Here is a 57,671-nt window from a genome sequence, read left to right on the forward strand (position 1 = left end):
TTTCCTATCTATGTTGGGCTGTACTTGCTGGCTTCAAGCATTGCCAAGAAGGGCATAGATTGCGGTAAGTCTTTTCAGGAAGACTCTAACCCCTGACAATAGCCAATCATCAAATTTTACCATTCATTATTTTTCTGACGGGTTGACATATTACATACGGATGCCATTTCAGGAGGTGATCAACATGACGGTAGCTTCTCAAGTGAAAACAGCTGTAGCTTCATTAAAAAGCGCGCAGGCCAGCTTTGAACAGTTTGCGTTAAATACACAAAACCAGCAGGCCAAAACCACGTTCACAAATGCAGCGCAACAGACACAAAACATTATTGACCAGGTCACTCCACGGTTACAACAAATTGAACAGGAAGAACCGCAGTATAAAGGTTTCTAAAAAAGGCCATGCCGATCTCTTCTCGGCATGGCTGTCCCTTTATTCCCTCGTAGATGACTGGATTGGGAGGCTGATTTTCTTGGCATGGATAGCAGGATTATGGCTAGTAAATACGGCACTATTGATCATTATTGCGGTTCGGGAGGTGCGCCGCCCCGCCAAAGCGTTGACTTGGATATCAGTCGGACTTGTATTACCGATTATCGGATTCGTTTGTTACCTGTTCGTCACGAATCCTGTGCAAATGCGGCGGGACAAGCTCGTTTCTTCGCACAATAACCCGATAGCGTTGCCTCCAGCATGTGGTGACTCCGCTTTTGTTATCGCTCGGGCTTTGCAACCTTTGTCTGTCAGTGGCCTTCGAACCAGTTACGTCCAAATCCTCACGAACGGAATGGAAACCTACGGAAAACTCCTTCAATCAATTCAGGCCGCACAAAAGACAATCGATCTGGAATATTACATATACCGGAATGACCATATCGGTAAACGTATCACAGATGTGCTGATTGACCGGGCTTTATCCGGTGTGAACATTCGTTTTATAAGGGATGGCTGGGGAAGCCGGTCATTTCCCAAACATACGGTTCGCCGGATGATGGAAGCAGGCATTGAATGCAGGACCATCTTTCCCTTGCGATTCCCCTGGGTACTATCCAACTTGACATACCGGGATCATTGCAAGATCGTCATCGTCGACGGAAAGGAAGCCTTCATGGGAGGAATCAACGTTGGGGACGAGTATACCGGAATGAAGCCGGATGTCGGTTTTTGGCGCGACACTCATATGCGGTTAACCGGCGAAACAGCGGATGATGTGAAAGCCGTTTTTGAGGCTCACTGGAAAATGGCGTCACCGGACATGCTCCATTCAACGAGAAAGGCAAAATTTATCCCTGAATCGGCTCAACTTTCAGACGATAAAGCCATTCATCCATTTCCATCCGGCAAAACAGAACGATCCGGATACGGATGGGAATGGGGATCGGAGCTGGGAACGATGGAAGGCACCCACATGGGAAAAGCTTCCCCATCCAAGGATTCGCATAACGTCTATATACAGATATTCGAAGGCAATCCCGGGCTGCCTACTCCGGTCATTCGGGAAATGCATTTCATCTGCCTGACGCAGGCGACCCGAACCATCGACGTGACCAACCCTTATTTTATACCCGATGCGGATATCATGATGGCCATCAAAACAGCCGCGGCGCGTGGCGTTCGAGTGAGATTACTGGTGCCGCGCCAAGTGATTCCTAAAGTTGCAGGAGCTGCAAGCCGTACGTATTATGGCGAACTCGTGGAAGCAGGGATCGATGTGTTTCAGTACAACAAAGGGGTGCTGCACGCGAAAGTCATGATTATCGATGGCGAGATTGCCGAAGTGGGTTCTTCCAACTACGATCTCCGTAGTTACCGTTTAAACTACGAAGTGTGTGCAGTGATGTATCATTCTGATGTGGCCCGGGAGCTTACGGAACAATTCGAACGGGATCTCGCCGAGGCTACTCCATATCGTTTGGAAGATCATATGCATCGTACCTCTTCCGAGCGCATGCTTGATCAAGCAGCGCGTTTGTTATCTCCTTTGTTATAAATCTCAAAAATTACATGGAATTGAATCGAAGTCCAATTACACATGTATATGGCGAAAGGGGAGAAGGCGCCTCCAACGAATACAAGTAATATCGAATTTGGGCAACAGTCTATGGTGCAAATATCACGCCCGGCATATAGTGTAGAAAAAAAGGAGCTGCATCATAGATGATCATGATGAAACCGATTGAAGTTGAAGGTCATCAGGTTATAAGTATCGAGGTCGCCCTGCCCAAAACAACACTTCTGGCCATCACAACCGATCACGGATATATCATGTGCGGAGCGCTTGATATTCGTTTGTTAAATGAGAAATTAAACGATCGCCGCATTGTGGCAGGACGCGCAACCGGGGTACGAACAATAGAGCAATTGCTGGATGCCCCACTCGATATGGTGACCACAGAGGCGGAATTACGCGGAATTTGCCCTGGGATGAAAGGAGCAGATGCGCTTTTAAAGATGGTAAACGAGGTTAGTTAATTTTAAATCCATACTTAAGGAAAGTAGGGGGATTTTTTGTTAACGGGTCTGCATATTGTTTTCCTTGGAGGCGATGCCCGACATCTTGAAATCATTCGGTCATTCACAGACCTGGATGCAAATGTTGTGGTAATCGGTTATGAAGATTTGCACGAACAACTTCTTGAAGTTCAGCATTCCAAGCTTACGAGGGAGGTGCTTCGCAATGCTGATGTATTGATATTACCGGTTGTCGGTACAGACGACCATGGCAGAGTAGAGTCTTCATTTTCATCTGAAACGTTATTGCTGAACAAGGAATATATGTCTTCCTTGCCGAAACACGCAAAAGTCTGTACTGGCATAGCCAAGTCTTACTTGAGGAACCTTTGCGTAGAACTAGGAATAGATCTGATTGAATTATTCAGCAGGGACGATGTTGCCATATACAATTCCATTCCCACTGCGGAAGGCGCCTTATTGATGGCCATTCAACATACGGACATTACCATACATGGTTCGCGTTGTATGGTGCTGGGTTTGGGGAGAATCGGTCTTACGTTAGCCGGCATGCTTCACCGCCTGGGAGCACACGTCAAAGCGGGGGTTCTGAAACCGGAGCAGTTTGCACGTGCATGGGAGATGGGGATTGAGCCGTTTTATACGAAAGATTTGTACGATGAAGGCGTAAATGTGGATATTATTTTTAACACGGTTCCGGAGCAAATCCTTACTTCTCGTGTGTTGACCCGTATTCCGCATCACGCTATTATTATTGATTTGGCTTCCAAACCAGGTGGGACCGATTTTCGTTTTGCCGAAAAACGTGGAATCAAGGCCTTGTTGGCACCAAGTTTACCGGGATTGGTCGCCCCAAGAACGGCTGGACGTATATTGGCGAGAACGTTATGTCAATTGATCCAGGACGAACGGAGTCAAAATCGAGAGCAAATGGATATACTTGCTTGTCCTTCCGGGATATGAGATAGCGAACACTGTAAAACGAATCCTTTGGAGGCGTCATTACTTGTTTATACTTGATCTGAGAGGCCGGCACTTTGCCGGCCTCTCAGAGTGAAGACAAACTCCCTTGCTGATTCAAAAGCAATGGGAGTTTTTGTGAATTTGAAGCACATATTGAAAAAGAGCGTGCGTTCTATTTATCCGGCGACCTGACTTCCAAAGCCAGGTCGCCATTTTTTTCAGGTTCATAGCAGTGAAAACAAGCATCGCCTGCATCGTCACCTTCTTAAGTCCTCGTAAGGTCGTCCAACGCATGCCATGCTTTTCTTTCAAATCCGCAAATACTCGTTCTATTGTTTCTTTTCGCTTTTGGTAAAGCTGTTTGCTTCCTTCCGTATGTCGGAGGTGCTCAGCTTCCTCTACGTATTCAGCCCAGATGTGCCGGCTGATCCGCTTTACAGCATCCTTGCTCTCTGTGCACCGATCTCGAAGTGGGCAGTTCTGACAAATGCTCGGATCGGACCGATACATTTTATACCCGTCGCGGTTGGTTGTTTCGTAAGACAGTACAGCGTTCGCCGGGCAAATGTAGCAGTCATAATATTCATCATACACATACTCATACTTTCGGAAAAAGCCATCTTTCGTATGGGGCCGGGTGTAGGGCATAACCGGGCGAATTCCTTCTTTGAGCAGCGTCCTGCAAATGTAGGGTGTCTTGTATCCTGCATCCGCGGCAACCGCCCTTGGAGTCGAGAGGTTCCGGGCCACCTCGCCTAGTAGATCCTCAAACATTTGACTGTCGTGAACGTTGCCTGGAGTTACCTTGACGCCCAGTACAAACCCACTCCGATCACACGCGGTATGGAAGCTGTAGGCAAATACCCGTTCTTTTTCCCCTTTTACAAACAACCCGCTCTCTGGATCAGTGGCGCTGGTCTTCACCTCCTTCATGGAGACTTCCGACTTTTTTTCCAGAGGCTTCTTTCCATGCGCAATACGGTCCTGATTAATCTCATCATCCAGCAGATCTTGAAACTTTTTGCTTTGTTCTTGGACTAGCTCTTTCACGTATTTGTTTCTGTTCGCATTAGCTTTCACGTGAGTGGCATCGATGAAAAGCACATCAGGGTGCACAAATCCATGCTTCACGGCTTCTTCTAAAACCCGGGCGAAGATCGATTCAAAGAGCCCTGTATCCCGGAAACGGCGGACATAGTTTTTACCCAGCGTCGAGAAGTGAGGAATGGGCTGGCTAAAGTCATAGCCGAGGAACCAACGATAAGCAATGTTGGTTTCGATTTCTTTGATCGTCTGACGGATCGAGCGGATGCCAAAGATACACTGAATAAGAGCGATCTTGATGAGAACGACAGGATCGATGCTAGGACGACCGGTATCTTCGCTGTAAGTGTCACGAACGAGATCGTAAATGAAATTAAAGTCAATTGCATTTTCAATTTGACGAACAAGATGCTCTCCCGGAACCAACTCCTCCAGAGAGACCAAGGATATTTGTGTACGTCCTTCATAGCCTGTTTTCCGCAGCAATTGCAAGCACTCCCATTCATCAGTGATTAATACTATTATATCATATTAACGCGGTGAATGGATGAAGTTTTTGATTAAAAAGAAACTGTCGAAAGGTACTTTGTCGACAGTCTGTATCAGGCAGACAAATTATCCATAGCGGGTCAAATGGCCGCGGGAATTGCGCATGAAATTCGAAACCCGCTTACCGCGCTGAAAGGATTTCTGCAATTGTTAAGCGCCGGCAACGAAAATGGAAGTAAGTACTACGATATTATGAAGGATGAATTAACTCGTATCGAACTTATTGTAAATGAACTGCTGGCCTTAGCCAAACCGCAAGAGATGAACTTGACGCGGCATGATCTTTCCGAGCTGATTCAGGATATCGTTGTGCTGCTTCAGACGCAGGCCACTTTACATAATGTTGAAATTCACTTTCATCCAACCAAGGAATCCGTGCAGATCCGGTGCGATGGAAATAAAATCAAACAGTTATTTATTAATTTGATTAAGAATTCCATTGAAGCGATGCCTGAAGGAGGAACCGTCTGGATCGAACAAATGCGATGCGATGAATGGGTTAAAGTAAGCATAAGGGATAACGGGGTTGGAATTCCGCAAGAATTGTTGCAAAAGATCGGACAACCTTTTTTTACACAGAAAGAGACAGGGACAGGTCTCGGGCTATCCATTTGTTATCAGATTGCAGAGTATCACAATGCGAATATTGAGGTTGCAAGCGAGGTTGGCGAAGGTACAACTTTTACCGTATCCTTTCCCATCGCTCTGTAACGGCTTATAGGTATAATCTTAGAAATCGGGTTCCACTTCGTGACGAGAAATTAGCTGGCTTTTTTACTGTAGTTCTGCACACGATAAGTGGCCGGGAAGGAAGTTAATGGTGATGAGGCAAATCGTAGAGTTCCTCATGAATTCAGATCAAATGGATATTGGACTGGCTATCGTCGATTCAGAAGCCAAAATTTTATTTTTAAATACAACCATGAATACCTGGTACACAGTAACCTCCGGAGAAGAATTCCCTGAACACTCGGCATTACAATCGATCGTGGGGCAAGTACTGCAGGATAAAAAGAATTACTCGGGAGTACTCGTGCAAGAGAGGTTAGATGGCAAAGTACGATCCATGATCACCTATGTATACCCGCAGCTAAAAGGGGAATGTTTTGTTCTGATGGCCGATATCCAAGATTTTCAACAGTACGTGAAAATACAATGCGAGAAAGAAAGAAGGGAAACCATTGTGCATATGGCGGCGGGCACAGCCAATATCATTCTAAATCCTTTAACGGTAATCAAAGGGACGCTTCAACTTCTGGAAAAAAGTTTGAAGGATCATGTTTCCGTTTTACAATTCGCGGCATCTCCACCTCATCAGAAATTGGCCGGATACTTTAAACTGCTTGATGAGCAAATTCAGACGATCGACAAAGCGTTGCAGCGATTTTTGCTCTTTGGAAAACCTTTCGAATGGAAATTTGTTCCTATTTCTCTTCTTTCATTTATGCAAGAATGGATTCCAGATATACAGGTCCAAGCATTGGAGAAAACAGTACGTTTCGCTCTGGAATTTCCGGAGCAAAACGGTTTTGTGTTTGGACACCCCAAGTTGCTGCGAGCGGCGCTGCAAGAAATCATTAACAATGCATTAGATGCAAGTCCCCCAGGTTCTGTCTTAACGCTCCGAATTAACATTACGGATAATCACATCCACATCATTGTTCGCGATCAAGGAGCAGGAATTCCAGAAGATCTGCAGTCCCGAATCATCCTACCGTTTATTACAAGTAAACAGGACGCCATTGGATTTGGGCTCAGTTTTAGTCAAGTTATGATCGAAAAAATGGGAGGCTCTTTGAAAATCGATAGCTCTGATCTAGGCACAAACGTTATTGTTCAATTACCCGCATTTAAGGGAACAGTTTAAATGTGTCGGTAACATTGCGGTAAACAAACTCTCAACAATTTTTTCAGGGGCTCTTGCCGGGAGTCGCGACCCAAAAAAGCATATTTCAATTCAACAATGCAGGGTAGCAAAGAATAATATTTCCCGAAGAGTACAAAATAAAGCTTGAAAAAATGATGACAATGGAGGAAATTACATGCCGCTCATTCCTTGGGATTCGTTTCGCAATACCGATCTATGGAGAAGGGATTTGGAAAAAATTTTTAACGAAGGTCTTCCGGAAATCGGCGCGCGTCTAGGATTTGCAACCCCTCGTATTGATGTATTTGAGAATGAACATGAAGTGATTGCTTCTTGTGAAATCCCTGGTTTGGATAAAAAAGAAGACCTTCATATCGATGTGGATGAAAACATGCTTACAATTAGTGGGACCATAAAGCAAGCGAATGAAGTGAAACAGGAACAAATACACCGCAAAGAACGGTTTGTCGGACGATTCCAACGGTCGGTGTCTTTGCCATCACGCGTTCAAACGGAAGGAACGACAGCAACGTATCGCAGCGGTGTCCTTGAAGTTCGAATGCCGAAATTAAAAGCCGATACCCAACGGCAAATTGATGTGCAGTTTCATTAAAATGAAGTGTGAGATCACAATATAGGCGTTACATGAAAAATGGGCGCTTGCACAAAATAACCTTTGGGGGACGAAGTCCTACCATATTGAAGGAGGTCAATGATCGTGTATCAACAAAACCTTTCACAGCAAGCAAGCCAATGCGCGCAGATTATTCAACAGTTGATCCAGCAAACGCAGCAATCGAGCAACATGTATCAGCAAATGTTGCAACAGGAGCAGCAAAACGCCGCCCAACTGGATCAGCTGGCCCAGAAAGAACGTCAAGCGGTTCAAACCATTCAATTTGTTCTGCAAGGACATCAAACTGCCATACAGCAGATGCAGCAGGCGATGCAAATTTGTTCTCAGCTTCAACAAACAGCGCAACAACAACCCGGCTTGCAGAGTGCGGGCTGGCCAACGGCTCAGAGCTGGCAGAATCAGAATTTGCAGCCACGGCAATATCAATAAAACAGCAAGTGAAAACGATCGTATTCTTTAAAAAGAAGGCGGTCGTTTTTTCACTTGACGATGCGTATACCCCAAAACCATCCAAGCCAAGGCGCGCTGGTTTGCCCGGGATGCTGAAGGCGCTGGGCGAGGCAGAGGTGCAAGTCACGTTCGGCATGCTGCCTCTTGCGCGGCATTTGCGACTATTTGCAAAGAAAACAGGGTAAGCTTTTAGCGGCGGACATTTGTCCATCGCTTTTCTGGTTGCAAAAAGGAATTTCACTCCCGTGAAACTTGAATTGTTGAACCATGCCGAATTGCCCAGCAAGAGGCGAGGATCTGACCATTAAAAATGTGTATGTACCACGAACCCCGATTTTGTGGAACACGTGAACCGATACGTGAGGGATGTTGAGCAAGGAAGACCCGTTTAGCGGATTTTTCGAAGGAATTTAGCGATATGGTTCAGCGAATTTTTCCAAATGTCCAGAGTAAATTGAATGAGGATCCTGCCTTCATAGGCGGGGGATTTTTTTCGCCTATCTGATTAGGGATTTTGGTGCTAGGAAAAAGCAGATTGTACACTTCGTCCTTCATCTCGCGGCTAATTCGTATTTTTTGCGACGTGTTCAAAGCCTTCTTTGGCCAGGGCGTGGTATGATTGATAACCGGCTTGCCCGCCGGGACGGCGCGCAGTCCACTTTTCTCTGTCGGCCGCTCATACCGACGACGAACTAACCGATGCCGCCACCCGCATATGCGAAGGATACCATTAGAGTCGCTGTATCACTTCTCGTACAGGCTACCAAGGCGCTGGCGCCGACAGCTTTTATCGCATTAAAGTATCGCTGAAGGAGAGGATGAAAAACAGGAAACCGTCTACGGAAAGTTAGCGTATAGTATGAAAAATAACAGGACAACGAGGGCTTAGTACAAAAATTACATATACATCTTTCGTCTGGGAACGTTTAAATTTCTGCCTGTTTAGTTCTGGAGAGACAAATAGACTACCATAACTAACAATCGTGGTAGCCTATTTGCTCTAAATGCAAGGAGGGGACTGTACCCCACCATTAGTATATACACCGAGGAGGTTGTATAAGTACGTACAATTATCGAGGCGGAACGTGGCCCGATTAAACATTTGATTTTTAGATGTATTTGTGGTAATTTAAGAAAAGTGAATTCACGATTTACACAGCGACGTGTGTGTAATCAATAAAAACTCAATTAGAACAAGGGGTATCGGGGAATTACACAGTGTACGTTCTTCAATATTGCCATTTTAATTACGGAAAGGACTGAAAAGCATGAGCTTCAAACAAAGAGAAGGCGGAGACGACAAGAGACCGGCTCGCCGCGGCGGCCGCAACAAACGTCGTAAAGTGTGCTACTTCACTGTGAACAAAATTACTCACATTGACTATAAAGATACCGAGCTGCTGAAGAAATTCATCAGCGAACGCGGCAAAATTTTGCCTCGTCGTGTAACCGGCACAAGCGCGAAATACCAACGCCTTTTGACCGTAGCGATCAAACGCTCCCGTCAAATCGCACTGCTTCCGTACACTACGGAGTAATTCTTGAACCGGAAGGCCGAATCCATTTGGATTCGGCTTTTTTGCATGTTTTCGATTTCTATAGGTATATATTCTATGTAAAGAATTTTGGGAGTAATAAGAAAATAAAGAAAATTTTTCTGAAATCTGACGGTTCATGTCACCTGGAAAGCAGGTATAGAATCATTTAAAAAGATATTGACGTAAGATTAATTAACATGTATTATTTACAATAATCAGTTGGGGAATTTACCCATTTCATTTCAAAGACTTCGTATAATACCTTATTAACCACTGGTCTATATCAACGCTTTGCTGCTTTATATCTTTATCGTAATCCATTCTGCAGCTTTATTTTCCTCAAGAACGAGTTTAAGTCACTGTCTACAAATCACCACGATTTACATTCAACCCTAACCAAAGGCACCTCGGTCAGATCATAATAATTTCATTTAGGAATTAATATCATGCCTATATAATGGCGGATTTTAAGGGGGGATATATAAATAGATCCAAACAACACCAAATGCAAACATGCTTAAGTGTTCTCACAACTACATAATAAACACCATGAATAAAGGCACGGCAATGGTTTGCATTCTACTTCCAGAATCTGCACTAGGGACAATTTTATGGAGATGATTGAGGAGGAGAAAACATGAGAAAAACGTGGTGGGGGTTTTTGACTTTAATGTTAGTGTTCACACTAGCGCTGAGCGCTTGCTCGGGGGGTGGAGGAAATACCGCCGAGCCGGCAACAACGAACAATACGGGGAATAATACCAATACGGGGGAGCCGACAACAGAGAACACCACTGCTCCTGAGTCAACTTCAACGGAAGGCGTGATTGAAGCGGCCGATATGTCGCTTAATCCGCAGGCTGCTTTAAACCGTACGGATACAATGATTATAGGTATGGGCGATCCTAAGGGGGTATTTAACCCTATATTTAGAGAAACAGTTTATGATGCCTATGTTTGCTATGCATTATTCGATTCGTTTGTCGAAGTAGCTTCCGACGGTACCTTCCAGAACAGCCTGGCCGAAAAGGTTGACGTATCGGAAGACGGATTGAAATACACCTATCATTTGAAGCCGGGAGTTACTTTTACCGACGGTACGCCGCTGACCGTTAAAGATTACTATTTTACGCTGAAATTGTTGCTGGATGCCAGTTATGACGGGCAATCGGATCCGATGAGCGCTAACATTGTCGGCGCCAAGGAATACCACGAGGGAAAAGCCAATGAAATTTCCGGCGTCAAAATTATCGATGACAACACCGTTGAGGTTTCTATTACGGAATACTCGGCGCTTACACCCGTAGATCTCGGGGAAATTTATATTTTGCCGGAGCATTATTATGGTCCTAAGTACACACAAGGGAATCTCGACGGCGTGAAGACACTCAACGACAAGCCGCTCGGAAGCGGCCAATACAAGTTGACCAAATACAGCCCCGGCCAGGAAGTGGTGTTTGAAGCGAATGAGAATTATTTCCGCGGCGCGCCGGAAGTGAAGAATGTAATTTTCAAGACGACGACCGAAACGACAAATCTGCCTATGCTGCAACAGGGCGAAACCGACATGGATGAAGGCTTTACCGTCACGGAGGATATTGTCGAAGCCCTGAAAGAAATGGGATTTGTAGATATTAATCTGCTTCCGAACAATGGTTACGGATATATCGCTTTTAATCATAGATTAGAGAAGTTTAAGGATGTTAAAGTACGCCAAGCGCTAGTATACGGCTTGAACCGCGCAGATATTGTAGCGGGCATCTATGGACCTTATGCCGATGTCATTAACATTCCGGAGTCAACGGTATCGTGGGCTTATACGGACGAGAATATCGAGACTTATGATTTTGACCTGGAAAAAGCCAAACAGCTGTTGGACGAAGCGGGATGGACAGTAGGCAGTGACGGAATCCGCGAGAAAAACGGGGAGAAGTTCAAGATCAACTTCTCGGCGACGGCAGACAATCCCGTTGTCGATGCGCTCCTGCCGATCATGACGCAGAACTATAAAGAATTGGGAATAGAGCTTGTTGCGGAAACGCTCGATTTCAACGCAATTATGGATAAATCTACAACCGGAGATTTCGATATGTACTTTGCCGCCTGGTCCTTGACGCCTGACCCGGATAATACGGTATTTATAACGGACGGCGCACAGAACGATTACGGATATTCCAATCCCAAAGTGGATGAACTGATGGCCAAAGGCCGGAAGACATTGGATTTGGAAGAACGCAAACAAATCTACAAAGAAATGTACCAGGAAATGAACAAGGACGTACCGTTGATCCTGATGTATCAAAGAAAGAACATGATAGCCGTCAACGGACGTCTGAACGGTTTTGACTTCTCCCCGTATAAATACTTCTCATACAGCCTGTACCAAGTGCAAATGGAGCAGTAACACAAGCAACATAAACAAGCGGGTGTGCCCGGAATTTCCGCGGGTACACCCGCATTCTTACCCAGGGGGAAGAGGAATGAAAACATATATTGCCCGAAGATTGCTGCAAATGATCCCCACGCTAATCGGCATTACGATTATTGTCTTCGCGATTTCCGCTATGGTCCCCGGCGATTATATCACCTCTTTAAACAATCCCAACATGACGCAAGAAAGGGCGGATGAGCTGAGAGCGATTTACGGTTTGGACCAGCCCGAGTATTTGCGGTATTTCACTTGGGTCAAAAATATGATGCTGGGGAATATGGGGGAGTCATTTCAGCATAAAAAGCCGGTGATGGAAGTTGTAAATGATTACGTTTGGAATTCTTTTATCATCGCGTTTGCAAGTTTGATCTTAAGTTGGACCATCGCTGTGTTTACGGGGGTTTTTTCGGCGAAATTTCAGTATTCATTCTTTGACAAAATTATTACGCTCATTGTCTTTATATGTATGTCTTTGCCTTCATTTTTCCTAGGACTACTTTTAATTCGGATTTTTGCCTTAATCTTGGGCTGGCTTCCGGTCGGCGGCATGGTAACCGCCGGTTCGAAAGCGTTGGGATGGGATTATATCGTCGATGTGCTGAGACACGGTATTCTCCCGGTCATGGTACTGACTATGTTAAGTACAGGAAGCTTGACCCGCTATTTCCGGACCAGCATGCTTGAGGTTATTCGTCAGGATTACATAAGGACGGCCCGCGCCAAGGGTTTGAAGGAGCGGACGGTCATTTTCAAACACGCTTTGCGTAATGCCATGATTCCGGCAATAACTTTGCTTGGCTTTGAATTGCCTGCTTTATTCAGCGGGGCGATGATAACCGAGCAAATCTTTGTTTGGCCCGGTGTTGGCCATATTTATTTAAATGCCATCAATTTGCGGGACTATCCGTTTATGCTCGGATTTACCATGCTATTGGCCGTGCTTACTTTGCTGGGAAATCTGCTCTCGGATGTCCTGTACGGTTTGGCTGATCCGCGAATTCGCTTGAAGTAGGGGGAGATTGAATGGCCACTGAAATTGCTACAATGCAAAAAAACACGCCTGTATCGGCCATGGCATCGGAATCACCTTGGCGATTGGCGGTGAAAAGGTTCGGCCGGAACAAATTGGCCTTAGGCGGTTTGGTCATTCTGGTGCTGATGTTTCTAATATGCTTTATTGGCCCTGTTTTTTCGCCATATAACCTGTACGATTACTCCTTGGTCGATAAGAATTTGCCGCCATCCGCCAAGCATTGGTTCGGAACCGACAAACTCGGGCGCGATATCCTCTTGCGCGTAATGCTTGCCGGCCGGATCTCTCTGCTCGTCGGGCTTGTCGCGACATTCATTACGGTGATTATAGGCGGAACTCTGGGTGCATTGGCGGGTTTTTATCGCAGAAGTGTCGACAGTATTATTATGAGAGTGGCAGATATCTTTATGTCTTTGCCTACCCTGCCGATATTGATTATTCTCGGCGCTGTTATGTCCGATCTGAAGGTTCCTCCTGCTTCCAGAATTTATTTACTAATGCTGATTATCGGGATATTGAGCTGGACGACGCTGGCCAGGCTGGTGCGCGGGCAGATATTGACGCTCAGGGAACAGGAATTTATGTTGGCCACGGAGGCATTGGGCTTAAAAGACTGGCGGAAAATATTCCGTCACCTGCTGCCGAATACGATTCCGATTATTATCGTAACGGCGACTTTAAGCGTCGCCAGCTCCATTTTGTACGAGTCCTCCATGAGCTTTCTCGGGCTCGGAGTCGTTCCGCCGACGCCATCGTGGGGGAATCTGATCGCCGATGCCAACAATCTGATTGATTTCCGCAAACGGCCTTGGCTGTGGATTCCGCCGGGAATGTGCATTTTGATCACGGCCGTGGCGATTAATCTTATCGGGGACGGGCTCCGCGACGCTCTTGATCCCAAGATGAAGAGATAACACTTGGAGCGCAGAATAAGGAGATGCGAATATGGCTAAAGATCTTGTGCAGTTTCGTAATTTGGAGACCCATTTTCACACTTCGGCAGGTGTTGTAAAGGCCGTCGATAAAGTCAGTTTCTCGATCCGCGAAGGGGAGACGGTCGGGGTCGTAGGAGAATCCGGCTGCGGTAAAAGTGTAACGGCAATGTCATTAATGCGCTTGGTGGAAGGGCCGCACGGCGTGATTGCGGGCGGCGAGATATTTTATGAAGACAAAGACATACTTAAGCTGAGTAAACGGGAAATGGCCCGTATCCGCGGGAAAGAAATATCTATGGTCTTCCAAGAACCTATGTCGTCCCTGAATCCGGTTTTAAAGATTGGGGATCAACTCACCGAGCCGCTCATCATGCATATGTTGATGGATCGCAAAGAAGCGAGAAAGAGGGCAATCGAGTTAATCGAATTGGTAGGAATTCCGCGGGCGGAGCAAATTTTTGAAGCTTATCCGCATGAGCTTAGCGGGGGGATGCGGCAGCGGATTATGATCGCAATCGCTTTAAGCTGCAATCCGAAACTGCTTATCGCCGATGAGCCTACAACGGCGTTGGATGTCACTATTCAAGCGCAAATTCTTGATTTGATGCGGGGAATCAAACAGAAGCTCGGTACCGCTATTATGCTGATCACTCACGATTTGGGCGTCATCGCCGAAATGGCGGATTATGTCGTTGTCATGTACGCCGGAAAGGTCATTGAAGAGGCTCCGGTATTGGAATTGTTCCAGGACCCGCAGCATCCGTACACGAAAGGTTTACTAAAAGCAAAACCTATTCTTGGGTTAAATCAGGAACGGTTGTACTCGATTCCCGGCCAGGTGCCAAACCCGATTGAATTGGGGGACAATTGTCATTTCCATGATCGCTGCGAGTTTTGTATGGACATTTGTCAACGGCAGCAGCCACCGTTCCGCGCTCACGGCGATAAATTGCATAAAACGGCTTGCTGGCTTTATGAGGAAGTGAGGGAAGCTCTATGAGTGCGTTGATCGAAGTGGAGGGACTGAAGAAGTATTTTCCTATTACAGGCGGTGTGTTTCAACGGACAGTAGGATACGTCAAGGCTGTCGACGACGTATCGTTTCATATAGAACGGGGCGAATCCTTTGGTCTCGTAGGCGAATCGGGATGCGGCAAAAGCACGATTGGCCGGACGCTGCTGCGTCTTAATGATAAGACAAGCGGCCGGGTAACTTACCGTGGCCAAGAGCTATTCGGATTGTCCAAAGAGGAGCTTCGCCGTTTGCGGCCCAAGATGCAGATCGTATTCCAGGATCCTTTCAGCTCACTCAATCCACGGATTAAAGTAGGGGACGCGATCGGAGAAGCCTTGTTTGATCATGGACTGACGGACCGGCAGGAAGTAAAAAGACGCGTTTTGGAGACGATGCAGATCTGCGGACTGGCCAGTTATCATTATGACCGTTATCCGCACGAATTCTCGGGAGGTCAGCGGCAGCGCATAGGGATCGCCCGGGCTCTGATCATGGAACCGGATTTTATTGTTGCCGACGAACCGGTCTCGGCGCTGGATGTTTCGATTCAGGCACAAATCATTAATTTGCTGAGCGATTTGCGCCGCGACAAACAAATTACCTATTTATTTATATCGCACGATTTGAGTGTGGTTGAGCATTTGTGCAACCGGGTAGGCGTAATGTATCTCGGTTCGATGGTGGAAATGGCGGACAAGGAGGAACTGTTTAGAAATCCGTTGCATCCATACACCAAAGCCTTGATGTCGGCGATCCCGATTCCGGACCCCTCCTTGAAACGGGAACGCATCGTATTGCAAGGGGATATTCCAAGTCCGGCAAACCCGCCGTCCGGCTGTAAATTTCATACCCGTTGCCCTATTGCTTCGGACATCTGCAAGCAGCAAATCCCGGAGTACCGGAATATGGGGGGTAATCATTTTGTAGCCTGCCACTTTCCGTTGGTGAAGGGCACTTTAAGCAGAAAATCGTAAATATACGAAATCCAGTCATCCCGCCCTCTATTTCTTGAGGGCTTTTCTTATTTGCAGCAGCGTATACTTTTTCTATAAATTAGAGGATTTACAATGAAACCCCGTGCCTCCGGAGGGGTAACTTTGTTGTACCGAAATTCGTCATTATGGTATAGTACGAAACGATGGGGATTTTAATTAGTCTTTAAGTCTTGGTATTTATAATATGAAATAATCTACCCGGATGGAGGCATATGATGAAACATAGAGATAAAAGGGTAAAGAAAAAGGTAGAACGATGGAAGAAGGTACTTATCGTCGCGATCGTGCTGGTGATTCTCGGGGCGGGGGGATATGCCTTCCGTAAACCGCTTGCCGTTATGGCATTTGACCTGTTCCTGTCCGGACAGGTAGAGCAGAAGCTGGAGAAATCCTATGCTCCGCTGGAAGGCGAAGAGCCGAAGCCCGTGTCTGTCGTCAAACAGGAGAAAATGGAGCCCTTCACGGCGCTGCTGCTCGGCGTTGACCAGCGGGGGAATGAGCCGGCCCGCTCGGATACGATGATTTATGCGGTAGTCCGGCCGGAGGAGTCCAGGGTGCTGCTCGTTTCGATTCCGCGGGACACTTATACGGAAATCGTCGGCAAAGATAAAGAAGACAAGATCAACCACGCTTATGCGTTCGGCGGCGAAAAAATGGCCAAAGATACCGTGGAGAACCTGCTGGAAAATCCGATCGATTACTATGCGGCCATCAATTTCGAAGGCCTGCGGCAAGTGGTCGACGCGCTTGGCGGGATTGAACTTCCGATTACGAAGGACATCGTCAACAAGCAAAAGGATCATGAGAAATTCACGATCAAGGCGGGGAAACCGTTGTATGACGGTCAGGAAGCTTTGAATTTCGTCCGCTACCGCGAGGACAGCGATTTTAACCGGACGAAGCGTCATCAAGTATTTTTGAATGCGATCGTAAACCGGGTGATGCAGCTGGATCAGGTGTCCAAGATTCCCGATTTGATGGATATGCTCGGCGAAAATTTCAAAACCGATATGACGCCAAGCTACATCATCGATCTTTCGAAAAAGATTCTGCTGGGGAATCCCCCATCCATTAGCGGCTTTACCATTATGGGGGAAGGGTTCCGCAAGGACGGCATATACTACGATGCGGCCGATGAAGAGGATCTCGAGTTCGCCAAGGAGATGATCGCAAGCTGGAGCGATCCGGATACGACGCCCGAGAAGCTGCTGATGCCGGATGACAAGGATAAAGCCGAAGCCGGTACGGAGGCCGAAGCCCAAACGGAATCTCTTGAACGGAGCAATTAGGGGCTAAATCGTACTAATAATTATTTTGCAAACTGCATTTATATCCTTACTTGAATTACTTCGGCAGTCCGGTTTACCGGCTGCCGATTTCGCGCGAATGGCGGAAACAAAGAGTTAGTTATAACGTATAAAAGGATGAAGGACGGAAGGCCGATTAGGAAAGAGGAGGATTCATTTTCCATGAATATCGCGTTTTTTTTACTGCCGAAAAATGATGTCGTGACCGTTACCGAGGATTCCACATTGCGGCAGACGCTGGAGCGAATGGAATTCCACCGTTATACGGCGGTACCGATTCTCGGCAAGGGTGGAGTTTATGTCGGAACGGTGACGGAGGGCGATCTGCTCTGGTATATGAAAAATTCCGAGGGCAAGGTTACTTTTGAGACCGCTTCAAAATTCCACCTGCGGGATGTCCCGCTGAAGATGGAGATTAAGCCGGTGTCGATTGACGCCGATATGGAAGATCTGATCAACCTAGCCAAGATGCAAAATTTCGTGCCGGTGGTGGATGATATGGGGCGGTTTATCGGCATTGTCCGCCGCAGCCAAATCATTGAATACTGCGAGAAATTTGTAACCCGGGACCCTTCGCTGCCGAAGCAGTGAATCCCGTTGTCAAAACTTGGACGGCACCCCGTTTGCGTCCCTTACCCTGCTTGCTTTATGCTATAATGTAGAATAAAGTTTTTTCGTAGGAGGGTTGAAGCTGTCGGCCATGCAAAGAGAAATGGATATAGCGAAACGCGCTAAAGTGATCGAGTGGCTAAAGACCGAGGTCGTCGATCATGTATCCCGTTTATTCAAAGCATTATGGGAAGGCAGCACGACACGGATAACGGACAGTATCGCCAGCCTGATCGTAAGCAGTTACATCCTGGGACGCAGACTGGGTATTTCGTATCGGGATTTGGATGAGGCCATCTTGGATAAGTTAAAAAAACATAAACAGGACGGGCACCAGCTCGAGGATTGGTATCAGGATATTTCTACATTGGAAGAACATATGCGTAAGAGGTGAACCTATTTGAAGCTACGCTGGACATCGGTGGCCTGGAGCGTCGTTTACTTGCTGCTCCTGTTGTCACTTGCCACTCCGCTTACCGTCGTCACGGCCTTCTTCCTGATTGTGCCGGGCGTTGTGCTGTACACGACTTTATCAACCAAGGCCTTTGTGCTTCATATCGCGCCGGTTTGGATCATTAGCGCTTTGATCTTTGGGCCGGCCTTTTTGCTTGAGGCCGCGTATTTTCTGATTCCTGCCGTAGTAATGGGACATCTATACAAGAAAAGGGTATCCGCGCTCCGGACGATTCTCACGGGAGCAGGTTCGATCACGGTTCTTTTTCTGCTGTTGCTTTTGATCGGCACGGTATTTTTTGATTTCAATTTGACCGCGACTATAGAGGATATGCTCAATACAGCGACGGCTCCGCTCCAAAATGTCGCGGAAAGCCCGTTCGCCGGCGGTGTCGTTTGGACGCCGGAGCTTAGCGAGCAGCTATCCAGCATGACGGTACGGTTTATTCCGTTCACCATCATCATGTGCTCGTTCGTGTTCGCGACGATCGCCCATGCGATCGCCCGCCCGACGCTCGGAAGCATGGGACATATTGTCCCCAAACTTCCGCCGTTTCGCGACTGGCGCCTGCCGCGAGCGCTGATTTGGTACTACTTAATCGGCCTGATCGTGCAATTATTTACGGGGGCTACCGCAACGAATGGCTTTCTCGGCACGATTTTGCTCAATTTGATACCGCTGCTGCAGTTTTTGTTTATGATACAGTCGGCAAGTCTGTTCTTTTTCGCGGCTTACCACCGGAAATGGAATCCGGCGATCCCGGTGCTGCTTGTCGTGGCGCTGTTGTTTTTTCCGCTGCTGTGGATTGTCGGCGTATTCGATATCGCATTTCCGCTGCGTGAGAAGCTTACAAGACCAAGACGATAGGGTGATAAGGCATGCCTAGTTTACTGCAAAAGCGCTGGTACGGCTATCAGACCGTATGGATGTTCATGCTTCAGCTCGTGCTTATCATTTTCGTCTCCTTCTATAACTGGATCCTCGGCCTGATCGGCTTATGCCTGGTCTGTGCGCTGGCTTATATGATGATTCAGGCGGAACGTCGTTTCCGGCGCGATCTTGTCAAGTACGTGACCGATTTGACGTACCGGATCAAGCGCGTCGAAGGGGAGGCCGTCGGACGTCTGCCCTTCGGGATTTTGCTGTACAGCGAGGACCGGGTCGTCGAGTGGCATAACCGCTTTGTGGGCGGGATGTACGACAAGGAATCGGTGGTAGGCATGCCGCTGTCCGAACTACTGCCGCCGCTGCCGCAGCCGTCCAAAGACAAGAAGGACAGCAGGGCCGGCAGGTCCACGGTGGAAGTCGTGGCGAATGAGCGGTTCTACGAGCTGACGATCGACCATGACGAGCGGATGATTTACATCCGCGATATCACCGAGCTGGCGCAGCTTCGCGAACGTTACGAGAACGAGCGGGTCGCGCTCGGCATCGTACTGCTGGACAATCTGGACGAAGCCGCGGCGGGAATGGACGACCAGCAGCGAACCGCGCTGGTCGCCCGGGTGGCGTCGGCGATCACGGAATGGGCGAAGCAGCACCGCATCTATCTGCGGCGCTTGTCCTCCGAGCGGTATCTGATGATGCTGAATCAGAAATCGCTGAACGAACTGGAGCAAAGCCGGTTCGTCATTCTGGACGAGGTCCGCGAGATGACCGCGGACCTCAAGGTGCCGATGACGCTGAGCATCGGCCTCGCCTTCGGCACCGAGCGCTTCAGCGAGCTGGGCGAGCTCGCCCAGTCGAGTCTGGACATGGCGCTCGGGCGCGGGGGCGACCAGGCCGCGGTGAAGGCCGGTCAGCGGCTGTCGTTCTACGGCGGCAAGACCGGCGCCGTAGAGAAGCGGACGCGCGTCCGTGCCCGCGTCATCGCGCATGCCCTGCGCGATTTGATGCAGGAGAGCGACCGCGTCATCATCATGGGCCATCGGCTGCCCGACTTTGACGTGATCGGCGCCTCCATCGGCGTGATGAAGGCGGCCGATATGTACAAAGTCGAGGCGCATATCGTGCTCGATGGCCCAAACCAGGGAATCGAGCACCTGATGGAGCGTGTCGACAAGGAAGAGGCGCTGGCGCGCCGATTCATTTCGCCGGAGCAGGCGCTCGGCATGATGACCGCGCATACGCTGCTCGTCGTCGTCGACACCCACAAGGCGTCGATTACGATGGAGCCGCGGCTGGTGGAGGCCGCCCGGCGGGTAGTGGTGGTGGATCACCACCGCCGCAGCGAGGAGTTCATCAACGACGCGGTGCTCGTCTATCTCGAGCCTTACGCCTCCTCGGCCTGCGAGCTTGTGACCGAGCTCTTGCAATACATTCACGAGAAGGTCGAGCTCAGCCCGCTGGAAGCGACGACCCTGCTGGCGGGAATCACGGTCGATACGAAGCATTTCGCGCTCCATACGGGGTCGCGGACGTTCGAAGCGGCCGCCTTCCTCCGCCGGGTTGGGGCGGACACGGCGATGGTGCAGCAGTTGCTCAAGGAAGACCTGCAGGAATATATGGCCAAGGCGGACATCATCAAGCATGCCCGTATGATTCACGGGAATATTGCGCTTGCGGTGACGGAGCCGAACCACAAAATTCCGCAGCTGCTGATCGCCCAGGTGGCCGATACGCTGTTGAATATGACGGACGTGCTGGCTTCCTTCGTCATCAGCGAACGGCCGGACGGCCTGATCGGCATCAGCGCCCGGTCTCTGGGCAGCATGAACGTTCAGGTGGTCATGGAGCGCCTCGGCGGCGGCGGCCATCTGACGAATGCGGCGGTACAGTTGGAAGGAACCCAGGCGGAGGCGGAGCAGAAGCTGCTGGATGTACTGGATGAAATAGAGAAGGAAGAGGGGTTATTCGAATGAAGGTAATCTTTTTGAAGGATGTTAAGGGCCAGGGGAAAAAAGGCGAGATCAAAGAGGTTTCGGAAGGATACGCACAGAATTTTCTAATGCCGCGCGGGCTGGTTCGTCCGGCGACGGAAGGAAACGTCAAAACGCTGGAGCATCAAACGGCAGCCGAGGTGAAACGCAAGGAGAAGGAAAAGGAAGACGCCGTCGCGCTCGGCAAGAAGCTCGAGGAAATGACCGTCACGCTCAAGGCGAAAGCCGGAGAAGGCGGCCGTTTGTTCGGCGCGATTACGAGCAAGCAGGTGGCCGAGGCGCTGGAGAAGGCCGGTGTGAAGATCGACAAGCGCAAAATCGAAATGCATGATCCGATCCGTACGCTGGGCGTTACCCAAGTGCCGGTTAAGCTTCATCCCGAAGTGAAATCGGCGCTTAAAGTTCAGGTTACGGAGGAGTAACATGAGCGCCGATCCTTTTTACGACCGGATTCCCCCGCAGAACCTCGAAGCGGAGCAGGCGGTGCTCGGCGCCATCCTGCTCCAGTCCGAGGCGCTCATTACGGCGATGGAGCGGGTCCGCACCGAGGATTTCTATGATAAGCCTCATCAGATGATCTATGAAGCGATGGTGCAGCTGGGCGAGGAAGGACAGCCGATCGATTTGGTGACGCTGACCTCCCGTTTGCAGGACCGGGGCGAGCTTGAGGATTGCGGCGGCGTCAGCTATTTGGCCAAATTGGCCCATGCCGTGCCGACGGCGGCGAATGTAGATTACTATGCGCGTATCATCGAAGAGAAATCGATGCTGCGCCGGCTGATCCGGACGGCGACGCAGATCGTGAGCGACGGCTACTCCGGCGGGGAAGATGTCGCCGACATGCTGAGCGACGCGGAGCGGCGCATCCTGGAGATCTCCAACCGCCGCTCGGGGAGCGGCTTTATCGCGATCCGCGACGTGCTGATGGAGGTGTTCGACCGCGTCGAGACGCTCCATCAGAACCGCGGCAACACGACCGGGATTCCGTCCGGCTTCGTCGACCTCGACAAGATGACGTCCGGCTTTCAGCGCAGCGACCTCATCATCGTCGCGGCCCGGCCTTCCGTCGGTAAAACGGCGTTTGCGCTCAACATCGCGCAAAATGTCGCCGTTCGCGCTAAAGAGACGGTCGCGATCTTCAGCTTGGAAATGTCCGCGCCCCAGCTGGTGCAGCGGATGATCTGCGCCGAGGCGAATCTCGACGCAGGGGTCATGCGTACGGGCGACTTCAAGAGCGACGATGATTGGTCCAAGCTGACGATGGGCATTGCCGCCTTGTCGGAGGCCGAGATTTATATCGACGATACGCCGGGGATCACGGTGGCCGATATCCGGGCGAAATGCCGGCGGCTGAAGAAAGAGAAGGGGCTCGGCATGATTCTCATCGATTACCTGCAGCTGATTCAAGGCCGCGGCAAGCCGGGCGAGAACCGGCAGCAGGAGGTCTCGGAAATCTCCCGGACGCTGAAGCAGATCGCGCGGGAGCTGGAAGTTCCCGTCATCGCCCTGTCCCAGCTTAGCCGGGGCGTCGAGCAGCGGCAGGACAAGCGTCCGATGATGTCGGACCTGCGGGAATCCGGTTCGATTGAACAGGACGCCGACATCGTAGCCTTTCTCTACCGTGATGATTACTACAATCAGGAGACGGAGAAGAAGAACATCATCGAAATCATTATCGCCAAGCAGCGGAACGGTCCGGTGGGCACCGTCGAATTGGTCTTCTTGAAGAATTTCAATAAATTCGCCAATTACGAGCGGGCGCATATGGATGCTTTTGCCGGGTAATAATGATTTTTGATGGGAAAACAGCTATTACTCCGCATCATAGCCAGAGCAATCATTCTATATTTCCGAACAATCATACGGGCTTCTGTGTGATTGTTCGTTTTTTATTTGACTTTGAAAATGGAGACTGGTAAACTGATATTGCTGCTTTCAAGCGGTAAATGGATGTGTTGTGAGAGTCTGTAAGGTCTGTAATTTGTTCAAATACAGGTGCGGGTAGGCACCGGGCGGGGGAATGTACATGTCAACGGTAGTCGTTGTGGGAACCCAGTGGGGAGACGAAGGTAAAGGTAAAATCACGGATTATCTGGCGGAGAGCGCAGATGTGGTGGCCCGTTATCAAGGCGGCAACAATGCCGGCCACACCATTCTCATCGATGGCAAAAAGTACAAACTCAGCCTGATCCCATCGGGCGTGTTTTATGCGGATAAGAAATGTGTCATCGGCAACGGCATGGTCGTCAATCCGGCCGCGCTGATTGAAGAGATTAATTATATTCATGAAAATGGCTTCAGCACGGACAATCTGGTCATCAGCGACCGTGCGCATGTCATCATGCCTTATCACATGGTGCTGGACGCGCTGGAGGAAGACCGCAAGGGGCCGAACAAGATCGGGACGACCCGCAAGGGGATCGGTCCGGCTTATATGGATAAAGCGGCGCGCAGCGGCATCCGGATCGCGGATCTGATGGATGCGGAAGAATTCGAGCTCAAGCTGCGTCATCTGATGCAGGAGAAAAACCATATCATCCAGCAAGTGTACGGCGCGGAGCCGCTGGATGTGGAAGAAATCCTGAAGCAGTATCTGGAATATGCGGAAGTAATCCGTCATTACGTGACGGATACTTCGGTCGTATTGAACGATGCGATCGACGCGAAGAAAAAAGTGCTGTTCGAAGGCGCCCAAGGCGTCATGCTGGACATTGACCAAGGCACGTATCCGTTCGTGACGTCCTCCAACCCTTCGGCGGGCGGCGTCTGCATCGGTTCCGGTGTCGGACCGTCGAAGATCGACCAGGTCATCGGGGTGGCGAAGTCCTACACGACCCGTGTCGGCGACGGACCGTTTCCGACCGAGCTGAACGACGAGATCGGCGATTTCATCCGCGAAACCGGCCATGAATACGGCACGGTAACGGGACGTCCGCGCCGCGTCGGCTGGTTCGACAGCGTCGTGGTTCGCCATGCCCGCCGCGTCAGCGGAATCACCGGCTTGTCGCTGAACTCGCTGGACGTACTCACCGGGCTGAAGACGGTGAAAATCTGCACCGGCTACAAATACCGGGGCGAAGTGATCACGCACTATCCGGCCAGCCTGAAAATGCTCGCCGAATGCGAAGCGGTATACGAGGAGCTGCCGGGCTGGTCCGAGGACATCAGCGGCGCCAAGACGCTGGAGGATTTGCCGGAGGCGACGCGCAACTACGTGAAGCGCGTATCCGAGCTGACGGGCATCCCGATCGCGATCTTCTCGGTCGGCCGCAACCGCAGCCAAACGAACCAAGTGCTGCCGATTTACGAATAAAATAAAATAAGCGATTGGCTGAATGTAAGCCGTCCAGAGGTTGGGCTCGGGCATGTAACAAGCAAGAGCTGTCCTTTGGACGGCTTTTTTGTGTTTCAGGGGAAATAGCGGCCTTTTTGACCGTTATTTTGGCGATAAGCCCCGGATCGGGGGGAAATAAGGGCCCAAGAAGGTCTTATTTTGCTAAATTTGGCTAAGAAGCAGCCGACTTTCGCTCAAATTTGTAAAATAGCGATCCAAAATGCCCTTATTTTGCTTCCGGGGGCTGTTTAGAGCGAAATAATGCCCTAAAATGCCGCTATCTCCGGGCTGGTCCGGGCCGCTAAAGCTTCGGCGGGAACCAAATATTCCGCAGGTCGACCCAGCCCTGGCTATTGAACGTTACTCCCCGGACTGTGGGAAGTACGGCGGTTTGCACCGGTTTTTCATACAAAATATGAAGCTCGTGCTCGCGGATCAGCATGGATTCGATATCGGCGAACAGCCCGTCTCTCGCCGCCGGGTCCGGCTCGCGGGCGATGCCGCGAAGCAGCCGCTCCATATCGGTTCGAGTATGGGGCTCGACATGCTTCGAAATGGTCTGATAGAGATCGAACAGGCGCAGCTGCTCGTCCCGATCGCGGACGAGCGAAAATACGATGAGATCGGACTCGAGGCGGATGTCGTCGGCTTTAAATGCCTCCGCCGAGGCGGACAGCACCTCGCAGACGTAACCGGCCGCGTTCAGCTGTTCGGCGACGCGCTCCGCATCGCGCCGGTATGGCGCGATGGTTGCGATCCGCAGCCGCATCGGAGCGGGCGGGGGAGACTCGCCGTCCCCGGGCTTGCCGAGATCTTCACCCCGCAGGGCGGCAAGCACCCCGGCCCGGGCTGACGGGTCGCTGAGCGGTCCGTCGGGCCGCGCATTGCAGGTGACGAATTTGCGCACGAACACCTGGGAGTGCATCTGCGTCCACGCCCCTTCCCGGGCATCCGAAGGGTTATGAATCAGATGGAACGGCGACCAAGGGTCGTCGCCGTCATTGCCTTGCCCTCCGGAGATGTCCCAGGGGACATGAACGATTTCAACCCGGTCCAAGTGGGCCTGGCCCTGATAATAGTGGGGAAATGCCTCCAAAACACACATATTGTCGGACATCTCCGCCACTCGGAACGGGCCGGTGCCGACCGGCCGGGTACCGAACAGCTTCTCGCCGCGCGAATCGAAGTTCCGGGGAAGGATGGAGGCCCGGGTGGTCGACAGGGAGGCAAGAAACAGCTCGCACGGCTCGGTCAGCACCATACGGACCGTCGTCGGGTTCAATGCCTCCACCCGGTCGATCCGCTTGAAGATCGAGCTGTACAGCGTTCGGTGCGTGCTTCGGGCCAGCCTGTCGAACGTAAACACGACATCTTCGGCGGTCAACAGATTGCCGTTGTGAAACAAAACGCCTTTGCGCAGGAAGAAGGTCCATACTTTGCGGGTTTCATCCGTTTCCCAGGCATGGGCGATCCCCGGCATGATTTCGCCCGACTGGTTCGCCCTGCGGGTCAAGCCGTCGAAAACATGGCCGGCGATGAACGTCTCGGCGAGCAAATTCATATGCAGCGGATCGGCCGTATGAATCTGCTCCCTGACCGGCAGGCGCAGGGTATCGATCTGCCGGTTGCGGCGGACTTCAGTGTGATGCCCGAAATAGGTCAGCAGCCAGCCCTGGAGGCGATCCGGCAGCGACGACGAGCCGCCGTGCTTTCGGATATCCTCGATGGCCTGCCGCACGTCTTTCCGATGAATGGCCTGCATCACGGACTCGGCAGCGATCTCTTCCGGCTGCACCAGAAAGCGCAAGGAAGAGCGTGCGCCGCGTCCGCGGTGCGAAGTCCATGCGATCCACCCGCAGGCCTCCATTTTATGAATAATCGTCAACGCGCTGCGGTGCGTACATCCGAGTACGGCGGCGATTTCACCCAAGGTTGCCTCGATGGTCGTCTCGGTTTTACTGGTACCATACCGTGAATGCAATTGCAGGAACTGGCGGCGCAGCTTCATATCCGGACCTCCCCGATAAAATAAGAAATTTTCCAGATTATTTCTTCTCTTTATTTTCTTATTTTATCACCTAAAATGAGCTGTAGGAAATGTAAACGGAGGGATGAAGCGATGGAAGAAAAAATGGAGCCCGTATCCCGGCGCGAGGGAATTGCGCTGCTGGCCGGCTTCGCGCTGGCCGCCGCCCATCAGTATTTATTTTACGGCAATGGATTTGGCGTCTCGGTGCCGATCTTTGTCATACTTTTTTACCTATACATATATGTATTCGCAAAAGGCCGGCTCCGGCGGCCGATAACCTGGTTCGACTGGTTGGCCTTCGCGGCGGTGCTGCTGCTCTCGATGACCTTCGTGCTGTTTGCCAATCCGCTGTTTTTTGCGCTGAATTTGCTTGCCCTGCCGTGTCTGATCCTGCTGCATACGACGTACCTGCTCGATTCGGAGCGGCGAAGCTGGAGCGATCCGCGGCTGATCATCGGCGCCTTGGACCATCTGATTCCGCAATGTCTGCGCCATTTTGGGACGGTGTTTGCCCTGGCGGGATCCTTGACTTTCCGGAAGCTGGAGGAGGGCCGCCGCAAAATGCTCGGCAAGGTGCTGATCGGGCTCGCGTTTTCTATGCCGCTGCTTATGATCGTGATCAGCCTGCTGTCTTCGGCGGACGGCCGCTTCGACCGCATCCTCACGGCGATTCCCGATTGGCTAAGCCGGCATATTACCTGGGAAGACGGCCTGTTTCGGTTGATCTGGATCATTTTGCTGGGAATCCTGCTGTTCGGGTATTTGTGGGGATTCGTCAATCCGTGGCGTTATGAGCCGCAGACCGGAGCAAACGGGGGGAACGGCGTTCCACCCGGAGGTGGGGTGGATGAAAAAATCGATATAAGATTCGACCCGGTGATTACGGCGACGGTGCTGATCTCGGTCAATATCGTCTATTTAGCGTTCGTGTCGCTGCAATTCACCTACCTGTTCGGCGCCTGGCGCGGGGTGCTCCCGGAGGGAAGCACCTATGCGGAATATGCCCGCAGCGGCTTTCTGGAGCTGGTGGCGGTTACGGCGATCAATTTCGCCATTCTTATCGGCACGCTGGTGTTCGGCGGGGAGGCGGGGACACTGCTGCGCCGGTTAAACCGGGCGATGCTGTACATCCTGGTCGTCTGCTCCTGTATTATGCTGGTGTCGGCATATACGCGCCTGGTTTTGTATGAACAAGCCTATGGATATACCTACATCCGGTTTTTGGTTCACGCCTTTATGATCTTCTTGGGCGTTCTCCTTCTTTGCGCCGGACTGCGCATCCGTTACGAGGCCGTTCCGCTTGGCAAATGCTTCATTGTCATTGGACTCGTGGCCTATGTTGCCGTCAATTATGCCAATATGGACCGCTTCATTGCGGCGAAAAACATCGAGCATTACGCGGATGAAGGCAGGATCGATTCCAGCTATTTGACCGGGCTGTCCGCGGATGCGTTGCCGATGCTGCTGTCGTTCAGCCGTGAGCATGCCCCCGACTTGAACCGGGAGCTTCGCGAACGGTGGCAGCACCTGAGGGTTGATGACCGGGGCTGGCCGGGATTCAACGCGGCCAAACACAGGGCGCTGCAAGCGCTGAAGCAAAAGTGAGCAGCGCGGCCGTTTAGATATAACGGTTAATAGCTACTCTCGGATTCTGCAATTCTATTGTTTCTTTCCTTTCATAAGGTTACATCTCTCTTCTGCCGTCCATACTGGAAAATAGGAGATTAAGGCAGAAGGAGGAAGTGGAATGAAATGGAGATGGCTCGGAGGGCTGGCGAAGCTGGCTGTGACGGTGGTTACCGTAAGCATGCTGACGATTTTGACCGCGGGATACGTGGTGAATACGTATATACAGTCCCTGCTAGGCAGCTTTAATTTGCCGATAACGGGGCAAGCGCCGACGCTCGGCGGGATGGTAAAGGGAATGCTTGGTTTCGGCGGAGGTAATGAAACGGATCGGAACGGCAATGCGGCAAGCAAGAGCGGGGATGATCCGGCAAAGACCGTAGCCGAACAAGGTACAGCCGAAACCACAGAGCCGGGCGTGGCGGATGCCGACAATGGCAGCGGGGAAACGACGGATAACGGGTTAGACGGGGCGGCTGCCGCAGACGGAACCGGCGGCTCCGGCTCCGAGGAAGAGACGCCGCCGGAAGACGCGCTGGCGGTGATGGGCGGAGGCATTTCGTCCGGCGGGGCGTCAAGCGGTGGACAAGAGGCGCTGGGTCAAGACCGGGAAGTGATCGTGACCCCCGATGAGATGGTCGCGAAGAAAGACGGGCTCTCCGATCAGGAGAAAGAGAAGGTTTTCGCCATGCTGATGTCCAAGCTCCCGTCGGAGGAGATGCAAAAGATGACGGAGGCGATGGAGGACGGCTTGACCGAGGCCGAGATGATCGAAATCGAACAGATTCTATCCAAATATTTGAGTAAGACGGAATATGCCGACATTCTAAAAATATTAAAAAGTTAAAAAAGGGATATTCACAGGATTGTAAATATATACCTGGCCCTGGAAAATGGGTCCAAATCGCCGGAAGCCCGCGTAAATTGGGGGTTTCCGGCGATTTTACCATCGGTTGAAATCCTTCGCTCGACTATGATAAAGTAATCAATAGCGACTAAAGGTTAAAATTTTGATACCATTTATTGTCGTATCGAGTCGAATTGGAAAAGGAGATCAGCATGAGAGGTTTCAGGAGGATTCAGTGGCAGCTGTGGCGCAAGGGCGATAGCCAGGGTCAGATGGATCACGGCCGTCCGGAAAACGATCAAGAGCTGTCCGTACAACATACAGCGGAGGCAAGCGGCAGCACCTCCCGTTTCAGGCCCCGCAGGATCGCCATCGGCGCGGTAGCGGCCCTTGTGGTTGCAGGCGGGATTTACTTTGGGGGACAGCAGTACGTGGAAGCCCATACCGTATCCTTTTACCGGGTTTACGTCGCGGGCGAAGAGATCGGTTCGATTACCGACGAAGAACAATTGCAAGCTCTTTATAAACAGAAAGAGCAGGAATATAACGAAAAGTACCCGCAGGTGGATATGGCGGTACATACCGAAGGCATTACCACTGTGATGGACAAGGCGTACAAGGCCGAGATTAACAGTGACGAAACACTCGACAAGCTGTACGGCATGCTTACCGGCTACGCGAAAGGCGTCGAGCTGAAGGCGGACGGCAAGACGATCGGCATCGTCAAGGATCAGGCGACCGCGGATGCGGTGCTGGAGAAGTTGAAACAGAGATATGCCCCGCAAGCGAAGGCGGTGACCGCATCCGCGACCTTGGCGGCAAAGGTGCAGAAAACCGGGGGCGTCCAGAAGCAAGCGGCCGCAACCACGGCATCCGGCGATGCTTCCGGCGTAACTTTGGAATCGGTTGACATCGAGGAGAATGTATCCACCGAAGAGATCAAGGCCGATCCGAACAAAGTGCTTGATGCGAATGAAGCGGTAGCCCGGATTCTGGAAGGGGACGAGGCGGCGATCACGTATACCGTCCGGGAAGGCGATACGATCTCTTCCATCGCGTCCCACTACGGGATTACCCAGAAGGAATTGTTCAATAACAATCCCGAGGTTAAAGAATTGACGCTGCAGATCGGCACGGAGCTGAAGGTCAACGCCGTGCAGCCGGCGCTTACGGTGAAAACGGTCGAGCAAGTATCCGAGCAGATCGTAACAGAGCCGCAGGTCATCGTGCGTACAAGCTCGGAGATGCGTTCCGGGCAGTCCAAAGTCATCTCGGTCGGCGCAAGCGGTTTGAAGACGATGAAATACCGGCTTACCAAAGAGAACGGCCAGGTGGTGGCTGAGGAATGGCTGGGCCAGGAGGTCATTAAGAAATCGCAGCCAAAGATTGTCGTCAAGGGCACGAAGGTCGTGCTGGGCGAGGGGACCGGGGATTTTGCCTGGCCGGTGTCGGGGGCCACGATGACGAGCAGCTACGGCACACGCTGGGGCAAAACCCACAAGGGCGTCGACCTGGTTTCGTCCAACCGCAACATTCTTGCGGCGGACGACGGCGTGATCAGCTTCGTGGGAACCAAGTCCGGGTACGGAAACTGCATCATCATCAACCACAAGAACGGTTATGAAACGCTGTACGGTCACCTGAGCAAAATCAGCGTCAAGAAAGGCCAGGTCGTCGAGAAGGGCGACAAGATCGGCGTCATGGGCAGCACGGGCCGATCTACCGGAACTCATTTGCATTTTGAAATTCATAAGAACGGCAGCATTCAAAATCCGATGAAATATTTATAAGCAAGAAGGAACCCGGCCCCCGCGGTCGGGTTTTTATATGTCCGCCCGTTTTCCGGGTTATGAGGGCAGGTCCAGGTATGGTAAGATAGAGGAAGAATGACGCCAATGGCTAATGGCTGTAAGTTTGGGGTGAACGATGCATGCAAGGGAAAATACTGGTTGTGGACGATGAGCGGCCCATCGCGGATATTTTGAAATTCAATCTGGAAAAAGAGGGCTACGAGGTCATACTCGCCTTTGACGGGATCGAAGCGGTGGAGCTCGCCTATGCGGAGCAGCCGGACCTGATTCTGCTCGATCTGATGCTGCCCGGCAAGGACGGCATGGATGTGTGCAGGGAGGTGCGGGCCAAGCTGCAAACCCCGATCATTATGCTGACGGCCAAGGACGGGGAGATCGACAAGGTGCTGGGCCTCGAGCTCGGCGCCGATGATTATGTCACCAAGCCGTTCAGCACGCGCGAACTGCTGGCCCGGGTGAAGGCGCAAATGCGGCGGCAGCAGAAGCAGGCGGCCATGGAAGGAAGCGCCGGGGAGGAGCGTCAGGGCATCAGCCTGTTCGAGCTGTTCATCGATACGGACACATATACCGTGTTCAAGAACGGCGAGCCGCTGGACCTGACCCACCGGGAATTCGAACTGGTGCATTACCTGGTGAGGAACGCCGGGAAAGTGATGACCCGGGAGCATCTGCTCCAGGCGGTGTGGGGGTTCGAATATTTCGGAGACGTGCGCACGGTCGACGTGACCATCCGCCGGCTGCGGGAGAAGATCGAGAAAGACCCCAGCAAGCCGGAATATATTTTGACCCGGCGGGGCCTCGGGTATATGATGCGAAGCTCCAAGGCGGGTGGGTTCTAGCATGAAGCTGCCCTCCTTTTTCCGCACGATCCAGGCGAAGCTGATCATCATCTATGTGCTGCTGATTTTGATCGCGATGCAGCTGATCGGGGTCTATTTCGTGAGCGCGATGAAGACGTCGCTGACGAGCAATTTCACGAAGGAATTGCAGGAGCGCGCGGAGCTGCTCTCCGTGCTGGCGGCCCAAAACCTGGGGGTGTCCGGGGATTCGGCGGAGGAGTCGCTGGAGAACTTGCGCGTGCTGGTGAACAATCTGTTCAACATCAACGGGGCGGAAATTCAGGTGCTGGACGCAAGCGGCAGGGTGTTGACGACATCCAAGCCGTCGCATGCCGATTACGTCGGGACGAAGAATACGCAGACGGTAGTCAACCGGGCCTTACAGGGGATCCGCGACAACGAGGAATATATCATCGATGACGACAATGTCCGCAAGAAAGTCGTGGCCAAGCCGGTCGTGAACGACGGGAAGATCGTCGGCGCCATCTACATCGCGGCCTCGATGAGTGAGCTTTACGATACGATGGAACGGATTAATAATATTTTTATCTCGGGGATATTGCTGGCGCTCGGCCTGACGGCGGTACTCGGCGTCATCCTGGCGCATACCATTACCTCGCCGATCAAGGAGCTGACCCGGCGGGCCACGGCGGTGGCCGAAGGGGAATTTCAGCAGAAGATGCCGGTGCTCGGCAACGACGAGATCGGGCAGCTCAGCAAAGCCTTTAACTATATGACCAGCCGGCTGCGCGACGCGCTGGCCCAGAACGAAGAGGAGAAGGAGAAGCTGGCTTCGATCCTCACCAACATGAGCGACGGCGTGATCGCGACCGACGAGACCGGCACGGTCATCCTGATGAACCGCCGGGCCGGCGAAATGCTGCGGATCGGAGAGGAGCTGCCCGGCGATACCGATATCATTACGCTGCTCAACCTAACCAAGGAGGAGCGCGAAATTTTGCGGCAGGGGACGATGCATTCGACGATCCTGTACAACGGGACGCCGGAGGGAGACACGTTCATCATCCGCGTGACGTTTACGCCGATTCACCGGCGGGAAGCCGGGATCGTCGGGACGATCGCGGTGCTCCAGGATGTCACGGAGCAGGAGCAGCTGGAAGCGTCCCGGCGGGAATTCGTGGCGAATGTGTCGCATGAGCTGCGGACGCCGCTGACGACGATCAAGAGCTATACGGAAGCGCTGGAGGACGGCGCGATGGAGGACCCGGAGCTGGGGCCGAAATTCGCCTCCGTCATCCAGACTCAGACCGAGCGGATGATCCGCCTCGTCACCGATCTCCTGCATCTGTCCCGGCTGGACTCGAAGGAAGCCGAGTTGCGCAAGCAGCCGGTGTCCGTGATGGAGATGCTGGAAGAGGTGGCGGACCGGTTTTCCTTTCAAATGCAGGAGAAAGGCATCAAGCCGACGCTCTTTGTCGCGAATACCGTCGGCTCAGCCTGGGTGGATCGCGACCAGATCGATCAGGTGCTGGACAATCTGCTCTCCAACGCGATGAAATATACGCCGGAAGGCGGCATCATCGCGATCGAGGCCCGGCGCGGCGAGGACGGAGTGCTGGCGATTTCGGTCCAGGATAACGGGATCGGGATTCCGAAGAAGGACCTGGACCGGATTTTCGAGCGCTTCTACCGGGTGGATAAGGCGCGCTCGCGGAATATGGGCGGGACAGGCCTCGGTTTATCCATTGCCCGGGAAATTGTTAAAGCGCACGGCGGAACGATTTTGCTTCAGTCGGAGCTGGGGAAAGGCACCAAGGTGACCTTTACGCTGCCGCAGGTGGAACAAGGAGGCGACGACCGGTGAAAGAAAGGGTAAAATCGCTGATACTTGCACTGCTGGTCGTGTGCAGTCTGGTGCAGAGTTATTTTCTCATCTATCGGCTGCCGGGAAGCGATCCGGTCGTCAAGACCGAGAACGATTATATCAAGACGGAAAATATGGGCCAGGAGGCCAAGGCGGAGGACATGCTGTATCCGTCGCAGATCGCCGTCCATTTGGGCGAAGACCGCCACACGGTATTTTATCCGGAGTCGGCCTTCTATAACTTGATTTATTCCCGGCTGAAAGGGCGGCAGTTCGACGGCTTCCAGCGTTATCCGGTGGAAAATATCGACTGGAACGAAATACGCAGCCGCTATCCGGGGATTGAACTGCAATTCGGCTCCGGCATGCCGGTAGCTTTGCTGCAGAAGGTTATGCTGATCGCTTCCGACCCGTTGTTTGAAGGGGAAAGCATCAGCAAAGTGCTGATATATAACGCCGAGAATGAGGACCAGGTACGGGTATTCTTCTTCAGTTCGCAGGGCGATGTCGTATATGAGGCGACCAAGGCGGACCTCACGGTGCAGGACGTGCAACAGCAGGTCGATTTCGGCAAGGAATGGGTACCGTACACGCTGACGAACGGTTATTACATTCCCGAGAAGCCGATCGGCATGGTGGAGACGGGACTGAACGTCGGGACGTTTACCGCGGATCAGATGCAAAGCAGCCTGTTTTTTGACCCGAGTATCACCCGCTATATCCGCGAAAAAGACGGATCCGAGATTTATACCGACAGCAAGCGGAGCCTGCAGGTGAAGCAGAACCGGAACTGGATCAACTACACCGATCCGGCCGCTCCGGCGGCGGGCGAGAACAATCCCGGCCGCAACGCCTTGTCGGCGGTCGAATTCGTCAACCAGCACGGGGGCTGGAACGGAGCGTACCGGCTGAAGCAGACCGAAGGCTTGGACGAGGAGCAGCATACGGTCGTGTTCCAGCAATACTACGGTGAGGGACAGTTCGGCGCGTTCCCGATCCTGGAAATTTCCTCGTTCCATTACGGGGAAATTACGCTGGAAATGCGGTTGGGGACGATTACGGCGTATCAGCGTTCGCTCATCTACGCCACCGAAGGATTCTGGACCAAGAATATGGTCGATCTGCCGGGAGGGGACGAACTGCGTGACCGGATCGCGGCATTGGATAAAGAATCCGAAATCGTGAATCTGTATCCGGCTTATCTGCCGTCGCTTGCGGAAGAAGGGCTGCTGCTGACGCCGGTATGGGCGGTCGAATTTAAAAATGGAGCGACCCGTGTGCTGCGTTGAAACTGATATTTTGAGACTATGGCAAGGGAGGTAAAGTCATGGATTGGGGCCGGGCGAAAAATGTGCTGATCTACGCTTTTTTGCTGCTGAACCTGGTGCTGGGTTATCAGCTTTGGAACGATTTGCGGGAGCAGGTGAACTCCAATCCCGACTTTACCTCGCTGGAGAGCAATATACAGAAGGCGATGGACGAGAAACAGATCAAGGTGCTGGCCAAGATTCCGAGCGACGCGCCGGAGCTGCCGAAGATCTCCTACCGCTTTATAAACGGAGGGCAAAGCAAGGAGGTCGTCGAGCTGAAGGCGCCGGTGGACAGCAAGCTGATCTATTCACCGAAGGAGCTGGCAAGCGCGCTGAAGACAAGCCTGCCGGATCTCGGAAATTACCGGTACGACGAGCCGGCCAGCCGGGAAGGGGAATTCGTGCTCCATCCTCTGGTCGACGGAAAATGGCCGCTGTTCAAGATCGATCTGTCGCTCTTTTACAGCAACCAGAAAATTATTTCCTACCGCGAGCAGGCGATTGAGATCAGCAGCCTGGAGGGCGAGAAGAACCAGCAGGTGCTGTCCGCGTCCAAAGCGCTGGGCAACCTGATCGAGAACTTCCTGCCGGAAGGGTCGGTCGTAACGGAAATCGAACTCGGTTATTACGGCGAAGTGTTCAACTCGGACGAGCATCTGCCGGCGGCCCCGTCCTGGAGATTTATTCTGGAGAGCGGCAAAGAGTATTATGTGCAAGGCATCAGCGGAGACGTCATCAGTCCGAACACAGAGAAAGCAAAGGAGTAATGGGGAACATGGGATTAAGATTTACGGTGCTGTCGAGCGGGTCGACGGGGAATGCCACCTTGGTGGACAACGGGGAAGTGACGCTAATGATTGACGCGGGCTTCAGCGCCCGCCGGATCGACGAGCTGCTGCTGGAGCGGGAAGTGAAAGGCCAGGAGCTGAACGGGATTCTGGTCACGCATGAGCATTCCGATCACATCAAGGGTCTTGGCCCGGTGGCGAGAAAATACAATCTTCCCGTGTATGCCAATGAGAAGACCTGGTCGGCCATGGAAAAAGCGATCGGCCAAATCCCGGACGAGAACCGCCGCGTACTCGGTACGGGCGAGGCGCGGGACTTCGGTTCGCTGCGGGTGGAGTCGTTCGCGATTTCGCACGATGCCGCCGAGCCGGTGGGCTACTGCTTCTATGACGGCAAGGAGAAGCTGAGCGTCTGCACCGATCTCGGCTATGCCAGCGACAAAGTGAAGGCGGCGATTGCCGATTCCGACGTGCTGGTGCTGGAGGCCAATCACGACATCGAGATGCTGCGCATGGGCCGTTACCCTTGGAACATCAAACGGCGGATTCTCGGCGATATGGGCCATTTGTCCAACGAAGCGACAGGAGAACTGCTCAGCGAGCTATTGAACGGCCGGATCAAGCGTACCTATCTCGCGCATTTAAGCCGGGAGCACAATATGCCGGATTTGGCCCGGATGGCCGTGCGGGGCGCGATGGAAGACCGCGGCTGCTTCTACAAGGACAGCGAATTCAAGTTGCGGGATACCTATTACGACCGGCCTACGCCGTGGGATACGGTGGCGGATCTGTAAACTTATCCAGCTCCGCCGCTTTGCGCTCGATCTCACTGCGGGTGAGCAGTCCTTTTTCAACCAATAGCTCCATGATAGCGCTGAGCGTTACCAGTTGACGGTAATGCTCTTCTTTCATATCGGCCAGCTTGGCGAGGAGATGGATCTCATTCATCGGCGATGAAAAACGCGAGTTCACTGCGGTTTACCCCCTTACGGATTTCCCGAAAATTCCCTTGGTGGAAAATGCACCAATGCCCTCCGGTTATGGTAAAATAAATCTATCAATCTAGCGCTTTGGTATTAGTATAGTCCGTCAGGTGGGCAAACATTCCGGACGAACGAAAAATACCGGCAAAAAACTTTGCCGGCCGGCAACATCCCGACGATTTACTGCGTTAAGATAGTAAAGGCGAGTGAAACGGGAATATGGCTTAGCCGCCCCGGCATAAAGTGAAATGTGACATGAGTTTTGGGGTAATTAAGGATATACATAGATGGGCATCAGGACCCGGGCAGTGCCACGGAGGGGGAGAAACGGATGGGATTGTTTGATGACGATTTTTATTCGACCAGGGTGTCGAGACGACAGCTTCGCAGAAGTTCGGACGGCAATCAGCGATGGCAGGGCAGCAAGCGGAAGAACGGGCTGTCCACACTGCAGATTTCCCTGATATCTTCCATCCTGAGCGCGGTGGTCGCCATACTGCTGTTCAGCCTGGTTACCGGGCTTCCTTCCGCCTCCAACCGTTCCGCCGGTAATGGCGCTTCCGCCGCGGCCGGGGCTAAAGATCGGTATGACCGGATCAGTACGGCGGCGGCCAAGGCGGCCCCGGCCGTGGTCAGTATTCTGAACCACAGCGAGATGTCCGGCGATGACCCGGAACAAGCGGCGCTGGGCTCCGGCGTCATATTCAAGAAGGAGAAAGGGAAGGCCTACATCATCACGAATGACCATGTGATATCCGGGGCGGATAATCTGGAGGTCGTGACCAGCGACGGAGATTCCCGGAAAGCGAGCGTGGTCGGCCAGGATTCGATCAATGACATCGCGGTGCTCGAGATGGACGGCAAAGGGATCGAGAAGTTGATCGACATCGGCGATTCGAAGAAGCTTCGTCTCGGCGAGACGGTCATCGCGGTAGGCAATCCGCTCGGGCTGGGCGGAACGCTGACTTCCGGCATTGTCAGTTACCCGAGCCGGCTCATTCCGATTTCGCTGAGCCAGGACGGGGTGTACGACTGGGAGCAGGAGGTCATTCAGACGGATGCGGCCATTAACGAGGGCAACAGCGGCGGAGCGCTGGTCGACCTCAACGGTCAATTGATCGGCATCAATACGATGAAGATTGCCGATACCGGGGTCGAAGGGCTCGGGTTTGCCATTCCGGTCAACGATGTGATGAAGACGGTCGACGATCTCATGCTGTACGGCAAAGTCGTCCGCCCGTATCTCGGCGTATATTCGCTCGATTTGAACAATCCGTACGCGGCTGTGACGGAGGAGCAGCGGAAGGATCTGAAGCTGCCGAATCATGTGACCGAAGGCATCATTGTGTTGGAGGCGCATGGGCCGGCCCTGGAGGCCGGGTTGAAGCTGAACGATGTGATCATTCAGCTCGACAAGCAGCCGATCGGCACAACGCTGGAGCTGCGCAGATATTTGTATGAGAACAAGAAGGTCGGCGCAGACATGGAGGTTACCTTCTACCGCGACGGCGAGTTGAAGAGCGTGATCGTCAAACTCACCGATAAGCCGTCCGAGGCGGAAATCGAGGAAGGACTGGACGAGAAATAAACGGAACGTGTTGATATTGATATCATTGTTGTTGCAAATAACGATCCCCTTACATGAGATGATGAGCCTCCCGCGGAATCCGCGTCTGGAGAAGGTCTTGCGAGCGTCTTGAGCGTCGTCTTGGTGTAAGCGGGGTCTTTTTTTGTCCTTGGAGGGCGGAGTTTTAGGCGGAATGTCTTTTGAGATATGGACACTGTGAGGGGCAGAGTTGATGAGTGTTTTGCCATTCGATGTCCGTATGTAGTGAGTAGGATTATGGGTAGGTCCAGATATTGATAATTTTTGGCGGAGGGGCGGAATGTCTCTTTGTCCACCTTTTGGGTGGACATTATTGTGAATTGTTCATTGTTGGAGGACATATATTGGTACAGAGCGGTATTCGGCCGTTTTGAACCGTCCGATAGGTATTGGATTTCTTTGGCTTCATGGGATTCGGTTGCAAGTGAGGACTTCATGATCGGGAGGGAGCAATTGCAATGAAGATACCGTTTTCGGGGAAGGACAGGGCGGGGATGCTGCAGCGGATGGCGGCGGCGCCGCTCGATGTGCTGGTGGTCGGCGGAGGGATTACGGGCGCCGGGATTGTGCTTGATGCGGCGGCGCGGGGGATGCGCGCGGGACTGGTCGAGATGCAGGATTTCGCCGCCGGGACGTCGAGCCGGTCGACGAAGCTGGTGCATGGCGGCCTGCGTTATTTGAAGCGGCTGGAGATCGGCGTCGTGGCCGAGGTCGGCCGGGAACGGGCCATCGTCTACGAGAACGGGCCGCATGTGACGAGGCCGGAGCGGATGCTGCTGCCGATCTATGAAGGCGGCACGTTCGGCCGCCTTGGCACTTCGCTGGGCCTGCGCGTGTACGACTTGCTCGCGGGCGTGAAGGCGGCGGAGCGCCGCGCGATGCTGAGCGCGGAGGAGACGCTGGCCAAGGAGCCGCTGCTGAAGGCGGATGGGCTGCTCGGCGGCGGGGTCTACGTCGAGTACCGCACGGACGACGCGCGGTTGACGATCGAGGTGCTGAAGGCCGCCGTGGAGCAGGGGGCGATGGCGGCGAATTATGCGAAGCTGACCGAGTTCCGCTATGAGAACGGCAAGGTTGTCGGAGCCGCAGTGTGGGATAGTGTTGGCGGCAAGACCTACGCGCTGCGGGCGCGGAAGGTGGTCAATGCCGCAGGCCCTTGGGTGGACGCGCTGCGGGAGTTGGACCGGTCCAAGCAGGGGAAAACGCTGCTGCTCACCAAAGGGGTGCACCTGGTGTTCGACCAGGGGCGTTTTCCGCTGCGGCAGGCGGTGTATTGTGATACGCCGGACGGGCGGATGGTGTTCGCGATTCCGCGGGAGGGCAAAACCTATGTCGGCACGACGGATACCGTGTACCGGGGGGACATCGCCCATCCGCGGATAAGCGCCGCCGACCGGCAGTATTTGATCGCCGCAGCGAACGGGATGTTCCCGTCGCTTGGGATCACGGCGGCGGATGTGGAGTCGGGCTGGGCCGGGGTGCGGCCGCTGATCCATGAGGAGGGGAAATCGCCGTCGGAGATTTCCCGCAAGGACGAGATCTGGCAGTCCTCCTCCGGCCTGATCACGATGGCGGGCGGCAAGCTGACCGGCTACCGCCGGATGGCCGAGACGGTCGTGGACCGGGTAGCCGCCCAGTTGCGGCGGGAGCATGGCCTCCGCTTCCGCGCCTGCGCCACCAGGACGCTCCCCGTGTCCGGAGGAGATGTCGGGGGCGGCGAGGGGCTGGCGGGCTATGTCTCGGCCAAGAGCGCGGAGGCCGCGGCGATCGGCATCCCCCGGCCGCTGGCGATGCGGTGGGCCGGGAAATACGGTTCGAACGCGGAGCGGCTGACCGCGATCGCGGGCGAGGTGCTGCGACAGGCGGAAGGACGGTCCGGGACCGGACTTGGCTCGCTGCCGCTGGAGGTGGCGGTTCCGCTGAAGTACGCTTTAGATGAGGAGATGACGGTGACGCCGGGGGATTTTTTTATCCGAAGAACGGGTTCTTTGCTGTTTGATATTGAATGGGTACGGCGGTGGAAAGCTCCGGTGACCGCTTATATGGCAGAGTATTTCGGCTGGACGGCGGAGCAGGAGGCCCGGTATGCGGGGGAGCTGGATCGGGCGCTGGAAGAGGCGGTCGTGCCGGAGGAGGCGCGTGACGGTTTGGATTAAAGTGATTTGTGCGGTTCCTTTTTGGCGCGGAGTATGGTAGAACAGATAAAGGACAACCTGTAATTACAGAGCCCGCCGCGGGAGCGGTAGAGAAAGGATGCTTTGAGTTTATGTATGTAGTTTGCAAGGATCATGTGGAGCTGGCGATCGACATGTTTGTGGATGAGTTCGAGGATGCGCCGGACGTTGTCGATTTGGAGCACACGAAGTTCATCGACTGGGACCCGCCGGTGAAATGCCAGGAATGCGAGCAAGAGGCGAGATTTTTGATTGTGTAGATTTATCGGTTGGAGTAGGCTTGCTTCTACGATCGAAGCGGCGGCGAGTAGCGGAATGATGTTTCCCGTTGAACTAACGGTCGATTCTCGGGACGGCTCTTTTTAATCGGAGCCGCCTGCGCGTCATGAACGGTTGGGATGGGTACGCGTGGGGTTTTACTTTGATGGTAATTCGGCCAATTGTTATGTAAAAATAGGGATGAATGATGGGGCGGTTTTCTAACCTGAGCGGGGGAAAGCGGCCTTTTTGCATAGATGCGGGGTTGGTGAGGGCAGGGCCGAACAGATTTGATGCGATTCTAATGGAGAGGTTACTTACTGCCGTTGACCGGATGAGCAGATGTTTACATAAGCGGCAGAAGTCTTGGGACGGATAAGTTGCGGCCAGGGTACACCCGGGGGCAAGATGGTTACGGCCAGGTCGCATTCGAAATCTGGTCTGATGCGATTCTAATGGACACCAGCGCTGTTATTTGGCCTGTAATACCGGATTTTCGGTTGTAACGGACATGGCGGATGTTATTTTGCTGTGATTTGGGACGGCAGCCGATTTGAAGGGGCAATAAGGTCGGTGGTGTCCGTTAGAGTTCACAAAGTAGGGGATTGAGCCGGATAACGGAAAGGATGTCCGTAAGAGCTACCGGCGGTTCGTTTGGTTTGCGTCCGCACGGGAAGGATTATTAATAGAAGGTTGCTGTCCGTAAGGTTGCCGGGAGTTTGGAAGTGGATTAACATGACATAAGAACTTAGGCGGGGACAGACTCCGAACGAGTACATAGCACGCGACGAAACCGGGCCAACGGGTCACTTGTAATGACGGCCCGGTGGGGAGTGATTACATAGGAATGAAAGTAGATGGCGGGCAGAAGAGATTATTTTTGATTCTTGGCAGCGCCTAATAGGGGGTAAAGGATGTTTATTCAAATTATTGCGGTCGGCAAATTGAAGGAAAAGTATTTGGTGCAAGGTATAGCGGAGTATGCGAAGCGGCTCGGCCCGTACGTGAAGTTTCAAGTTCTCGAGGTACCCGACGAGAAGGCGCCGGAGACGATGAGTGAGGCGGAGGTGCTTCAGGTGAAGGCGCGAGAGGGCGAGCGCCTTCTGGGGTTGGTGAAGAGCGATGCGCATGTCATCGCTCTGGAAGTGGGCGGCGAACTGTGGAGCTCGGAGGAGCTCGCCGCCCACTTGGACAGGCTCGGCACGTACGGGACGAGCCATGTCGTGTTTGTGATCGGCGGCAGCCACGGGCTCGCCGACAGCGTGATCAGCCGCGCGCAGCAGCGGCTGTCGTTCGGGCGCATGACGCTGCCCCATCAGCTCATGCGCCTGGTGCTGGTGGAGCAGATTTATCGCGCGGTGAAGATAAATCGGGGGGAACCGTATCGCCTTTAAGGGTAAAATAAAAAGGGACTTCATCAAGTCCCCGTAGCTGGCTTCTGTTAAGTTGTTCATATAATCCAAGGCAGATGAAGGAACAGGAGCAATGCATTCGCAGTATTTGGCTGTGCGTCTTACAAGCTCTGCCGTGTCGCTGTGGAGTGATTCAACAGTAAAGTCAAAGTGAAGTACAATTCGCTCTATGCGTCGGCTTTCCTTTCTGGACGGCTTGTCCTTGGATATATGGATGCTCTGGATGAGGAGGCGAAGCAAGGCTTTCTGCTCATCTTTGTCGGCGTGATTTAATGCGTCCTGTACCTTTGCGAGCAAGTTATGCAGAGAGTCATAATCGACAGGCTTGTTATCGTACTGTGCTTCACTGACTACAATTTCATCCAAGCGTTTTTGAAGTGAATGCAGCTCGGATTGAGTCGCCAGCAGATCGGGCTTGAAGATATCAGCCAAGTCAGGGTCATTCATAATGCCTTCTTTCAAACTTTTAAGTTTTCTTTGTATCTTGGCAATTTGCTGCTCAACCACCTTCTTTTCATCCAGCAGGGGTAGCTCTGCATTTGCTCGTTGCTGATTGATGTGGTCAACAAGCCTTCTCAAAATGTATGGCTTTACGATGATACGATGCAGCTCATCCATCACTTGCTGCTCAGCGTATTCAGCCTTGATCATGTTGGAGCGGCATACACTCGCTCCTTTATTATGAAACTGTCCGCAGACGTAATAACGATATTGCTCTCCACTGCCTCCCTTGGAGCGTGCAGGAACCATGCCGTGGCCGCAAGCGGGACATTTCAATATTCCGCTAAGAATGTACGGCGTATACGAGCGTGAAGGCTTGTAGGAGCGTTTCTGAATCGCCGAATGGACTCTATCCCATAGCTCCTTCGCTATGATTGGCTCATGGATGCCTTCTGTCAGAATGAAGTCGGCATTTTTTCCTTTGCGTCGTTTTTCAGACCAGTTCTCAACCTGATTGTAGCGAATCTTGCCGATGTAGATCGGATTGTTCAGGATCGTTTTGATGCCGTTGGTAGAGAAGGGCTTGCCCTGCTTGGAACGGTATCCGGCTTCATTGAGTCGTCGTGTGATTGCCTTTAGCCCCAAACCTTGGTCGGCGTAATCAAATATCTTCTTGACGATGATAGCCTCGGATTCATTTACCACAAGCTCTTTGTTGATGTTGTTATAGCCGAGAACAACGCCGCCATTGTATTTTCCTTCGCGGGCTCGCTGCTGTTGTCCGAGCTTCCCTCGCTCGATGATATTGCTTCGTTCCAGTTCTGCAATCATGCCAAACATCTGAAAGGTCATCATGCCAGTAGGTGTTGATGTATCGAAGTTCTCCTTCAAGCTGACAAGTTTGATATTGAAATTGACCAGCGTATCACTGATTTCCAATTGATCACGCAACTTGCGGGCAAGCCTGTCCAGCTTATACAGCATAACGATCTGGAATTTTTGCTGCTCAGCATCCTTTAGCAGTCTAATGAGCTGCGGTCTTCCTTTGATGCTTTTACCGCTGGCTCCCTCGTCAATATACCGCTCCACAATCTCAAGATTGTTCAGCCCTGCATACTTCTCCAGTTCTGCGATCTGTGCGGCGATACTGAAGCCTTCCCTGGCTTGCTCTTCTGTACTCACACGTGCATATATGACCGCTTTAAGCTTGCCCATCCTGCATGTCCTCCTGTTGCTCATATTTGCTCAGAAAATCGTTATAAAATTGATTCCAGTCCGTTATAGGGAACAGAGGGAATGCATTTGGATGTTCAATAGAGGCCTTAAATAATTCAATAGCATGATGCAGTGGTGAAGGATGGTCCGCAATAGCATCATCAAATAAATCCCCTGAACGGCTGTGCATTTCGACTTCGGCAATAAAACGGGCCAGGCAGTCAATAAAGGTCCTGTGATCTACTGTGTTGACAGTATCCTTATTGTAAATAAACCGCATTCTGCCGTTCGGAAAGAGCTGATAAATATAGCATCCGAAATGAAGGTCCGATGGCAAATCGGATTGGCGTTCAGCAGATGAAGATTGTTGAGAAGCAGGTTTTGATTCTGAACAGCCAATCGTGAATGTCTTTATTTCACCCCTATAAAAGTCATCATTCAGAACATCCAGCGAAATGTTTAATTCCTTGGTTAGTCCATAAACAAGCTGATATGAGGGATTTTTTGAATCCCCACGTTCAACGGCGGTAATAGATTGCGGTGTCACTCCCAACCTCTCACTGATCGCTTTCGTTGTATAATCACCTTTTGCGTTGAGTTTGCCGACTTCTTCACGAAAAAAGCGGATACGCTCACCAAGAGTGCTTTCCTTAAGCTTTAGAAATTCAAATGTAGTTATCGGTCTGGAGGCCATGGTCGGCATCCCCTTTCTAATTTTTCTTTACACCAATTATATGTGTTGCTATGATATAAAGCAAATATATTTACTTAGACAAATATAGATGGTGGTGATTGGATGGATATGAAGGACTATATTTATGGTACTGAGCTTCCTGATGAGTTAGACAAAAGCATTGTTGAATTGCAAGAGGAGCAGTACAGGGCTGCGGAGCAATTCCTAAGAAAGCTGGCTTTGCTTGTGGAAGCTGAGATTAAAGAACAGGTTTATCGGCTCTAACAACGGGTGTACAAGATTGACAAGCAAGAGACCTCAATCCCTTGCTACGTCTGGATTTGAGGCCTCTTGATATTTGGAGTGAATTCTCATGTATTTGTATAATAAGCGAAAAATATCAGAGCTATTGAACACAGTCCAAGCTTTAAAGGATATTATAACTGATGATACTGATGATAGCTTTTCATGCCCTTATGATAAGTTGATAATTTGTTCTGAGGAGCTACCGTCGCAGGAGTTTCTCGATATCATAAAGCCTGCAATGTATCAAACTGAAGACGACGAAACGCACTACAGATATAGGTTGGTATATGAGCTTTTCAGTGTGCAGTGGAAGCAGGTGAATCCTAAAGCGGCGACGACCTCAATCATGCTGAATCCATGGAAACACCGGCTCACTCCTGCCGCAGTGCTTAAAATAATTGACTTCATAATAGGCAGCCATCATTTTGCATACGTAGTAAAAAGCGACGACAAGGTTGATTATCTCCATACGATAACCTCAAAAGAACTATCGAAGTGCCTTTTCGTAGGATATCAAAAGAAGCCGCCGACAAACTACATGATGCTAGATCAGACCTTTTTATATGGCAAGAGCAAAGGCCAACAGGTAAAAAATTATGATAAGGCAGAAGAACAGGGGATTTCTGAAATCACATGGACTCGGGTTGAGAAAACGAGAAAGATAAGAGACAAGAACGCAAGACCAACGATATTCCAATTTCTGTTCGATGATCGAGCTGATGCATTAAAGAATATGCTGGTAGTTGATACCGAGAGATTTAGTGGCCGGGATAAAATCATCCGCAGAATAAAGAAATATGGCACTTTTCAGGCAGCATATATGTCTTTAAATGCACAGGAAAAAAGAAAGTTAAGGAACCATGAGGCTTTCAAGAGTCCCAAGATGAACCTGTTTGAAGCATTCAGAACTGATTTAGATATTTGGCTATCTACATCGCCGATCCTAAGGTTAATGAAAATGAACCTTGATGCTGTCGAAAAGAGTTGGAGTAATCAGGATATAAGTTATACAACTGATTTGAAAGTGAATCCGATATGTTCAGAGTACAATCAAATAACCACCTCATTAATTGGTTTTAACAAGGTATACAGTCTGACTAGAAGCAGCCATTTCTCAGAGCATGTTATACCTATATATTAGGGTAGGGAGCCTGTCAAGCCCGAGCGTCAGCGAGTTCATTACAGGTTTGATAGGCGTCTTTCATGTCCGACACTGTGCAGATTCCTTGGCGTTAGCCAAGGGACGCCGCACGGCGAGTGACGGGATGCAAGGGCAGTAGTCCTTGCGTTCCCCTCAGGGGCGGAGGGGTGGTTCGATTTGTATTCATGGTGTTGGGCCGCGAGCGTTAGCGAGCGGCCCTATCCCTTTATTGATACTTCACAATAACACAAGCTACATTAATCCACGTTCTTTCAAGCTGACAAAGATGCCGTCGCCGATGATGATATGATCAAGTAAGTCTACACCTATAACGTCGCCAGCCTCGGATAATCGTTTCGTTAGTTGGATGTCCTCTGCGGATGGAGTCGGATCGCCGCTGGGATGATTATGGCAGACCACGATGGATGCAGACGATCGTTTTACAGCAGCACGAAACACAATAGCAGGGTGAACAATTGCCGTGTTTAAAGAGCCGATGGAGAGCGTCTCGGGTTGTCCGATAACGTGGTTTTTCGTATTCAGGAACAGCGTAACAAAATGCTCTTGCTGAAGATAACGCATCTCCTGCATTAATAAATCGGCGGCATCCTGCGGTTTGCGGATGATTCGCGGCTGGCTGCAAGCAGGCCTGCTTAAACGTTGTGCCAACTGCAACGCTGCGACGATCTGTCGGGCCTTAACCTTGCCGACGCCTTTGATAGAAAGCAACTCTTGCTCGGAAACATTCATTAGCTCTCGTATCGTTGGAAACCGGGTAATGATCTCATGTACTATATAGGAGCCTTCTTTCTCAGCGAAAGCGTTGATCAAAAGAGGTTTGATGGATGACATTTCATATGAATAGTTCACGGCTATTTCCTCCTGAAATGCAAAAAGGAGAAGTCCGATTGGACTCCTCCTATTGCGTGATATGATGATGTTCAGTAAGATGAATATAAGATTATTTTTTGTTGAGTCGCCTCATTTGCTGCGGGCGGCTTCTTTTTTTTATTTCTTCAATCTGCATATGAATCAGAACGACCTTTACAAGAGCCTGAGCATACTTTCTCCCATCTTCTGAGTCTAACCCGGCATTAGTATCCATCCTCTGCATCATGGTTTTCAAGCGATCTCTCTGTGCTTCCAGATATTCAACGTTCTTCATAGTTCACCTCCCTTCAAGGCAATAAAAATAGCCTGTTCGTGTCATCTGACGAAACGGCCATCCGCGTCTCTATGATAATGCTTGAAATCGAAACTACAGCAATTTGCAAAATCCTTATGCCTTCATATGTGTTGCAGACGATTGAACAGTGTAGCGAATCAATGTTGTGACCTGTCCGTTGTACAGGGCGACGATTGCGTAATAGTCAGTATCCAGTTGTACACTGTAGATAAAACCTTTCTGGTCACAAAACCCTAAATATTCCTTGGAACTGTTGCATTTGAAGGATTGATAATTCATTGTCCCATCTTCCTTTCTGAATATAGTTAGATTAAGACTTGGCGATACGATTACGATATCGTTGTAACTGCCGAGGGAATTCACGTTCGAAGTAAGCAACCATCCAGCGAGCGGCAGTCCCTTCATCCACTTGGTACATCCGGCGGCAATAGGCAAACAGCACTATCCCGGCCATGCGGATGCCCCCATTCATGACAAGTTGCTTCAACAGTTCTTCCATCTCCACTGGCAAGCCCTTCTTAACAGCCATCTGCATTCATCTCCTTTCTTGTCTGGCGTCATCTCACAGCCAGTAATTTGATCTCTGTCAGGCAACGACAAATAGCCCGCTCATTAAGCAAGCAGGCTAAGTCGTTCAAGCAATATTGTCCTCAAACAAAAAAAGACTGCGATCCACTGAATCAACAGCAGAAAGCAGCCCTTGGAAATAGGGGTGGGGCATGAAACGGAAGACCCGGGTACTCTATATATAAACGGTGGTACTGCCCCAAAATATATGCAATTTTTAATTTCATATAGACTCGACTATTTCTTTTGACCATCAACCGTATTGATGAAGTCTTTGGCGACGCGATGAATGAACTTTACTTCATTAATATTGCGATCATGCATCAACGCACGTAATGCTTCAATGACCATTCGCTTCTCAACAAGTTCATTCTCAATTTGCGTACTGTCGAACTTGAAAATTTCAAATGGAGCAACGTCCAGAGATACGACTATCTTCTCAAGAGTTTCGAGTGAAATGTTTCGTTCTCCTCGTTCCACATCACTGATATAACTCAATTGCAAATTTGACTTCTCAGCAAGCTCTTGTTGCGTAAGCCCTCTTGCTTTCCTAATATATCGAATTTGTTCGCCTACAAGTTTTATAAAATCTGACACCCGCATCACCTCTAGGACTAGAGTAGAGAAGATGATGCATCATTACTTTATCATCAAACTAGAAAAAATGATTACAAATAAACCTAAAAGTTAATATAATGAAAGTACAGAAATAATCACCCACAATCTGACTTGATTCTTCTTTTGAACTAGTCCAATATGCCTATATGGGACAATTCCAATATTCCCCGATCTATTAATATTAGCAATTGAAGATTAACCCAATACACTAATGGAGGGACCAAGAGTGCCGGATTTATATTCTACTTTGTTTGACTTGATTGAAGCTCGTAATCAACACTTACAATCACTAAATATATCAGAGGGGGTCACAGGGGACACGGAGTTGAGGACGCTCAACGGCGAAATGATTGGCGAGCTTCATGAAGGTGTTTTAGGGCAATTAGACATAACTTTTGGTGACGAGTCTGCGACAATTACTGATAACGTCATGAGTGGCAGTAAGATTGATTTTGGTAATGGCGATGTTTTCAACAGCTATGAGAATGTATATGGCGGTGAAACATTCCGCAGCCTTACCGATGTGGTGGGCTATACGCAACCAAATTCTATTTCCGGCGGAATTGACCTTTATAATGGCAACTATGAGAAGGTTGCCAGTTTATCTAATCCCGATATGTTTGGATACACGGACTTTTCCTATTCTTCCATACTGACTGATATAAGTGAATTGGACTTTACGGCACAGAATTGGTCGCTGTTTGATAGTACTTATGATTTTGTTGTTGATTTGGATAACGGTGATACGATGGCAGACATCTTAAGCATGATTGCTGATTGGAGTTAATGCTAATGAATACTATCGCTGCCCAGTTCAGTAACCCTAAGGAACAATTTAACCAGCTGCTGGCTGCGTTTAACAACCATTTCCCGGCTCATGTGGCTGATGAGATAGCCGCATTTATTTATAAGATGCGAGATGATAAGTATGATATAATCCAGCAAATTGTAGACAATCGGTTTAATCCGATCAAGGAGTTGACTCAAAGAAACGATCCCAAACTGGATCGGAAAATGAGGGTTATTCTGTTTATAAAGAAAACAAATCCGAACGAATTGGCAAAGGACATTCGGAATATAGTATCTCTTGACAGTTTTTTTGATGAATATAACCGTTTCATTGAAACACTGACATCTAGAGATCAAGGTAAAGGTTTTTTAAAATATCAACTTGATCCGCAGCTTAAGCATTTCATTCAATCAGGCATTTATTCAGCAGCCGATAAAGCCGTTAAAGCTCTTGAGGAATATGCTCGATCTATCAAAGAATTCTCAGATTTGCTTCACAAAATTAAAAACAGTGTGGGGGAAAAAGCATTTCTTAGGATGGGGGCATCAATTTTAGGGGGAATGGCGGCAGGAGTTGTTGGTTCAATTATTGCTAGAGAAATTACTTCTTCATTAACGAGCGATGAGGACAAGATAATTCAATCGACAAATCAAATATTTATAAAGTGGGAGCAATTCTTAGATGTATTTGATGATCTGGTAAGAAATTATGAGTATGGATATTTACATATTGTTGCGACGTTATTTGGTGGAACTTTGTTGCAATATGATAAAGGGCTTCGAAAGGCAAATTTACATATTGATCAACTCTCAATGGGGGACTACAACTTCTCAGTAAGTTTCACAGAGGTTCAACTTCACAAAGTGCGGTCCTGGGCTGAGAACTCTGTTAATGAGATTAAAAGCTATATAAAACAACGGAATAGGGATAAAGCACTTTATGCAAGTAGTCGGTTCTATCAAGCTGTGCAAGGAAACTCCGTACTTAGAGAAGTGCCTTATAGTGAGCAGTATAGTTTAATTTACATGGCAAACATGTACAAGTATGCTGCACTTGTTATGAAGGCTGTTGATCTTAAAGCGAATGATGAAGTTGCATTTTTGGCCATGATTACTGAGATTTATAAGCAGATGCCTTATATGGTTTACGATAACGATTTAAAGGCACTTGATGTTCCGGAGCAAACAGATATCATTCTGGAATGGATCTGTTTAAGTTTGAAACATGGTCAGGATCATGATCTAAGGGCTCTTTTAGACTACGGATTATCTATGTTGAGTCGGAATGTAAATATCGAGTTTTATAACGGTGAGCAGGGGTATGAGCCTGGAGCAATTGATCTGGAAACCATATTATATGTACTTGCACACTTCCTAAACGAGAATCAAAAATATGAGCATTCACTGATACAGCGATTCACTGATCATAAATACTTCCCTGGCCTTTCATCTCTCAAGGAGTTGCAAAAGAGGTATTCGGCCTTTAGTAGCAAGGATGCGTTTTATAAGTTTGTTACCAAGGTATTTAGCCTAACAGCATCGTTTAACACCCAAAAACCTATTATTAGAAATAAATCTAGAAGTTTGCTAGCTTTGACACTACTGCTCCTATTAGTTGGATATTTGGGGTACTCCCAACAGGATAAAATACACACTTGGCTGATGTCATTTAAACAAGATGCCGCGGAAGAGGCTCCTTCCATTTTAACCGCAGATGGGGATATTCGCTATTTAATCGTAACGACAGATCAAGCTAACATCCGGGTTGAACCATCTCTTAATTCGAAACCTGTCACTGTTGTAAATCAATATGATCGACTTGAATATGCGGATGAAGAACGCGAAGATAATGACGGACGTCTATGGTATAAAGTTATTTTTTCTGGCGGACGTACTGGATGGATTAGCGGTAAAACGGTGCAATGGACGAATGATTGAAAGGCACATCAATAGCCAGGAAAGGAATGAACAAGTGTATGCAACAATTTGTCAGGACGATAAATACATCGGATGCTTTCAAGATAAAAATGGAACAGCTAGAGAAGGACTTGAAGCATAAAACAGAGCCCATGAAAGCCAAGCTCAAGAGCTTGGAGAAGGAATATGAGCAATATAAGGATGTAGCTTTAGGGACTGAAGTCGGTGGGGGGTTATTGGGTTTCTTCGGTTCACTGGCTAAGGTTGTCGGGACGCTTATTTTTTTCTTTAGCGTTGTTTCCGGATTGGTTGATGAGGAAGCTTTACAACACTATTTTGCTGCTATCGCAGGGGTAGCTATTCTTGGAATTGTGGTCTTTTTATTCGGGATCAAATGGAAACGAAAGGCCAATAACATGATCAATCAAACAAGCAAAGCAGCGGCAACAAGAAGCGGAAGAGAAGAGAAAGATTCTCAGGAAAGAGATTGATGATCTCCGGGATGAAATTGTTGGGGAGCATAAGCAGTATGAAACGTTAATAAATGAGACCAAAAGAAATTACGAGCAACACATGCTCAATCAACAAGAGTTGATAACCAGTGAGGTTGAAAGCCTTAGGCAATACAACAACAGCGGTTATGATACTAAAGAATGTCCTCAATGTGCAGAGATTGTAAAGGCAAAAGCGAAGATATGCCGCTTCTGTAATTACAAGTTTGAGGAAAGTGTATAAAAAGACGATATTCCAATGTTACAAATCATGGAGGTCATTGCTTAATAAGAAGACGGAAGGGCGTTGTGATGGGGAACAAAGCATCATATTTATAGAGAATCCCGATCAATACGCCATTCTGTCAGGAAGAAGGCAGGAAAAGGTTTATACGGAGTGGTAAAGAACCATAATCGGCATATGGTACGATGGACATGAAATGGTTTATCGTACCAACTGGTGTATGAGTTGGTCGCCGGCAGGCGGGAGGATGTTGAAAGAGTAAGAGAGCAGTTGTTGTATGGGCTGCTCTCTTTATTTGTTTCATTCAAAGGCTGTCTCGCCATTATTTCATTTATGGTAAGGGTGATTATGAATGATACGGAACGCTCGATAAAGCTGCTCAATCATAATAGTTGCTTTAAGTCCTGTGTCCATCTCCATTTGACTCAGCGTGAGCTTCTCATCGTATTGGGCGGTTTCCGAACCGATGATAATGGACACATCTGACGTTCCCGATACTCCTAAATCATTGATCTTGGATGCAAGTTCCTCTGAGGACAAGGATTGCTTGGTGTTGGTCACAAGTATCTTATAGCTACTGTCGCTAAGCTTCTTCCCAAGCTGTTCTTCCCTTTTTAGATGAATCAGTTTAATGGTGGAGTATCGGCCTAGCCGTTTTTCGTATTCCTTAATAGCCTCAAGGTAGAACTTCTCTATTTTCTCGCTGATTGTGTAAATTGTGAATTTCATAATAGGCTCCTCATTTCATGGATAGCTGATTGGCCGTAGATTACTAGCTAGGGTCAAATACACCGTCTTTGATGTAAGTTCTACAATATGATTCTTAGTAAAATATAGTTTAGTAGACTCACTCCTACAGGAATTTAGGAGTATAATGTAAAATTAATATAGGTGTACTAGCTGCAAGGAAGAGAGGTTGATTATGGAGGTAATAAATAATATTGATAAACTCCTTGGAGACGATCTCAAACACTCCATTAAAAAAGGATCAAAGCTGTCCATAGCAGCATCATGTTTTTCAATATATGCATACGAAGCCTTACTGAAAGAACTGAATCAGGTGGATGAAGTACGCTTCATCTTCACTTCGCCTACATTTGTTGCTGATAGCTTTAATAAGGAAAAACGCGAGTTCTACATACCTAAGCGGAGCCGCGAGAAGAGTTTATACGGAACAGAGTTTGAGATACGGCTCAGGAATGAAATGACACTAAAATCAATTGCAAAAGAATGCGGCGACTGGATACGTCAGAAGGTCACTTTCAAGTCTAACCGCACTTCTGGTGCCATGCAAGGAATGTTGAACTTGCAAGCATCCGATAGTACAACCACGTACATGCCGGTGGATGGCTTTACGACTGTTGATCTTGGTTATGAAAAAGGCAATGCTCTGTCCAAGATGGTCAACAAATTCACTGAAGCTCCATTTACAAAAATGTATTTCGACTTGTTCAATCAGGTATGGAACGACAAAAGCAAGCTTGAAGATGTCACGAATCAAGTAGCTGAACACATCTCATCCGTTTATAAAGAAAACTCGCCTGAGTTCATCTACTACGTCATTTTGTATAATATCTTCAATGAGTTCTTGTCAGATATTACAGAAGACATACTGCCGAACGAAGCAACAGGCTTCAAAGAAACGGAAATCTGGAAGCGGCTTTATCACTTTCAGAAAGATGCAGTGCTCGGTGCCATTAACAAGCTAGAGAAATACAATGGCTGCATCCTTGCGGACAGCGTCGGTCTTGGGAAAACATTCACCGCTCTTGGCATTATTAAGTATTACGAGCTTCGCAACAAGTCGGTCTTGCTGCTATGCCCGAAGAAGCTTGGTGATAACTGGCTCACGTACAAACAAAACGTGACCAACAACATCTTGTACGCCGACCGTCTGCGATACGATGTGCTCTACCACACGGACATTTCTCGTGAGAGAGGCAAGTCCAATGACATTCCGCTCGACAGATTGAACTGGGGCAACTATGACCTGCTCGTCATCGACGAATCGCACAACTTCCGCAATAACGAAGCGAAGAAGGACAAAGAGACCCGGTATCAGAAGCTGATGCGGAAAGTGCTCAAGAGCGGTGTAAAAACGAAAGTGCTGATGTTGTCGGCAACCCCGGTGAATAACAAGTTCATGGATCTTCGTAATCAGCTTGCTCTGGCGTATGAGGGGAATCCCGAAGAGATCAACAACAAGCTTGGCACGGAGCGGGGCATCAACGACATCTTCAAACGAGCTCAGTCTGCCTTCAATCAGTGGTCTAAGCTGGATGCCGCTGAACGGACGACGGAGACGCTGCTGGGTATGCTTGACTTTGATTTCTTCGAGCTACTGGACAGTCTGACCATCGCTCGCTCCCGCAAGCACATTCAGAAGTATTACAAAGCAGAGGAGATCGGCGAATTTCCCAAGCGATTGCCTCCTTTATCCAAGTTCTGCAATCTGACAGACAGGACAGATGTCATCGGCTATAATGATATTTTTATGGAGTTGTCCAGAATCAACCTCGGCATCTATGCTCCGTTCAAGTACATTCAACCGAGTCGCTTGCGACTGTATGAAGAAATGTACGATACGAGTGTAAAAGGCGGAAGCGGGAGCTTCAAACAATTGGACCGGGAAGGCAGCTTGCAGCTCCTGATGCGGATCAATTTGCTTAAACGGTTGGAGAGCTCCGTAGAATCCTTCCGGTTGACGCTGTCCAAGATTATATCCAAGCTCGGTCAGACATTGGAGAGAATTGAGGCTTATCAGCGAAGCGGAAAATCAGATGCGGTTGGATACACGGAGATTGAAGATGCCAGTCTCGATGATGACGATTGGTTGGACGATGACTTTACAATCGGGGACACCATCAAGATCAGTCTATCCGATATGGACGTGCTTCGATGGAAAGAAGATTTGATGAGTGATCACCAAATTCTATCTGCTCTTCACGAAGAGATGCAGAAAGTATCGCCCGAGCATGACGAGAAGCTGAATGCCTTGAAACAAGTCATCGATGATAAAATCAGACAGCCAATCAATCCGGGAAATCGTAAAGTGATCATCTTTAGTGCATTTACAGATACCGCGGCGTATTTGTACAATCATCTATCTGTGTACATGAAGTCGAAATACAACATCGATACCGCTAAAATTGTCGGCAGCGATGAGAACAAGAATACCGCCGGACTTCGGAACGACATCAGCACATTACTCACCTGCTTCTCGCCGCGATCCAAGGAGAAGAAGCTGACGATGCCGGATGTCGATGGCGAGATCGATCTGCTCATTGCGTCCGATTGCATCTCCGAGGGGCAAAACTTGCAGGACTGCGATTTTCTCATCAATTATGATATTCACTGGAATCCGGTACGAATCATCCAGCGGTTTGGACGAGTTGATCGAATCGGCTCGCAAAACAAATCCATTCAGTTAGTAAACTTCTGGCCCAACATGACGCTGGATGAATACATTCAATTGAAAGAACGGGTCGAGAATCGCATGGTCATCATGGATATGACGGCAACTGGCGACGACAATGTTCTGTTTAATCAGTCCAGTGATCTAGAATACCGGAAGCAGCAGCTTAATCGCTTGCAGAAAGAAGTCGTCGATCTGGACGACATGAACACCGGAGTATCCATTACGGATTTAGGTCTTAATGATTTCCGCATGGATTTGGTGAACTACGTCAAAGAGAATGGCGAACTGGATACCGTTCCTAGCGGACTGCATGCTGTTGTTTCTGCTGATGAAGACAATGGAGTGCAGCCAGGCGTCATATTCGTTCTTCGCAATGTGAATGAAGAACTGAACCCGGACAAGCAGAATCGCTTGCATCCTTTCTACCTGGTCTACTTGAGTGACGATGGTGAAGTCGTCACCAATCATATGGATGTCAAGAAGACACTCGATGTTCTGCGTGCCCTTTGCAGAGGCCAATCTGAACCTGTCTTGGAGGCATGCCGCAGCTTCAATCAAGCGACGAAAGACGGGAGGAAGATGGATGCCTATTCCATGCTGCTTGAGGAAGCGATCCGCTCTATTGTACAGGTGAAGGAAGAAGGCGATCTGGATAGCTTGTTCAGTTCGGGCGGCACAACGGCTTTAATCGATTCGGTCAAAGGACTTGAAGACTTTGAACTCATTACCTTTGTCGTTATTCGGCAGGTGGATGCATGATGTTCAAGCTACCATCAAGCACACTTGTGAATCGCAAAATACCGAAAAATAAGTTCTATGAGAAGCTTCATGCCAATCAACATCTAAAGGAACTGTTTACCGAGCAAGTCGAGTCGATCATCTGGAAGCACAAACTATCCAAAGAGACGATTCGCCTCGAACCGAAAGATGACATTGAGGAAGTTCAGGTGTTTGAGGTTCACTTGAAAGAGCGAGCCTACTCACTTGATTTGTTGCGGAGCATCGACAAGGCGATTCCTTACCCTATACTGCACGTCATTATATACGAAGATCAGGCAAAACTCGCAATCGCCTACAAGGAGCGGAATCAGACCGATGATAACCGCTCCGTTGTACGTTCCTATCACGAATCGGAATGGCAGCCTGTAGAAGAATTGAAGCTGGACATCATTCAAGGACTTGATCTAAAAGCTGTCTACGAGAACATCATTCGTCAACTTCTACCGATGAATTCGAACCCGGAAATCGAGCTTACGGCCATTCTGGAACGACAAGCTCGCATAGATAAGCTGATACAAGAATGCCAGCGGCTAGAAGCTAAGATTCGTGGCGAAAAGCAGTTTAATCGTAAGGTCGAATTAAATATAGAACTGCAACGTAAACGCAAAGAATTGAATCAACTTCTCAACTAAGTAACGGGAGGTCTAACCAAAACATGAACCATCTAAAGATGAAATCAACCGATCTGACTCAGGTCAATATCAACAAGATTGCGGAACTGTTTCCCAACGTAATTACAGAAGCAAGAGATGAACAAGGAAAGATTAAACGTGCGATTGATTTTGATTTGTTAAGACAGGAGCTATCCGACTACCTTGTTGAAGGGGAAAAGGAACGGTATCAATTGACTTGGCCAGGGAAGAAGGAAGCAATACTACATGCCAATGTTCCGATCGATAAGACATTATTGCCAGTAAAACAGGACAGTGTAAATTGGGATATTACACAAAACATATATATTGAGGGCGATAATTTTAAGGTATTGAAATTATTGCAAGAATCGTATTTGAACAAAGTGAAATGTATTTACATTGATCCTCCGTACAATACAGGAAAAGATTTTATTTATATAGATGATTATAAGGTACCATTAGAAGAATACCTAGAAGACTCCGGACAAATCGATGACGATAGAAACAGACTATTTCAAAACACTGAATCAAATGGTCGGTTTCACAGTGATTGGTTATCCGAAATGTACCCAAGGATAAAAATTGCCAGAGATTTATTAAGGGAAGATGGGCTCATATTCATTAGCATTGATGATAACGAAATGACAAACATGAAAAAGCTTTGCGATGAATTATTTGGTGCATCTAACTTTGTCGCTAATCTAATATGGGCAAATAAAGAGGGTGGTGGAGGATCTGATAGTAAGTATTTTAGAGTTAAGCATGAGTATATATTGTGTTACGCCAAATCTATAGAAAGTTTGGTTATTAAAGGCGTTGGAATATCAAATGAAGATAGATATACAATGCAAGATGAATATGTAAAAAGACGGGGTAAGTATTACCTTCAAAAATTAAATCAGGCGAGTATCCAATATTCATCATCGTTAGATTATCCAATCAGTGCACCTGATGGAACATTATTATACCCTGCTATCGGGGGTAAGCAGGCTTGTTGGAGATGGTCTGAAGCCAAAGTGAAATGGGGACAGGAAAATGGGTTTATAGTAATGAAAAAGGACAGTCAGGGGGATTGGCAGGTATATAGTAAGCAATATATGAATGTTGATAATAATGATAAGCCAATAGTGAGGACGAATCGGCCTCTTGGTTTAATAGAAGAATATTCAAGTACTCAGGCATCTAAAAAGCTAGAATCTTTGTTTAATGCGAAAGTATTTGACTATTCAAAGCCG

General features: G+C 49.9%; 52 protein-coding genes and 1 pseudogene (1 of these 53 running past the window's edge). 43 read left to right on the forward strand and 10 right to left on the reverse strand.

The window, feature by feature from the left end:
• The first annotated feature begins 184 nt into the window (after window positions 1–184).
• The 4 genes from V3851_RS11625 to dpsA all read left to right on the forward strand — a co-directional run bounded on the left by V3851_RS11625 (window position 185) and on the right by dpsA (window position 3,433).
• Window positions 185–391 (forward strand): DUF1657 domain-containing protein, encoded by a 207-nt coding sequence (locus V3851_RS11625; RefSeq protein ID WP_029197844.1) that lies wholly within the window; start codon window positions 185–187, stop codon window positions 389–391.
• A 79-nt stretch (window positions 392–470) separates the two neighbouring features.
• Window positions 471–1,988, forward strand: a complete 1,518-nt coding sequence (locus V3851_RS11630) for a phospholipase D-like domain-containing protein (protein WP_331846715.1) — start codon at window positions 471–473, stop codon at window positions 1,986–1,988.
• A gap of 167 nt (window positions 1,989–2,155) precedes the next feature.
• On the forward strand, window positions 2,156–2,470 hold the full coding sequence (locus V3851_RS11635) for a YunC family protein (protein ID WP_021624005.1): 315 nt from the start codon (window positions 2,156–2,158) through the stop codon (window positions 2,468–2,470).
• Between the two features lie 36 nt (window positions 2,471–2,506).
• On the forward strand, window positions 2,507–3,433 hold the full coding sequence (dpsA, locus tag V3851_RS11640; protein ID WP_128630792.1) for a dipicolinate synthase subunit DpsA: 927 nt from the start codon (window positions 2,507–2,509) through the stop codon (window positions 3,431–3,433).
• A gap of 114 nt (window positions 3,434–3,547) precedes the next feature.
• On the opposite strand, the gene V3851_RS11645 is transcribed toward dpsA, so the two are convergent.
• On the reverse strand, window positions 3,548–4,963 hold the full coding sequence (locus tag V3851_RS11645) for an IS1182 family transposase (protein ID WP_414859299.1): 1,416 nt from the start codon (window positions 4,961–4,963) through the stop codon (window positions 3,548–3,550).
• A gap of 147 nt (window positions 4,964–5,110) precedes the next feature.
• Here V3851_RS11645 and V3851_RS11650 point away from each other — a divergent pair, with 147 nt between their 5' ends.
• The 18 genes from V3851_RS11650 (at window position 5,111) to V3851_RS11735 (ending at window position 24,489) form a co-directional block, all read left to right on the forward strand.
• Window positions 5,111–5,737, forward strand: a complete 627-nt coding sequence (locus tag V3851_RS11650; RefSeq protein ID WP_246061400.1) for an ATP-binding protein — start codon at window positions 5,111–5,113, stop codon at window positions 5,735–5,737.
• Between the two features lie 112 nt (window positions 5,738–5,849).
• Window positions 5,850–6,893, forward strand: coding sequence for an ATP-binding protein (locus V3851_RS11655; protein WP_005836072.1), 1,044 nt, complete (start codon window positions 5,850–5,852; stop codon window positions 6,891–6,893).
• Window positions 6,894–7,068: 175 nt separating this feature from the next.
• Entirely contained in the window at window positions 7,069–7,506 is a 438-nt protein-coding gene (locus V3851_RS11660) for an Hsp20/alpha crystallin family protein (RefSeq protein WP_005836070.1), read from the forward strand.
• Between the two features lie 105 nt (window positions 7,507–7,611).
• A complete protein-coding gene (locus tag V3851_RS11665) occupies window positions 7,612–7,959 on the forward strand; it encodes a hypothetical protein (RefSeq protein ID WP_128630790.1) in 348 nt (115 codons plus the stop codon).
• Window positions 7,960–9,248: 1,289 nt separating this feature from the next.
• Complete coding sequence (gene rpsR, locus V3851_RS11670) at window positions 9,249–9,518, forward strand: 30S ribosomal protein S18 (protein WP_082207605.1); 270 nt, start codon at window positions 9,249–9,251, stop codon at window positions 9,516–9,518.
• A 637-nt stretch (window positions 9,519–10,155) separates the two neighbouring features.
• Window positions 10,156–11,922: an ABC transporter substrate-binding protein gene (locus V3851_RS11675; protein WP_331846716.1), complete on the forward strand. Its 1,767-nt coding sequence runs from the start codon at window positions 10,156–10,158 to the stop codon at window positions 11,920–11,922.
• A gap of 76 nt (window positions 11,923–11,998) precedes the next feature.
• Window positions 11,999–12,961 carry an ABC transporter permease gene (locus V3851_RS11680; protein ID WP_331846717.1) on the forward strand — a complete coding sequence of 321 codons (963 nt, stop codon included), beginning with the start codon at window positions 11,999–12,001 and terminating at the stop codon, window positions 12,959–12,961.
• Between the two features lie 11 nt (window positions 12,962–12,972).
• A complete protein-coding gene (gene opp4C, locus V3851_RS11685; RefSeq protein WP_331846718.1) occupies window positions 12,973–13,896 on the forward strand; it encodes an oligopeptide ABC transporter permease in 924 nt (307 codons plus the stop codon).
• 31 nt (window positions 13,897–13,927) lie between these two features.
• On the forward strand, window positions 13,928–14,917 hold the full coding sequence (locus V3851_RS11690; protein ID WP_331846719.1) for an ABC transporter ATP-binding protein: 990 nt from the start codon (window positions 13,928–13,930) through the stop codon (window positions 14,915–14,917).
• On the forward strand, window positions 14,914–15,906 hold the full coding sequence (locus V3851_RS11695; protein ID WP_331846720.1) for an ABC transporter ATP-binding protein: 993 nt from the start codon (window positions 14,914–14,916) through the stop codon (window positions 15,904–15,906). The genes V3851_RS11690 and V3851_RS11695 overlap by 4 nt, the downstream gene beginning before the upstream one ends.
• 236 nt (window positions 15,907–16,142) lie before the next feature.
• The gene (locus V3851_RS11700; RefSeq protein WP_414859304.1) at window positions 16,143–17,216 is read left to right on the forward strand and encodes an LCP family protein; all 1,074 of its coding nucleotides are present in this window, start codon (window positions 16,143–16,145) and stop codon (window positions 17,214–17,216) included.
• A 180-nt stretch (window positions 17,217–17,396) separates the two neighbouring features.
• Window positions 17,397–17,825, forward strand: coding sequence for a CBS domain-containing protein (locus V3851_RS11705; RefSeq protein ID WP_331846722.1), 429 nt, complete (start codon window positions 17,397–17,399; stop codon window positions 17,823–17,825).
• A gap of 109 nt (window positions 17,826–17,934) precedes the next feature.
• Window positions 17,935–18,237 (forward strand): MazG-like family protein, encoded by a 303-nt coding sequence (locus V3851_RS11710; RefSeq protein ID WP_331847050.1) that lies wholly within the window; start codon window positions 17,935–17,937, stop codon window positions 18,235–18,237.
• Between the two features lie 6 nt (window positions 18,238–18,243).
• Entirely contained in the window at window positions 18,244–19,164 is a 921-nt protein-coding gene (locus V3851_RS11715; RefSeq protein WP_331846723.1) for a DUF2232 domain-containing protein, read from the forward strand.
• Window positions 19,165–19,175: 11 nt separating this feature from the next.
• Entirely contained in the window at window positions 19,176–21,158 is a 1,983-nt protein-coding gene (locus V3851_RS11720) for a DHH family phosphoesterase (protein ID WP_331846724.1), read from the forward strand.
• Window positions 21,155–21,598 carry a 50S ribosomal protein L9 gene (rplI, locus tag V3851_RS11725; protein WP_331846725.1) on the forward strand — a complete coding sequence of 148 codons (444 nt, stop codon included), beginning with the start codon at window positions 21,155–21,157 and terminating at the stop codon, window positions 21,596–21,598. The genes V3851_RS11720 and rplI overlap by 4 nt, the downstream gene beginning before the upstream one ends.
• A gap of 1 nt (window position 21,599) precedes the next feature.
• Window positions 21,600–22,961 (forward strand): replicative DNA helicase, encoded by a 1,362-nt coding sequence (gene dnaB / locus V3851_RS11730; RefSeq protein ID WP_331846726.1) that lies wholly within the window; start codon window positions 21,600–21,602, stop codon window positions 22,959–22,961.
• Window positions 22,962–23,202: 241 nt separating this feature from the next.
• On the forward strand, window positions 23,203–24,489 hold the full coding sequence (locus tag V3851_RS11735) for an adenylosuccinate synthase (protein ID WP_331846727.1): 1,287 nt from the start codon (window positions 23,203–23,205) through the stop codon (window positions 24,487–24,489).
• A gap of 322 nt (window positions 24,490–24,811) precedes the next feature.
• On the opposite strand, the gene V3851_RS11740 is transcribed toward V3851_RS11735, so the two are convergent.
• Window positions 24,812–26,518, reverse strand: coding sequence for an ABC transporter substrate-binding protein (locus V3851_RS11740; RefSeq protein ID WP_331846728.1), 1,707 nt, complete (start codon window positions 26,516–26,518; stop codon window positions 24,812–24,814).
• A 111-nt stretch (window positions 26,519–26,629) separates the two neighbouring features.
• On the opposite strand from V3851_RS11740, the gene V3851_RS11745 reads away from it, so the two are divergent.
• From V3851_RS11745 to V3851_RS11780, 8 genes are all read left to right on the forward strand, one after another.
• Window positions 26,630–28,144, forward strand: coding sequence for a DUF4153 domain-containing protein (locus tag V3851_RS11745; protein WP_331846729.1), 1,515 nt, complete (start codon window positions 26,630–26,632; stop codon window positions 28,142–28,144).
• Between the two features lie 142 nt (window positions 28,145–28,286).
• The gene (locus V3851_RS11750) at window positions 28,287–29,012 is read left to right on the forward strand and encodes a hypothetical protein (protein WP_331846730.1); all 726 of its coding nucleotides are present in this window, start codon (window positions 28,287–28,289) and stop codon (window positions 29,010–29,012) included.
• A 212-nt stretch (window positions 29,013–29,224) separates the two neighbouring features.
• Entirely contained in the window at window positions 29,225–30,802 is a 1,578-nt protein-coding gene (locus V3851_RS11755) for a peptidoglycan DD-metalloendopeptidase family protein (RefSeq protein WP_331846731.1), read from the forward strand.
• Between the two features lie 140 nt (window positions 30,803–30,942).
• Window positions 30,943–31,662: a response regulator YycF gene (yycF, locus tag V3851_RS11760; protein ID WP_331846732.1), complete on the forward strand. Its 720-nt coding sequence runs from the start codon at window positions 30,943–30,945 to the stop codon at window positions 31,660–31,662.
• 1 nt (window position 31,663) lies between these two features.
• Entirely contained in the window at window positions 31,664–33,487 is a 1,824-nt protein-coding gene (gene walK, locus V3851_RS11765; protein ID WP_331846733.1) for a cell wall metabolism sensor histidine kinase WalK, read from the forward strand.
• Window positions 33,484–34,776 (forward strand): YycH family regulatory protein, encoded by a 1,293-nt coding sequence (locus V3851_RS11770; RefSeq protein ID WP_331846734.1) that lies wholly within the window; start codon window positions 33,484–33,486, stop codon window positions 34,774–34,776. Before walK ends, V3851_RS11770 begins: the two co-directional genes overlap by 4 nt.
• A 38-nt stretch (window positions 34,777–34,814) precedes the next feature.
• Complete coding sequence (gene yycI, locus V3851_RS11775) at window positions 34,815–35,564, forward strand: two-component system regulatory protein YycI (protein WP_331846735.1); 750 nt, start codon at window positions 34,815–34,817, stop codon at window positions 35,562–35,564.
• Window positions 35,565–35,572: 8 nt separating this feature from the next.
• Window positions 35,573–36,379, forward strand: coding sequence for an MBL fold metallo-hydrolase (locus tag V3851_RS11780; protein WP_331846736.1), 807 nt, complete (start codon window positions 35,573–35,575; stop codon window positions 36,377–36,379).
• Here V3851_RS11780 and V3851_RS11785 read toward each other — a convergent pair.
• The gene (locus V3851_RS11785) at window positions 36,348–36,533 is read right to left on the reverse strand and encodes a hypothetical protein (RefSeq protein WP_414859305.1); all 186 of its coding nucleotides are present in this window, start codon (window positions 36,531–36,533) and stop codon (window positions 36,348–36,350) included. The genes V3851_RS11780 and V3851_RS11785 overlap by 32 nt on opposite strands.
• Window positions 36,534–36,899: 366 nt before the next feature.
• Here V3851_RS11785 and V3851_RS11790 point away from each other — a divergent pair, with 366 nt between their 5' ends.
• From V3851_RS11790 to rlmH, 4 genes are all read left to right on the forward strand, one after another.
• The gene (locus V3851_RS11790; protein WP_331846738.1) at window positions 36,900–38,156 is read left to right on the forward strand and encodes a S1C family serine protease; all 1,257 of its coding nucleotides are present in this window, start codon (window positions 36,900–36,902) and stop codon (window positions 38,154–38,156) included.
• A gap of 476 nt (window positions 38,157–38,632) precedes the next feature.
• Entirely contained in the window at window positions 38,633–40,330 is a 1,698-nt protein-coding gene (locus tag V3851_RS11795) for a glycerol-3-phosphate dehydrogenase/oxidase (protein ID WP_331846739.1), read from the forward strand.
• A gap of 110 nt (window positions 40,331–40,440) precedes the next feature.
• A complete protein-coding gene (locus V3851_RS11800) occupies window positions 40,441–40,608 on the forward strand; it encodes a CxxH/CxxC protein (RefSeq protein WP_331846740.1) in 168 nt (55 codons plus the stop codon).
• A gap of 912 nt (window positions 40,609–41,520) precedes the next feature.
• Window positions 41,521–42,000: a 23S rRNA (pseudouridine(1915)-N(3))-methyltransferase RlmH gene (gene rlmH, locus V3851_RS11805; RefSeq protein WP_331847051.1), complete on the forward strand. Its 480-nt coding sequence runs from the start codon at window positions 41,521–41,523 to the stop codon at window positions 41,998–42,000.
• A gap of 636 nt (window positions 42,001–42,636) precedes the next feature.
• Here the strand turns inward: rlmH and V3851_RS11810 are convergent.
• Window positions 42,637–43,698, reverse strand: a pseudogene (locus V3851_RS11810) (recombinase family protein); the annotation flags it as partial.
• Entirely contained in the window at window positions 43,661–44,368 is a 708-nt protein-coding gene (locus V3851_RS11815; protein WP_331846741.1) for a helix-turn-helix domain-containing protein, read from the reverse strand. The gene V3851_RS11815 and the pseudogene V3851_RS11810, both read right to left, overlap by 38 nt.
• Window positions 44,369–44,470: 102 nt before the next feature.
• On the opposite strand from V3851_RS11815, the gene V3851_RS11820 reads away from it, so the two are divergent.
• On the forward strand, window positions 44,471–44,632 hold the full coding sequence (locus V3851_RS11820; RefSeq protein ID WP_331846742.1) for a hypothetical protein: 162 nt from the start codon (window positions 44,471–44,473) through the stop codon (window positions 44,630–44,632).
• An 88-nt stretch (window positions 44,633–44,720) separates the two neighbouring features.
• Complete coding sequence (locus V3851_RS11825) at window positions 44,721–45,794, forward strand: hypothetical protein (protein WP_331846743.1); 1,074 nt, start codon at window positions 44,721–44,723, stop codon at window positions 45,792–45,794.
• 252 nt (window positions 45,795–46,046) lie between these two features.
• Here the strand turns inward: V3851_RS11825 and radC are convergent, their stop codons facing one another.
• The 4 genes from radC to V3851_RS11845 all read right to left on the reverse strand — a co-directional run bounded on the left by radC (window position 46,047) and on the right by V3851_RS11845 (window position 48,150).
• Window positions 46,047–46,664 carry a RadC family protein gene (gene radC / locus V3851_RS11830; RefSeq protein WP_331846744.1) on the reverse strand — a complete coding sequence of 206 codons (618 nt, stop codon included), beginning with the start codon at window positions 46,662–46,664 and terminating at the stop codon, window positions 46,047–46,049.
• A gap of 91 nt (window positions 46,665–46,755) precedes the next feature.
• A complete protein-coding gene (locus tag V3851_RS11835) occupies window positions 46,756–46,959 on the reverse strand; it encodes a hypothetical protein (RefSeq protein WP_331846745.1) in 204 nt (67 codons plus the stop codon).
• 331 nt (window positions 46,960–47,290) lie between these two features.
• Window positions 47,291–47,509, reverse strand: coding sequence for a hypothetical protein (locus V3851_RS11840; protein WP_331846746.1), 219 nt, complete (start codon window positions 47,507–47,509; stop codon window positions 47,291–47,293).
• Between the two features lie 275 nt (window positions 47,510–47,784).
• A complete protein-coding gene (locus V3851_RS11845; RefSeq protein WP_331846747.1) occupies window positions 47,785–48,150 on the reverse strand; it encodes a helix-turn-helix domain-containing protein in 366 nt (121 codons plus the stop codon).
• Between the two features lie 241 nt (window positions 48,151–48,391).
• Here V3851_RS11845 and V3851_RS11850 point away from each other — a divergent pair, with 241 nt between their 5' ends.
• From V3851_RS11850 to V3851_RS26970, 4 genes are all read left to right on the forward strand, one after another.
• Window positions 48,392–48,952: a hypothetical protein gene (locus V3851_RS11850; RefSeq protein WP_331846748.1), complete on the forward strand. Its 561-nt coding sequence runs from the start codon at window positions 48,392–48,394 to the stop codon at window positions 48,950–48,952.
• 5 nt (window positions 48,953–48,957) lie between these two features.
• Window positions 48,958–50,892: an SH3 domain-containing protein gene (locus V3851_RS11855; RefSeq protein ID WP_331846749.1), complete on the forward strand. Its 1,935-nt coding sequence runs from the start codon at window positions 48,958–48,960 to the stop codon at window positions 50,890–50,892.
• A 38-nt stretch (window positions 50,893–50,930) separates the two neighbouring features.
• The gene (locus tag V3851_RS11860; RefSeq protein ID WP_331846750.1) at window positions 50,931–51,362 is read left to right on the forward strand and encodes a hypothetical protein; all 432 of its coding nucleotides are present in this window, start codon (window positions 50,931–50,933) and stop codon (window positions 51,360–51,362) included.
• A gap of 82 nt (window positions 51,363–51,444) precedes the next feature.
• On the forward strand, window positions 51,445–51,606 hold the full coding sequence (locus tag V3851_RS26970) for a zinc ribbon domain-containing protein (RefSeq protein ID WP_414859300.1): 162 nt from the start codon (window positions 51,445–51,447) through the stop codon (window positions 51,604–51,606).
• Between the two features lie 327 nt (window positions 51,607–51,933).
• Here V3851_RS26970 and V3851_RS11865 read toward each other — a convergent pair whose 3' ends face one another.
• Window positions 51,934–52,335, reverse strand: a complete 402-nt coding sequence (locus tag V3851_RS11865; RefSeq protein WP_331846751.1) for a 23S rRNA (pseudouridine(1915)-N(3))-methyltransferase RlmH — start codon at window positions 52,333–52,335, stop codon at window positions 51,934–51,936.
• 568 nt (window positions 52,336–52,903) lie between these two features.
• On the opposite strand from V3851_RS11865, the gene V3851_RS11870 reads away from it, so the two are divergent.
• The 3 genes in view from V3851_RS11870 to V3851_RS11880 are tightly spaced (at most 23 nt apart) and all read left to right on the forward strand, a layout consistent with a single transcriptional unit that may run on beyond the window.
• A complete protein-coding gene (locus V3851_RS11870; protein ID WP_331846752.1) occupies window positions 52,904–55,783 on the forward strand; it encodes a helicase-related protein in 2,880 nt (959 codons plus the stop codon).
• Window positions 55,780–56,436 (forward strand): DUF4391 domain-containing protein, encoded by a 657-nt coding sequence (locus V3851_RS11875; protein ID WP_331846753.1) that lies wholly within the window; start codon window positions 55,780–55,782, stop codon window positions 56,434–56,436. The genes V3851_RS11870 and V3851_RS11875 overlap by 4 nt, the downstream gene beginning before the upstream one ends.
• Window positions 56,437–56,459: 23 nt before the next feature.
• Window positions 56,460–57,671 carry the 5' portion of a site-specific DNA-methyltransferase gene (locus tag V3851_RS11880; protein ID WP_331846754.1) on the forward strand. The gene runs 681 nt beyond the window's last position, so the window shows 1,212 of its 1,893 coding nt (coding positions 1–1,212); the start codon lies at window positions 56,460–56,462; the stop codon falls past the right edge of the window.

Origin of the sequence: Paenibacillus haidiansis, from assembly GCF_036553665.1 — a bacterium.
Taxonomy (GTDB): domain Bacteria; phylum Bacillota; class Bacilli; order Paenibacillales; family Paenibacillaceae; genus Fontibacillus; species Fontibacillus haidiansis.

Excerpts from the sequence above, each read along its gene's own strand:
- V3851_RS11625 (WP_029197844.1), top strand. The coding sequence starts at position 185 with ATGACGGTAGCTTCTCAAGTGAAAACAGCTGTAGCTTCATTAAAAAGC.
- V3851_RS11635 (WP_021624005.1), top strand. The coding sequence starts at position 2,156 with ATGATCATGATGAAACCGATTGAAGTTGAAGGTCATCAGGTTATAAGT.
- V3851_RS11650 (WP_246061400.1), top strand. The coding sequence starts at position 5,111 with ATGGCCGCGGGAATTGCGCATGAAATTCGAAACCCGCTTACCGCGCTG.
- V3851_RS11655 (WP_005836072.1), top strand. The coding sequence starts at position 5,850 with ATGAGGCAAATCGTAGAGTTCCTCATGAATTCAGATCAAATGGATATT.
- V3851_RS11660 (WP_005836070.1), top strand. The coding sequence starts at position 7,069 with ATGCCGCTCATTCCTTGGGATTCGTTTCGCAATACCGATCTATGGAGA.
- rpsR (WP_082207605.1), top strand. The coding sequence starts at position 9,249 with ATGAGCTTCAAACAAAGAGAAGGCGGAGACGACAAGAGACCGGCTCGC.
- V3851_RS11675 (WP_331846716.1), top strand. The coding sequence starts at position 10,156 with ATGAGAAAAACGTGGTGGGGGTTTTTGACTTTAATGTTAGTGTTCACA.
- V3851_RS11680 (WP_331846717.1), top strand. The coding sequence starts at position 11,999 with ATGAAAACATATATTGCCCGAAGATTGCTGCAAATGATCCCCACGCTA.
- opp4C (WP_331846718.1), top strand. The coding sequence starts at position 12,973 with ATGGCCACTGAAATTGCTACAATGCAAAAAAACACGCCTGTATCGGCC.
- V3851_RS11690 (WP_331846719.1), top strand. The coding sequence starts at position 13,928 with ATGGCTAAAGATCTTGTGCAGTTTCGTAATTTGGAGACCCATTTTCAC.
- V3851_RS11695 (WP_331846720.1), top strand. The coding sequence starts at position 14,914 with ATGAGTGCGTTGATCGAAGTGGAGGGACTGAAGAAGTATTTTCCTATT.
- V3851_RS11700 (WP_414859304.1), top strand. The coding sequence starts at position 16,143 with ATGAAACATAGAGATAAAAGGGTAAAGAAAAAGGTAGAACGATGGAAG.
- V3851_RS11705 (WP_331846722.1), top strand. The coding sequence starts at position 17,397 with ATGAATATCGCGTTTTTTTTACTGCCGAAAAATGATGTCGTGACCGTT.
- V3851_RS11710 (WP_331847050.1), top strand. The coding sequence starts at position 17,935 with ATGCAAAGAGAAATGGATATAGCGAAACGCGCTAAAGTGATCGAGTGG.
- V3851_RS11720 (WP_331846724.1), top strand. The coding sequence starts at position 19,176 with ATGCCTAGTTTACTGCAAAAGCGCTGGTACGGCTATCAGACCGTATGG.
- rplI (WP_331846725.1), top strand. The coding sequence starts at position 21,155 with ATGAAGGTAATCTTTTTGAAGGATGTTAAGGGCCAGGGGAAAAAAGGC.
- dnaB (WP_331846726.1), top strand. The coding sequence starts at position 21,600 with ATGAGCGCCGATCCTTTTTACGACCGGATTCCCCCGCAGAACCTCGAA.
- V3851_RS11735 (WP_331846727.1), top strand. The coding sequence starts at position 23,203 with ATGTCAACGGTAGTCGTTGTGGGAACCCAGTGGGGAGACGAAGGTAAA.
- V3851_RS11740 (WP_331846728.1), bottom strand. The coding sequence starts at position 26,518 with ATGAAGCTGCGCCGCCAGTTCCTGCAATTGCATTCACGGTATGGTACC.
- V3851_RS11745 (WP_331846729.1), top strand. The coding sequence starts at position 26,630 with ATGGAAGAAAAAATGGAGCCCGTATCCCGGCGCGAGGGAATTGCGCTG.
- V3851_RS11750 (WP_331846730.1), top strand. The coding sequence starts at position 28,287 with ATGAAATGGAGATGGCTCGGAGGGCTGGCGAAGCTGGCTGTGACGGTG.
- V3851_RS11755 (WP_331846731.1), top strand. The coding sequence starts at position 29,225 with ATGAGAGGTTTCAGGAGGATTCAGTGGCAGCTGTGGCGCAAGGGCGAT.
- yycF (WP_331846732.1), top strand. The coding sequence starts at position 30,943 with ATGCAAGGGAAAATACTGGTTGTGGACGATGAGCGGCCCATCGCGGAT.
- walK (WP_331846733.1), top strand. The coding sequence starts at position 31,664 with ATGAAGCTGCCCTCCTTTTTCCGCACGATCCAGGCGAAGCTGATCATC.
- yycI (WP_331846735.1), top strand. The coding sequence starts at position 34,815 with ATGGATTGGGGCCGGGCGAAAAATGTGCTGATCTACGCTTTTTTGCTG.
- V3851_RS11780 (WP_331846736.1), top strand. The coding sequence starts at position 35,573 with ATGGGATTAAGATTTACGGTGCTGTCGAGCGGGTCGACGGGGAATGCC.
- V3851_RS11785 (WP_414859305.1), bottom strand. The coding sequence starts at position 36,533 with ATGAATGAGATCCATCTCCTCGCCAAGCTGGCCGATATGAAAGAAGAG.
- V3851_RS11790 (WP_331846738.1), top strand. The coding sequence starts at position 36,900 with ATGGGATTGTTTGATGACGATTTTTATTCGACCAGGGTGTCGAGACGA.
- V3851_RS11795 (WP_331846739.1), top strand. The coding sequence starts at position 38,633 with ATGAAGATACCGTTTTCGGGGAAGGACAGGGCGGGGATGCTGCAGCGG.
- V3851_RS11800 (WP_331846740.1), top strand. The coding sequence starts at position 40,441 with ATGTATGTAGTTTGCAAGGATCATGTGGAGCTGGCGATCGACATGTTT.
- rlmH (WP_331847051.1), top strand. The coding sequence starts at position 41,521 with ATGTTTATTCAAATTATTGCGGTCGGCAAATTGAAGGAAAAGTATTTG.
- V3851_RS11815 (WP_331846741.1), bottom strand. The coding sequence starts at position 44,368 with ATGGCCTCCAGACCGATAACTACATTTGAATTTCTAAAGCTTAAGGAA.
- V3851_RS11820 (WP_331846742.1), top strand. The coding sequence starts at position 44,471 with ATGGATATGAAGGACTATATTTATGGTACTGAGCTTCCTGATGAGTTA.
- V3851_RS11825 (WP_331846743.1), top strand. The coding sequence starts at position 44,721 with ATGTATTTGTATAATAAGCGAAAAATATCAGAGCTATTGAACACAGTC.
- V3851_RS11835 (WP_331846745.1), bottom strand. The coding sequence starts at position 46,959 with ATGAAGAACGTTGAATATCTGGAAGCACAGAGAGATCGCTTGAAAACC.
- V3851_RS11840 (WP_331846746.1), bottom strand. The coding sequence starts at position 47,509 with ATGGCTGTTAAGAAGGGCTTGCCAGTGGAGATGGAAGAACTGTTGAAG.
- V3851_RS11845 (WP_331846747.1), bottom strand. The coding sequence starts at position 48,150 with ATGCGGGTGTCAGATTTTATAAAACTTGTAGGCGAACAAATTCGATAT.
- V3851_RS11855 (WP_331846749.1), top strand. The coding sequence starts at position 48,958 with ATGAATACTATCGCTGCCCAGTTCAGTAACCCTAAGGAACAATTTAAC.
- V3851_RS11860 (WP_331846750.1), top strand. The coding sequence starts at position 50,931 with ATGCAACAATTTGTCAGGACGATAAATACATCGGATGCTTTCAAGATA.
- V3851_RS26970 (WP_414859300.1), top strand. The coding sequence starts at position 51,445 with ATGCTCAATCAACAAGAGTTGATAACCAGTGAGGTTGAAAGCCTTAGG.
- V3851_RS11865 (WP_331846751.1), bottom strand. The coding sequence starts at position 52,335 with ATGAAATTCACAATTTACACAATCAGCGAGAAAATAGAGAAGTTCTAC.
- V3851_RS11870 (WP_331846752.1), top strand. The coding sequence starts at position 52,904 with ATGTTGAACTTGCAAGCATCCGATAGTACAACCACGTACATGCCGGTG.
- V3851_RS11875 (WP_331846753.1), top strand. The coding sequence starts at position 55,780 with ATGATGTTCAAGCTACCATCAAGCACACTTGTGAATCGCAAAATACCG.